At 59.8% G+C, this 57671-nt stretch carries 49 protein-coding genes and 1 riboswitch (2 of these 50 running past the window's edge); of the genes, 34 read left to right on the forward strand and 15 right to left on the reverse strand.

Annotated elements, in window-relative coordinates; all coding sequences use genetic code 11:
- Both VWZ87_RS12135 and VWZ87_RS12140 read left to right on the forward strand, forming a co-directional pair.
- Positions 1–664 carry the 3' portion of an FG-GAP repeat domain-containing protein gene (locus VWZ87_RS12135; protein WP_340546124.1) on the forward strand. It extends 206 nt beyond the left edge of the window, so only the last 664 of its 870 coding nucleotides appear in the window; its start codon lies beyond the left edge, outside the window; it ends in the stop codon at positions 662–664.
- Positions 665–855: 191 nt separating this feature from the next.
- Positions 856–2631 carry a DUF1217 domain-containing protein gene (locus tag VWZ87_RS12140; protein WP_416535057.1) on the forward strand — a complete coding sequence of 592 codons (1776 nt, stop codon included), beginning with the start codon at positions 856–858 and terminating at the stop codon, positions 2629–2631.
- Positions 2632–2947: 316 nt separating this feature from the next.
- Here VWZ87_RS12140 and VWZ87_RS12145 read toward each other — a convergent pair whose 3' ends face one another.
- From VWZ87_RS12145 to purD, 3 genes are all read right to left on the reverse strand, one after another.
- Positions 2948–3562, reverse strand: coding sequence for a LuxR C-terminal-related transcriptional regulator (locus VWZ87_RS12145; protein WP_416535136.1), 615 nt, complete (start codon positions 3560–3562; stop codon positions 2948–2950).
- 221 nt (positions 3563–3783) lie between these two features.
- Positions 3784–4665 carry a bestrophin family protein gene (locus VWZ87_RS12150; protein WP_416535058.1) on the reverse strand — a complete coding sequence of 294 codons (882 nt, stop codon included), beginning with the start codon at positions 4663–4665 and terminating at the stop codon, positions 3784–3786.
- Between the two features lie 362 nt (positions 4666–5027).
- A complete protein-coding gene (gene purD, locus VWZ87_RS12155; protein ID WP_416535059.1) occupies positions 5028–6293 on the reverse strand; it encodes a phosphoribosylamine--glycine ligase in 1266 nt (421 codons plus the stop codon).
- A gap of 134 nt (positions 6294–6427) precedes the next feature.
- On the opposite strand from purD, the gene xseA reads away from it, so the two are divergent.
- Positions 6428–8020 (forward strand): exodeoxyribonuclease VII large subunit, encoded by a 1593-nt coding sequence (xseA, locus tag VWZ87_RS12160; protein ID WP_416535060.1) that lies wholly within the window; start codon positions 6428–6430, stop codon positions 8018–8020.
- A gap of 19 nt (positions 8021–8039) precedes the next feature.
- On the opposite strand, the gene VWZ87_RS12165 is transcribed toward xseA, so the two are convergent.
- On the reverse strand, positions 8040–8453 hold the full coding sequence (locus tag VWZ87_RS12165; RefSeq protein WP_340546119.1) for a hypothetical protein: 414 nt from the start codon (positions 8451–8453) through the stop codon (positions 8040–8042).
- Positions 8454–8704: 251 nt separating this feature from the next.
- Between VWZ87_RS12165 and VWZ87_RS12170 the strand changes: the two genes are divergently transcribed.
- The 16 genes from VWZ87_RS12170 (at position 8705) to VWZ87_RS12245 (ending at position 29304) form a co-directional block, all read left to right on the forward strand.
- Positions 8705–9382 carry a lysoplasmalogenase gene (locus tag VWZ87_RS12170; protein WP_416535061.1) on the forward strand — a complete coding sequence of 226 codons (678 nt, stop codon included), beginning with the start codon at positions 8705–8707 and terminating at the stop codon, positions 9380–9382.
- Between the two features lie 125 nt (positions 9383–9507).
- Positions 9508–10674, forward strand: a complete 1167-nt coding sequence (gene ftsY / locus VWZ87_RS12175; protein ID WP_416535062.1) for a signal recognition particle-docking protein FtsY — start codon at positions 9508–9510, stop codon at positions 10672–10674.
- 97 nt (positions 10675–10771) lie between these two features.
- Positions 10772–11674, forward strand: a complete 903-nt coding sequence (locus VWZ87_RS12180) for an EamA family transporter (RefSeq protein ID WP_340546116.1) — start codon at positions 10772–10774, stop codon at positions 11672–11674.
- A 69-nt stretch (positions 11675–11743) separates the two neighbouring features.
- On the forward strand, positions 11744–12358 hold the full coding sequence (locus tag VWZ87_RS12185) for an inner membrane-spanning protein YciB (RefSeq protein WP_416535063.1): 615 nt from the start codon (positions 11744–11746) through the stop codon (positions 12356–12358).
- 99 nt (positions 12359–12457) lie between these two features.
- A riboswitch (SAM riboswitch) is annotated at positions 12458–12536 on the forward strand.
- Positions 12537–12596: 60 nt separating this feature from the next.
- Positions 12597–13787: an O-succinylhomoserine sulfhydrylase gene (gene metZ / locus VWZ87_RS12190; protein WP_416535064.1), complete on the forward strand. Its 1191-nt coding sequence runs from the start codon at positions 12597–12599 to the stop codon at positions 13785–13787.
- 222 nt (positions 13788–14009) lie between these two features.
- Positions 14010–15113 carry a GTP cyclohydrolase FolE2 gene (folE2, locus tag VWZ87_RS12195; RefSeq protein ID WP_416535065.1) on the forward strand — a complete coding sequence of 368 codons (1104 nt, stop codon included), beginning with the start codon at positions 14010–14012 and terminating at the stop codon, positions 15111–15113.
- Between the two features lie 370 nt (positions 15114–15483).
- A complete protein-coding gene (locus VWZ87_RS12200) occupies positions 15484–16248 on the forward strand; it encodes a hypothetical protein (protein ID WP_416535066.1) in 765 nt (254 codons plus the stop codon).
- 64 nt (positions 16249–16312) lie between these two features.
- Entirely contained in the window at positions 16313–17761 is a 1449-nt protein-coding gene (locus tag VWZ87_RS12205) for a TrkH family potassium uptake protein (RefSeq protein ID WP_340546111.1), read from the forward strand.
- Between the two features lie 157 nt (positions 17762–17918).
- Positions 17919–19157 carry an aspartate kinase gene (locus VWZ87_RS12210; RefSeq protein WP_416535067.1) on the forward strand — a complete coding sequence of 413 codons (1239 nt, stop codon included), beginning with the start codon at positions 17919–17921 and terminating at the stop codon, positions 19155–19157.
- A gap of 45 nt (positions 19158–19202) precedes the next feature.
- Entirely contained in the window at positions 19203–21443 is a 2241-nt protein-coding gene (gene ptsP, locus VWZ87_RS12215) for a phosphoenolpyruvate--protein phosphotransferase (RefSeq protein ID WP_340546109.1), read from the forward strand.
- Between the two features lie 672 nt (positions 21444–22115).
- A complete protein-coding gene (locus VWZ87_RS12220; RefSeq protein ID WP_340546108.1) occupies positions 22116–24410 on the forward strand; it encodes a bifunctional salicylyl-CoA 5-hydroxylase/oxidoreductase in 2295 nt (764 codons plus the stop codon).
- Positions 24407–25165 (forward strand): SDR family NAD(P)-dependent oxidoreductase, encoded by a 759-nt coding sequence (locus tag VWZ87_RS12225; RefSeq protein WP_416535068.1) that lies wholly within the window; start codon positions 24407–24409, stop codon positions 25163–25165. Before VWZ87_RS12220 ends, VWZ87_RS12225 begins: the two co-directional genes overlap by 4 nt.
- Positions 25165–25623 carry a MarR family winged helix-turn-helix transcriptional regulator gene (locus VWZ87_RS12230; protein ID WP_416535069.1) on the forward strand — a complete coding sequence of 153 codons (459 nt, stop codon included), beginning with the start codon at positions 25165–25167 and terminating at the stop codon, positions 25621–25623. The genes VWZ87_RS12225 and VWZ87_RS12230 overlap by 1 nt, the downstream gene beginning before the upstream one ends.
- On the forward strand, positions 25620–26423 hold the full coding sequence (locus VWZ87_RS12235; protein ID WP_260104929.1) for an enoyl-CoA hydratase family protein: 804 nt from the start codon (positions 25620–25622) through the stop codon (positions 26421–26423). Before VWZ87_RS12230 ends, VWZ87_RS12235 begins: the two co-directional genes overlap by 4 nt.
- A gap of 102 nt (positions 26424–26525) precedes the next feature.
- A complete protein-coding gene (locus VWZ87_RS12240) occupies positions 26526–27686 on the forward strand; it encodes an acyl-CoA dehydrogenase family protein (protein ID WP_416535070.1) in 1161 nt (386 codons plus the stop codon).
- A 1-nt stretch (position 27687) separates the two neighbouring features.
- The gene (locus tag VWZ87_RS12245) at positions 27688–29304 is read left to right on the forward strand and encodes an AMP-binding protein (protein WP_416535071.1); all 1617 of its coding nucleotides are present in this window, start codon (positions 27688–27690) and stop codon (positions 29302–29304) included.
- Between the two features lie 29 nt (positions 29305–29333).
- Here VWZ87_RS12245 and VWZ87_RS12250 read toward each other — a convergent pair whose 3' ends face one another.
- Together VWZ87_RS12250 and VWZ87_RS12255 are read right to left on the reverse strand one after the other, a co-directional pair.
- A complete protein-coding gene (locus tag VWZ87_RS12250; protein ID WP_416535072.1) occupies positions 29334–30455 on the reverse strand; it encodes a glycosyltransferase family 2 protein in 1122 nt (373 codons plus the stop codon).
- 3 nt (positions 30456–30458) lie between these two features.
- Complete coding sequence (locus VWZ87_RS12255) at positions 30459–33791, reverse strand: glycosyltransferase family 2 protein (protein WP_416535073.1); 3333 nt, start codon at positions 33789–33791, stop codon at positions 30459–30461.
- Between the two features lie 358 nt (positions 33792–34149).
- Here VWZ87_RS12255 and VWZ87_RS12260 point away from each other — a divergent pair, with 358 nt between their 5' ends.
- The 4 genes from VWZ87_RS12260 (at position 34150) to VWZ87_RS12275 (ending at position 37433) form a co-directional block, all read left to right on the forward strand.
- The gene (locus VWZ87_RS12260; RefSeq protein ID WP_416535074.1) at positions 34150–34932 is read left to right on the forward strand and encodes a hypothetical protein; all 783 of its coding nucleotides are present in this window, start codon (positions 34150–34152) and stop codon (positions 34930–34932) included.
- 412 nt (positions 34933–35344) lie between these two features.
- Entirely contained in the window at positions 35345–36208 is an 864-nt protein-coding gene (locus VWZ87_RS12265; protein ID WP_416601045.1) for a hypothetical protein, read from the forward strand.
- 191 nt (positions 36209–36399) lie between these two features.
- Positions 36400–36861, forward strand: a complete 462-nt coding sequence (locus VWZ87_RS12270) for a helix-turn-helix domain-containing protein (protein WP_416601190.1) — start codon at positions 36400–36402, stop codon at positions 36859–36861.
- On the forward strand, positions 36858–37433 hold the full coding sequence (locus tag VWZ87_RS12275; protein WP_416601048.1) for a PIN domain-containing protein: 576 nt from the start codon (positions 36858–36860) through the stop codon (positions 37431–37433). The genes VWZ87_RS12270 and VWZ87_RS12275 overlap by 4 nt, the downstream gene beginning before the upstream one ends.
- 55 nt (positions 37434–37488) lie before the next feature.
- On the opposite strand, the gene VWZ87_RS12280 is transcribed toward VWZ87_RS12275, so the two are convergent.
- Entirely contained in the window at positions 37489–38085 is a 597-nt protein-coding gene (locus VWZ87_RS12280) for a DUF6088 family protein (RefSeq protein WP_416601051.1), read from the reverse strand.
- Positions 38086–38329: 244 nt separating this feature from the next.
- Between VWZ87_RS12280 and VWZ87_RS12285 the strand changes: the two genes are divergently transcribed.
- The 4 genes from VWZ87_RS12285 (at position 38330) to VWZ87_RS12300 (ending at position 40873) form a co-directional block, all read left to right on the forward strand.
- Positions 38330–38584 carry a helix-turn-helix domain-containing protein gene (locus tag VWZ87_RS12285; RefSeq protein WP_416601054.1) on the forward strand — a complete coding sequence of 85 codons (255 nt, stop codon included), beginning with the start codon at positions 38330–38332 and terminating at the stop codon, positions 38582–38584.
- Positions 38585–38851: 267 nt separating this feature from the next.
- Positions 38852–39154, forward strand: coding sequence for a helix-turn-helix domain-containing protein (locus VWZ87_RS12290; protein WP_416601057.1), 303 nt, complete (start codon positions 38852–38854; stop codon positions 39152–39154).
- Positions 39147–40367, forward strand: a complete 1221-nt coding sequence (locus tag VWZ87_RS12295; protein ID WP_416601060.1) for a type II toxin-antitoxin system HipA family toxin — start codon at positions 39147–39149, stop codon at positions 40365–40367. Before VWZ87_RS12290 ends, VWZ87_RS12295 begins: the two co-directional genes overlap by 8 nt.
- Before the next feature lie 308 nt (positions 40368–40675).
- Complete coding sequence (locus VWZ87_RS12300) at positions 40676–40873, forward strand: hypothetical protein (RefSeq protein ID WP_035262952.1); 198 nt, start codon at positions 40676–40678, stop codon at positions 40871–40873.
- A 59-nt stretch (positions 40874–40932) separates the two neighbouring features.
- Here VWZ87_RS12300 and VWZ87_RS12305 read toward each other — a convergent pair whose 3' ends face one another.
- The 8 genes from VWZ87_RS12305 to VWZ87_RS12340 form a co-directional block, all read right to left on the reverse strand.
- The gene (locus tag VWZ87_RS12305; protein WP_416601063.1) at positions 40933–42069 is read right to left on the reverse strand and encodes a DUF4268 domain-containing protein; all 1137 of its coding nucleotides are present in this window, start codon (positions 42067–42069) and stop codon (positions 40933–40935) included.
- Positions 42056–42823, reverse strand: a complete 768-nt coding sequence (locus VWZ87_RS12310) for a DUF6615 family protein (protein ID WP_416601067.1) — start codon at positions 42821–42823, stop codon at positions 42056–42058. The genes VWZ87_RS12305 and VWZ87_RS12310 overlap by 14 nt, the downstream gene beginning before the upstream one ends.
- 174 nt (positions 42824–42997) lie before the next feature.
- Positions 42998–46231 (reverse strand): type I restriction endonuclease subunit R, encoded by a 3234-nt coding sequence (locus VWZ87_RS12315; protein ID WP_416601069.1) that lies wholly within the window; start codon positions 46229–46231, stop codon positions 42998–43000.
- Entirely contained in the window at positions 46228–47517 is a 1290-nt protein-coding gene (locus tag VWZ87_RS12320; RefSeq protein ID WP_416601072.1) for a restriction endonuclease subunit S, read from the reverse strand. Before VWZ87_RS12320 ends, VWZ87_RS12315 begins: the two co-directional genes overlap by 4 nt.
- On the reverse strand, positions 47514–49556 hold the full coding sequence (locus tag VWZ87_RS12325) for a type I restriction-modification system subunit M (RefSeq protein ID WP_416601074.1): 2043 nt from the start codon (positions 49554–49556) through the stop codon (positions 47514–47516). Before VWZ87_RS12325 ends, VWZ87_RS12320 begins: the two co-directional genes overlap by 4 nt.
- Before the next feature lie 79 nt (positions 49557–49635).
- On the reverse strand, positions 49636–51339 hold the full coding sequence (locus VWZ87_RS12330) for an N-6 DNA methylase (protein ID WP_416601076.1): 1704 nt from the start codon (positions 51337–51339) through the stop codon (positions 49636–49638).
- A 10-nt stretch (positions 51340–51349) separates the two neighbouring features.
- Complete coding sequence (locus tag VWZ87_RS12335) at positions 51350–51592, reverse strand: hypothetical protein (protein WP_416601079.1); 243 nt, start codon at positions 51590–51592, stop codon at positions 51350–51352.
- A 116-nt stretch (positions 51593–51708) separates the two neighbouring features.
- Positions 51709–52626, reverse strand: coding sequence for a GIY-YIG nuclease family protein (locus tag VWZ87_RS12340; protein ID WP_416601082.1), 918 nt, complete (start codon positions 52624–52626; stop codon positions 51709–51711).
- Positions 52627–53105: 479 nt separating this feature from the next.
- Here VWZ87_RS12340 and VWZ87_RS12345 point away from each other — a divergent pair, with 479 nt between their 5' ends.
- The 7 genes from VWZ87_RS12345 to VWZ87_RS12375 form a co-directional block, all read left to right on the forward strand.
- Positions 53106–53984 carry an ArdC family protein gene (locus tag VWZ87_RS12345; protein ID WP_416601085.1) on the forward strand — a complete coding sequence of 293 codons (879 nt, stop codon included), beginning with the start codon at positions 53106–53108 and terminating at the stop codon, positions 53982–53984.
- A 625-nt stretch (positions 53985–54609) separates the two neighbouring features.
- Entirely contained in the window at positions 54610–54918 is a 309-nt protein-coding gene (locus VWZ87_RS12350) for a hypothetical protein (RefSeq protein WP_416601088.1), read from the forward strand.
- Complete coding sequence (locus VWZ87_RS12355; protein ID WP_014880597.1) at positions 54915–55118, forward strand: hypothetical protein; 204 nt, start codon at positions 54915–54917, stop codon at positions 55116–55118. The genes VWZ87_RS12350 and VWZ87_RS12355 overlap by 4 nt, the downstream gene beginning before the upstream one ends.
- Positions 55115–55339, forward strand: a complete 225-nt coding sequence (locus VWZ87_RS12360) for a hypothetical protein (protein ID WP_416601093.1) — start codon at positions 55115–55117, stop codon at positions 55337–55339. Before VWZ87_RS12355 ends, VWZ87_RS12360 begins: the two co-directional genes overlap by 4 nt.
- Positions 55326–55607: a hypothetical protein gene (locus VWZ87_RS12365; RefSeq protein WP_416601096.1), complete on the forward strand. Its 282-nt coding sequence runs from the start codon at positions 55326–55328 to the stop codon at positions 55605–55607. The genes VWZ87_RS12360 and VWZ87_RS12365 overlap by 14 nt, the downstream gene beginning before the upstream one ends.
- 174 nt (positions 55608–55781) lie before the next feature.
- Positions 55782–56372: a hypothetical protein gene (locus tag VWZ87_RS12370; protein WP_416601099.1), complete on the forward strand. Its 591-nt coding sequence runs from the start codon at positions 55782–55784 to the stop codon at positions 56370–56372.
- Positions 56359–57671, forward strand: the 5' portion of a protein-coding gene (locus VWZ87_RS12375) for a relaxase/mobilization nuclease domain-containing protein (RefSeq protein WP_416601102.1). It continues 496 nt past the right edge of the window; only the first 1313 of its 1809 coding nucleotides appear in the window; the start codon lies at positions 56359–56361; its stop codon lies beyond the right edge, outside the window. Before VWZ87_RS12370 ends, VWZ87_RS12375 begins: the two co-directional genes overlap by 14 nt.

Genomic DNA, 57671 nt, shown 5'->3' on the forward strand with positions numbered 1-57671 from the left:
GAGTGCTGAATTCGCCGCACCCACCGCGCATTATCCGCATGGGGTGCTGGGCGATCACATCGAGTATTCGGCCCTGGTGGTGCAGGACAGCAGAGGCACCGGCCATCGTGTGGCCCTGCCTGTCGCTGGCGCGGTCTTCGAGGACCTGGCGCCACGGCTCTGGGATGTGACGGGCGATGCGCTGCCGGAGGTGGTGGTGGTCGAAAGCGATCCGGTCAGGGGCGCGCAGCTGGCGATCTACGGTCTGCATGACGGGGCGCTGCGCAAGATGGCAGCGACGCCGCATATCGGCACGAGATTTCGCTGGCTGGCCCCGATCGCGGCGGCTGATCTGGATGGCGACGGCCATATCGAGATCGCCTATATCGACCGTCCTCATCTGGCGAAAACCCTACGGATCTGGCGCTATCGCGACGGTGCGCTGCATCACGTCGCACAGCGGTCCGGGCTGACGAACCATCGCATCGGGGAGGGTTTCATCACGTCGGGGCTGCGGGACTGCGGTGATGGCCCGCAGCTGCTGACTGTGGACGCCGGATGGAGCCGGATCATGGTCAGCACCCTTGTGGCAGGTCGCGTGATCAGCCGGGAAATTGGTGCATATTCGCCTGCGACGGGTCTGGCGGCGGCGCTGCGGTGCGAGGGGCCGGTTCAGGCCGACTGAGCGGGCAGGCGGCAGATGCTCGGCGCCGCTTCGGTAAAGTTGGGTTTATTTTCTTGCCGGCTGTTGCCGCAGTGCGCCCCTGCGTTGCAGATTTGTTCACCACTTTGCGCGTATTCTCTTGATAAAGACACCCCCCGGATTGCGCTGTCGCAGCCGGTGGCGGAACCCGTTTGCAAGCAGGAGACAGGCGCGTGACCTTTTCACCCTATGTGCTGGGAACCGGTATCGCCGGATGGAATTTTCTGGACCGAACCCGCGCCCAGCAGCAGGAGATTTTTGAAAAATCGCCGATCATTGATCGCGCGGTGCAGGACTTCACGCGGAAAATCGACAATATCCAGACTGCCGATCAGCTGCTCGGCGACTATAATGTGCTGAAGGTTGCCCTGGGCGCCTTTGGTCTGGAAGAGGACATCAACAACCGCGCCTTCATCAAGAAGGTGCTGGAATCAGATCTGTCTGAGCCCACCTCTTTTGCCAACCGGCTGAACGACAGCCGCTATCTTGGTCTTGCGCAGACCTTTGGCTTTGGCAGTGAGAGCGGCCCGCAGCTGCCGAGCACAAGCATAGAAAAACCCTATGTGACTGTCGCCAGCCCGGAGGATCTACTGTCGAACCAGACCCTGCTCAATCAGGCTCTGGATGACTTTGGCCTGAAGAAATACGCCGGTAACGAGTTCTTTCTGATGCGGGTCCTGGAATCCGATACCACCGATCCGAACTCTTTTGTGAACCGGCTGAGCGATACGAAACTGGCGGATTTTGCCAAGGCGTTCGAATTCAACCGGCCGCCGGATTACAGCACCAGCATGGAGGCGCTGGTGGGCGAATTCCTCGCCGTGAACGATGGCAATGGTCCGGCCAATGCGGATGAGCTGCTGGCCAATGAGGATCTGCTGAAGGCAGTCGTGGACAGTTTCGATCTGGAATATACCAACTCGATCTTCCTCAAGCGGATGCTGGAATCAAACCCCTATGATCCGGAATCGCCCGTCAACCAGCAGGAGGATCCGCGCTATCTGGCGATGTCGCGCGCCTTTGGTTTCGGGATCCCCGATATCAACAGTTTCACCAGCCCCGACGAGCTGCTGTCTCAGCCTGAACTGCTCGCGGATGCGCTGGAGCAGTTCTACCTGAGCAACCCAGGCGAGGATTATCTGCGTGATGTGCTGGAGTCCGATCTCTCGGACCCAAGCTCTTTTGTGAATCAGCCCGGAAATCTTGCGTTCCATAATTTTGCCGAGGCGTTTCAGAACGAATGGCCCACCGCGCCAAGCCGGATGAAGGTGCTGGCCGATGAGGTCGACGGCAAATTGGAGAACTATGAGCTGCCACGGCGGTTCGTATTTGATTTCGATGCCTTTGAGGCGGGGCTGGATGTGTTCAACATCAGTGAGCGGGAACTTGATTTTGACGTGATGATCAGGGCTTTTGAATCGGATCTGTCCTCCGAAATTTCTTATGCAAACCTGCACCGGGATCCGAATCTGAAGGCCATGGCGCATGCCTTTGCTTTTAACCCCGGTACCAATGACCGCACCTATCCCGCTGGTTTCGCTGAGGAGATCGCGGGTCTATACAAGGATCGGAATTTCGAGGCCGCCATCGGGGAGAGTGACCCGAACATGCGCCTTGCCCTTGCCTTGGAGCGCGAGCTGCAAGCGATCGCGGATGCCGGTGGCAGCGAAGATGCCCATTGGTTCGGCATCATCGGCTCACCGCCGCTGAAAGCGGTGTTTGAGACGGCATTGGGCCTGCCATCCAGCTTTGGCCAGCTGAACGTGGATCGCCAGGTCGATGAGATGAAAGAACGTGCGCAGTCGTCTTTTGGCACCAGCCATCCGGCGGATCTTCTGAAGCCTGACAAGCTGGACGAGTTCAGAAACCGCTTCCTGCTGCTGAGCGGGCTGAACAGTGATCTGGCGTCGAGCGGCTTCAGCGATCCGGTCTTCACGCTGTTCCGATAGCGCGCGGGCATTGCGACAAAGGTGCCGGGCCAGCGTCGGCCCCTGCGGTCACCCTTCGTGACATTGGCGGCTTACCCGGTACGATCAGGGACGCGGGCTGATCTGATCGGCCCGGCCTGCGGAATTTGTGCCGACGCTCGGCCCCGTGATCGACTTCGGCAGCATGAGGCGCGATCTTTGCCGGAACCGGAACCGGAACCGGAACCGGAACCGGAACCGAAACCGGGGAGGGCTATGGCGGATCAACCCGCGCCCAGCCCGTGACAGCGGTTGGATCTTGCGGGCCCCGGCGCGATTGCGAGCGCATTTCACGCGGTCACGGGCTGGGCGTGCCCACCACATGGGCGCCGTCGATGTCACCCAGAGAGGAGAAAAGCGCGGCGGTATTGCTGACGCCGACCTTCTTCAACAGCCGGGCGCGATGAACCTCGACGGTGCGGTAGCTCAGCTCCAGACTTCGGGCGATTTCCTTGCTGGTCTTGCCTTCGCACAGCAGCGAATAGACCTCGCGTTCGCGCCGGGTCAGGGGCTGATAGGGCCGGGATCGGGACAGATCGGCAAAGCTCCAGACCGCGCGTGCCAGCGGCTCTTGCGGTGTGAAGCTATGGCCACGGACCCGGACCCAGAACAGGCTGCCGTCCTTGCGCCGCATCACCCGTTCGTCCCAATAGGGCGCGCCGGCTCCCAATGTGTCATTTCCCCGGTTGCGCAGGTTGAGAAATTCTTCCTGCGATGGGTAGAGAAAGGCAAAGAGCTGATCGAGCAGGTCCAGCCGGGTGTAGCCGAACATCTCGCAGAACCGCCGGTTGCAGTCGCGCAGGACCCGGTTTTCGGTGACAACGATCCCCACCGGCAGGAAATCATAGGCGAGCTGCATCAGGTCACGGGTGGCAAAGAGCTGGTCGAGCGTCTCGACGCCGGGATCGCCCATGGGCGCTGTGCCGACGTCGAGGCCGGGGCGGGGCTGCTGGCTATTGGCCGTCATCTGGTCCTGCTGTTCCTGCATATGTCCTGCCTGTCGCGGCGACCGCAGCTCCGCGGCAGGGCTGAGCCTTCGGGAGCGGGGGCGGTCGCTGTTACAAGGATCTTAGCGGAGTGAAGGCAGCGTGAAAACAGGTGCTTGCCAGCCGGCATGCTGATCCTGTCGGCGTGTCAGGAGAGGTAATAGTCGATCGGTTGCAGCGGTGGCGGTACCTCCTCGCCCAGCTTTGGGGCCAGGCTGCGTTCAACGGTCCGGCAGATGGCATCCAGCGGTAGGCCGTTCACCGTTTCGCCAAAGGGGTGAGACAGCTCCTCGGTCACCTCCGCAAGGCCGAAGAAGACATAGGCGACAATGCCGACGAAAATCGGTGTCAGCCAGCCCGCGCTGTCGATCAGCGCAAAGGGCAGCAGCAGGCAATAGAGGTAGGTCGTGCGAAACACCAGCAGCGAATAAACATAGGGCAGCGGCGTGGTGGCAATGCGTTCGCAGCCCGCCTGAGCCAGCGCCATGCTGGCGGTGCGTTCGGCTAGCGCCTTGCGGGCAAACCCATCGTCGGCGGCTGTGGCCAGCGTCGCGGCAAGGGCGTCGAGCGCTGCGCAGGGCGGATGTGGCGCGGTGGTGAAATCGTCGCCTGCCCAGCGGGTTGCGGCGCTGGTGTCGCGTTCTTTGCGCAGGTTGATGCGGTGCAGATGCAAAAACGCAAGGGCCAGCCGCAGGATCCGGCGTCGGCTCTGCGGGTCGGCAACAAACAGGTCCACCTCACGGCTGAGGCAGCGCAGGTCCGCGACCAGCTGTCCCCAGAGCTTGCGACCTTCCCACCAGCGGTCATAGGCGGCATTGTTGCGAAACCCAAGAAACAGCGAGAGCGCGATGCCAAAGACCGCAAAAGGCGCGGCATTGGTATGGGGCAGGCGGGTGATATCGGCGTCAATCCACAGCACCAGCGCCGATAGGGCGGAGAGGCCGAGGATACGGGGCAGTATGCGGGGCAGGACAGAGCCGCGCAGCGCAAACAGCAGCTGCATCAGGCCGGGTTTGTCGCGTAGGATCATCGAAAGTGGACTCCGCTTCGCTCAAAGGCGGGACTAGGGCAATTGCGCAGCTGCCTGACGGGGGATCCGAGACCGGGAACTGAGAGTGCCGGTCCCGAAAGGGGAGGCTCGCCTTGGCGCGCCTGCAACCTAGGGCCCGCCCCACCGCTGCACGTGGCCGAAAACGTCAGACTGGGGGGAGATTGCGCGGTGTCCTGTCGGATTCGACCGGGCGGGTCTGGACAGCCCGGTGTGCGGTATCCTCACTGGGCGTCGGGGCTTGCCGCTTGCGCCGCCGGGCGCAGCAGCGCCCGGCCATGCCCAACTGTGTTGAGCCATCTGTGATGGTTCTGAAACAGACGGGAGTGCCTGCTCGACCGGTCTTACTTCAGCGCGCGCCAGCCGATGTCGCGGCGGAAGAAGCCCTGCGGCCAGCTGACACCCTCCACCATCGCATAGGCGCGGTCGCGGGCTTCTTGCAGTGAAGCGCCACGGGCGGTCACGTTCAGCACCCGGCCGCCGACGGCGAGTACCTTGCCGTCCTGTTCCTTGGTGCCCGCGTGGAAGACCATATTGCTGCTGTCTTCGGGCAGCGCGTCCAGGCCTTTGATCTCGGTGAATTTTTCGTAAGATCCGGGATAGCCCTCTGCCGCCATCACCACGGTGATCGCATGGTCATCGGCCCAGTTTACCTGCGCGTCACCCAGGCGGCCCTCGGCGGCGGCCTGCATCAGGTCCAGCGCCTGGGCGCCGAGGCGCATCATCAGCACCTGGCATTCCGGGTCGCCGAAGCGGACGTTGTATTCCACCAGCCGCGGCTGTCCGTCCTTGATCATCAGACCCGCATAGAGCACGCCCTGATAGGGCATCCCGCGTTCCGCCATCACCCGCATGGTGGGCTTCACGATCTCTTCCATCGCCTTTGCCTGGACCTCAGCCGACAGCACCGGTGCGGGGGAGTAGGCGCCCATGCCGCCGGTGTTGAGGCCGGTATCGCCTTCGCCGACGCGCTTATGGTCCTGCGCGGAGCCGATTGCCAGCACGTCCTCGCCATCCACCAGCACAAAGAGGGAGGCCTCTTCGCCTTCCATGAACTCCTCGATCACCACCTCGGCGCCCGCACCGCCGAAGACGCCGCCGAACATGTCGTCGATGGCCGCCATTGCCTCCTCCTCGGTCATGGCGATGATGACGCCCTTGCCTGCGGCCAGACCGTCCGCCTTAACCACGGTGGGCACGCCGTGCTCGCGCACATGCGCCTTGGCGGCGTCCGCGTCGGTGAAATGGCCGTAGCCTGCGGTCGGAGCGTTTGCCGCGTCGCAGATTTCCTTGGTGAAGCTTTTGGAGGCTTCCAGTTTTGCGGCGGCCTCGGAGGGGCCGAACACGAGAAGGCCCGCCTCGCGCAGCCGGTCGGCAACACCTGCGGCCAGCGGTGCCTCGGGCCCGACGATGACGAAGTCGATGGCGTTTTCCTCGGCAAAGGTCACCACCGTGCCGCCGTCCTCGATATCAAAGGTGGCGCAATCGGCGATCTGGGCGATGCCCGCGTTGCCCGGTGCCACGATCAGCTTGTCACATTTGGGGTTCTGCATCACCGCCCAGGCGAGCGCATGTTCCCGCCCGCCACTGCCGAGGATAAGGATGTTCATGTCCGTGTTCTCCGATCTGCCTGCACCAATGGCGCCGTCGGCGGTTGCCGGGGCTTGCCTTGCTTGCGGCGGGTTCTATGCTGCGCGCGACTTCAAAACAAGAACCACCTGTGACGCAGGAGAGCAGCCCGCCGATGTCCGACCTGTTTGACGATCCCACCCCGGCTGACCGGCCCGGGCAGAATGCCCCCGAATTCACCGTTTCGGAAATCTCCGGCGAGGTGAAACGCACGCTGGAGGGCACTTTCGGCCGGATCCGGGTGCGCGGCGAGGTGGGCCGGGTATTCAAGGCGCGGTCCGGGCATCTTTACTATGACATCAAGGACGACCGCTCGGTGCTGGCCTGCACCACCTGGAAGGGGCAGATTTCCAGTCTTTCGGTGGTGCCGGAGGAGGGGCTGGAGGTCGTGGTCACCGGTCGGCTGACGGCCTTTGGCGGGCAGTCCAAGTACAACATGAACGTCGACGAGGTGGCGGTTGCCGGGCAGGGGGCGCTGATGGCGCTCTTGGAAAAGCGCAAGATGCAGCTGGAGGCCGAGGGGCTGTTTGCGCCGGAACGCAAGAAACCGCTGCCCTATCTGCCGCAGATCATCGGCGTGGTCACGTCGCCATCGGGTGCGGTGATCCGCGATATCCTGCACCGGCTGCGCGACCGCTTCCCGCGCAAGGTGCTGGTCTGGCCGGTCGCCGTGCAGGGCAAGGCCTGCGCACCGGAGGTGGCCCGCGCCATCGACGGCTTCAACCGGCTGACACCGGGCGGCGCGCTGCCGCGGCCCGATCTGATCATCGTGGCCCGGGGTGGTGGCTCGATCGAGGATCTCTGGGGGTTCAACGAAGAAATCGTCGCCCGCGCCGCCGCAGCCTCGCAGATTCCGCTGATCTCTGCCGTGGGGCATGAGACGGATACCACGCTGATTGATTTTGTGTCCGACCGCCGGGCGCCGACACCGACGGCGGCGGCAGAGCTGGCGGTGCCGGTGCGGTTGGAGCTGATGGGTTGGACCGAAAATCAGGGCGCGCGGCTGGTGCGGTCTGCCGGTCTGGCGGTGCAGCAGCGGCGCCAGCGGCTCAATGATCTGGCCCGCGCGCTGCCCAAACCCGACACATTGCTGGAAACCCCGCGTCAGCGGCTGGATCTGTGGGGGGACAAATTGCCCGATGCGCTGATCCGGGGGGTTGAGCGTCGCCGCCTGCGGCTGAGTGAGGCGGCAGCTGCGCTGCGTCCCAGCACCCTGCGCCAATTGGTCAGCACCCGTGGCGACCGGCTGCGCAACCTCTCTTCAAGGTTGAGCCTGCGCCCGATCCGGCAGGATCTTGCGCGTCAGCAGGACCGCCTCGGCCAGCTGGCCCAGCGGCTCGATACCGTGCAGGCACAGCGGTTGGACCGGCAGCGGCAACGGCTGGAGGCAACCGGGCGTCAGCTGGATATTCTGAGTTACAAGGCCACGCTGCGGCGCGGCTATGCGGTGGTGCGCAGCGGCGAGACGGTGATCACCCGCGCCGCAGAGGCGGCATCGCAGGCGCGGCTTCATATCGAATTTGCCGACGCCGAGATCGAGGTGACCCCAACCGTGACAACGACCTCAACAACGACCGCAGGCGGCGAAGCAGCCCCTGCCGTCAAATCCGATGCGGTCGCCGCCGCGCCATCGGCGGACGACCGGTCCAAATCGACCAGCCAGAAGAGCGACACATCAGACCCGGGGGATCAAGGCTCCCTGTTCTGAGCCGGCCTCTGGCGCGTGCTCAGACGCCGACGTCCGGGCCGAGGCAGAGCATCTCCTGGCCCAGCTCCTCCGCCTCGTAAAGCTCGGTTGCCTCCGGGTCGCCTTCGAACTGGGCAATTAACCCGTTGTCGCCAAATGAAAACTGCCAGCATTGCGGCGTGCCGATCTCGTCATAGACAAAACAGATCTGATCGGCTTGCGGATACCATTCGCCGTTCTGGCAGCGGCCATCCAGAAACGACCATATCACCCGGCGGTTGGGCAGATAGCGCTCAACCCCATAGGGCACGCCATCAAAACCGTAGAACAGGGTGCGGCCCTGGGTGTAGCGGTCGAACTGATCCGCTGTCAGAGGCGCACCGGCGGCGGCCGGACGGCCCTGCAGGGCGCTGCTCAACAGGATCGCCGAGAGAATCAGACAGAGCATTCGCATGGATCGACTGTGCCAGAGCCGTATCGCCCTGACCATGGTTTCCGCAGCGGGGGCGATGACAGGCAGAATCGCGCGATGCCTCGGGCACGGCGGCGCGGGCGCAGGGTTGCGCGGCGTCACCTTTGACCGGGGCCGGTGTGCTGGGCAACATCGGTGTAGAAAAAAGCCGCAGCCTCAGGTGGTTGCCCGGTGCAGATTGGTGCAGATCGGTGCGGCTGAGGTCATTGGCCAGAGCGAGGGGAGAGAGTGGGATGCCGGAACTGGGAAACAGCCCTATGGGGGATGCGTTGATCGGCGCGGCGGCGCTATTTGCGCTTGTGTATCTGGGGCTCACGGCGCGGCCGACCAGCGTGTTGCGCAGCGCGACCAAGACCCTGGCGGTGCTGCTGCTGGCGATTGCCGCCTGGCTTGGCGGTGGGCCAGTGCTGCTGACCCTCGCGCTTGGGCTTTGTGCCATTGGCGATTTCTGCCTGTCGCGGGATGGCGAAGGCGCCTTCATGGCCGGGGTCGGGGCCTTTGCAGCGGGACATCTGGTCTATGTGTTTCTGTTCCTCGGTCAGGACAGCAGCGAGGCCGCGCGGCTATTGCAGATGCCGCAGTCGCTCGGCGTTGTGGTGCTGGCGCTGGCGGGCATCGCCATGGCGCGATTGCTGGCGCCGCGTGCCGGTGCCCTGAAAGCTCCGGTGCTGGCCTATGTGCCGATCATCATCAGCATGGGGCTGGCAGCCCTGACCCTGCCGCTGGGGGGCAGTCTGCAAGGGCTGGCGCTGGTACTGCCTGCGGCGCTCGCCTTCATGGCGTCCGATATCGTTCTGGCCTTTGAAACCTTTGTGCTGGCCGAGGATCACCCGGCGCGGCGGTTCACGCCCTATGCGGTCTGGCCGCTCTACTGGGGGGCGCAGGCGGGGTTTCTGCTGGCGTTTCTGTAGCGGCTTAGGCCGGCTCCTGCATCGGTTTTGTGGCGGTCGGCGCACCGAGGTGCTTTGCACTTGCCGCAAAACCGCATTAGGTGTCCGCGTGACAACTCGCACAGACCCAATATGCGGAGACCGACATGGCGTTTTTCTCAAAACTGAAGGACCGGCTGTTCAAGTCGTCGAACAAGCTTGAGGAAGGGCTTGATGCCATCGTCGAAGAGGGCGCAGCCGCACAACAGCCCACACCGGAGAAGACGCCCGAGGTGCCGCCATCCGCACCGCCAGTGGAGGTGCCGTCTGAAGCGCCGTCCGAGATCCCCGCAGAGACACCCGAACAGACCGCCCGCACAGCAGAGCCGATGGCGAAACCGGCGATGAAGCCGATGCCCGCGCCGACCCCGGACCCGGTTCCGGCAGCGCCTGGACTTCTGGGGCGTCTGATAGGGCGCGGTAAGGCGGATGAGCCGCGCCGCGCGCTGGATGACGACATGCTGGAGCAGCTGGAGGATCTTCTTGTTGCCGCCGACATGGGGGTCGATACCGCGCTGCGTGTCACGGCCAATATGGCCGAGGGCCGGTTTGGCAAGCGGCTTTCGACGCGTGAGATCAAGGAGCTGCTGGCCGCAGAGGTGGCCCGCATCATGGAACCGGTCGCCCGCCCGATGCCAATCTACCAGAAACGCCCGCAGGTGGTGCTGGTGGTGGGCGTCAATGGCTCCGGCAAGACCACCACAATCGGCAAGCTGGCCAGCCAGTTCAAGGCCGCGGGCAAGAAGGTGGTGATCGCCGCAGGCGACACTTTCCGCGCCGCGGCAGTGGAGCAGTTGCAGGTCTGGGGCGACCGTGCAGGTGTGCCGGTCCTGACCGCGCCCGAGGGATCGGATCCTGCCAGCCTTGCCTTTGATGCGATGACACGGGCGCAGGAAGAGGGGGCGGATCTGTTGATGATCGACACAGCTGGCCGCCTGCAGAACCGCGCCGATCTGATGGAAGAACTGGCAAAGATTGTGAGGGTGATCCGCAAGAAGGACGAGACCGCGCCGCATAACACCCTGCTGGTTCTGGATGCCACCACCGGGCAGAATGCGCTCAATCAGGTGGAAACCTTCCAGAAACTGGCCGATGTGTCGGGGCTGGTGATGACCAAGCTGGACGGCACCGCCAAGGGGGGTGTGCTGGTGGCGCTGGCGGATAAATTCGGCCTGCCGATCCATGCCATCGGTGTGGGCGAGCAGATCGACGACCTTGCCCCGTTTGATCCCGAAGAATTTGCGGCCGCTCTGACCGGGCTGGAAACCTCCTGAGCCGCGCGCGCCAGCCGCATCTTCTGGCTGAAAATATCCTCGGGGGTCCGGGGGTGGAAAACCCCCGGCGATCTGTTCTGGAGCAAAGGTACTGCGGTTGAGCGACTGGCTGATCTCTCTGGAGGGAACCGAGGCGGGGCATCATGCGGCGCTTGCGCTGGCGCTGATGGCGGCGATCCTGCACGCGGTGTTCGGAGCGCTGCAAAAGGGGCGATATGACCCCTGGCTGTCGCGCGGTGCAATTGATTTCTCCTATGGGCTGATGGCCCTGCCGCTGGCGCTGTTTGTGGTGCCCTGGCCCGAGCCGCATATGTGGCCGATCTTTGCGGGCGTCTGGCTGATCCATGTGCTCTACAAGATCCTGCAGGGGCTGGCCTATAGCAAGGGCAGCTACACGGTGGTCTATCCGGTGGTGCGCGGCACCGGGCCGCTGTTCACCGTGCTGGGCGCGTCGATGCTGTTTGACGAAGGCTTTACAGCGGTGCAGTGGCTGGGGGTTCTGGTGCTGCTGGCGGGGATTTTCGGACTGGCGCTCTACAATTACCGCAATCTGACCGACAATCGCGAAACCCTGGGCAGCGCCCTGGCGCTGGCGGTGGCGACCGGCGTCTTTGTGGCGCTCTATACCACCTATGACGCCTATGGCATTCGCGCGACGGCGGATCCGTTCACCTTTCTTGCGTGGTTCTTCTTCATCGACGGGCTGGCGATGCCGCCCTATGCCTATCTGCGCTGGCGGGCGATGGTGCCGCGCCCGGACCCCGGCCCTTTGATGGCCAAGGGGCTGCTGGGCGGGCTTATCGCCTTTGGCTCCTTTGGGGCGGTCATGCTGGCCACGCGGCTGGACAAGGTGGGAGAGGCGGCGGTGCTGCGCGAGACGTCCACGGTCTTTGCCGCGCTTATCGGCTGGCTGGTGTTGAAGGAAACCGTGGGGCCGCGACGGATTGCCCTGATGGCTTTGATCGCGCTGGGGGCCGTGATAGTGGAGATGGGCGGCTGATCCGGCTGGCGCAGCGGCCAGGCCTCGGCGATCACCGCCGGTGAATTCAGGTTAGGAACAGGAATAGAAATGGCGGGAAAACCGATCAACCGAACCCTTAAACTGGTGCTGGAATACGGCCCGCTGGTGCTGTTCTTTGTCGGCTACCTGCGCCTGCGCGATGAGCTGCTGATGATCGGCGGGCAGGAGTACAAGGGCTTTATCGTGGTGACGGCGGCCTTCATTCCGCTGATGGTGCTGTCGAGCCTGGCACTGTGGCGGCTGACCGGTCATATTTCCAGACTTCAGGTCGGGACGCTGGTGATTGTGATCCTGTTTGGCGGGCTGTCGGTCTGGTTCAATGATGAGCGGTTCTTCAAGATGAAGCCGACGATCCTTTATGTGCTGCTGGGCGGTGCGCTGGCGATTGGTCTGATCCGGGGGGAAAGCTATCTGAAGGTGGCGATGGATGAGCTGATGCCGCTGCAGGACGCAGGCTGGATGATCCTGACGCGGCGGCTGTGTTACTTCTTCTTCGCGCTGGCGCTCCTGAATGAGCTGATCTGGCGCACGCAGAGCACCGACACCTGGGTTTATTTCAAGACCTTTGGCCTGTCGCTGGCGATGTTTGCCTTTTTCATGACACAGGCGCGGGTCTTTCAGGCCTATGCGATGCCGGACGCCGAGGTGGACGAGAGCGAGTGACGCGGGCAGGGCCGCAGCGACCCGTCCCGGTGGTGTCGCTGCGTGTCGCGATCTGCGCGCAGCGGACTTGACCAAACGGCGGTTTGGGCTTATCCGGGACGGATATATCGTGGCGATTTGTTACCGGATTGCGGGCCACGTAAAACAATCCCGCTAAAGAGGTCAGGATGTGAAGGACCCCCTTTCGCTTGGCCGAATGGGGGTTTTTTAATGCGCAACGCGCGCAAGGAGACAGAAGATGAGCGAGACCTGGAACAAGCGCACGAAACTGGTGCATGGCGGCACCCGCCGCAGCCAGTACAATGAGGTCAGCGAAGCGATCTACCTGACGCAGGGTTTTGTTTACGACACCGCCGAACAGGCCGAGGCGCGGTTTATCGAGACCGGCCCCGATGAATTCATCTATGCCCGCTATGGCAACCCGACGGTGGCGATGTTCGAAGAGCGCATTGCCGCGCTGGAAGGGGCCGAGGACGCCTTTGCCACCGCATCCGGCATGGCGGCGGTCAATGGCGCGCTGACCTCGATGCTGAAGGCAGGCGACCATGTGGTTTCGGCCAAGGCTCTGTTTGGCTCCTGTCTCTATATTCTCGAGACGATCCTGACCCGGTTCGGGGTTGAGGTGACCTTTGTCGATGGCACCGACCTTGAACAGTGGCGCGCAGCGCTGCGCCCTGACACCAAGGCGGTGTTTTTCGAGTCGATGTCCAACCCGACACTTGAGGTGATCGATATCGCCGCAGTGGCCGAGCTGGCCCATGAGGTCGGGGCCACTGTGGTGGTCGATAACGTGTTTTCGACGCCGGTGTTTTCCAATGCCATCGCGCAGGGCGCGGATGTGGTGATCTATTCCGCGACCAAACATATCGACGGGCAGGGACGGGTGCTGGGCGGCGTCATCCTTGGCACGCGCGAGTTCATCCGGGGCACCGTTGAACCCTATATGAAGCACACCGGCGGCAGCCTCAGCCCGTTCAATGCCTGGACGCTGCTGAAGGGGCTGGAGACGATTTCCCTGCGGGTCAACGCCCAGGCCGATACAGCGCTGGAACTGGCGCAGGCGCTGAGCGGTCATCCCGCACTCAGCCGGCTGATGTATCCCGGCCTTGAGACCCATGCCCAATACGCACTGGTGCAGCGCCAGCTGGGCGGCAAAGGCGGCACGGTGCTGTCGCTGGACCTCAAGGGCGGCAAGGAGGCTGCATTCAGGTTCCTGAACGCGCTGACCATCCCGGTGATTTCCAACAATCTGGGCGATGCGAAATCCATCGCCACCCATCCGGCCACCACCACCCATCAGCGGTTGTCTGATGAGCTGAAGGCCGAACTGGGCATTACGCCCGGTCTGGTCCGGTTTTCGGTCGGGCTTGAGGATGCCGCCGATCTGATCGCGGATCTGACACAGGCCCTGGCGGTGGCGGAGGCCTGATCGGCTGAAGCTGCGGCTGAATAGCGACGGCGATAAGGGGGCAGGGCGCGCGTCGCCGCTGCCCCCGATGCCAAGCGTGATCCAAAAGGATCTGGCGTCAATCGCCGTAAATGCGCAAAACACGACGCTTTTGAATGATCTGTTTTGCGATCTGCTGCGTAACAGACTAAAACTAATCCTGCTGCCTGATGATCGGGCAGCGTCAGCGGAGGTCTCTGTTTCATGAACTCTCACTCGCGTAATCTGACCAAGGCGCCTGATCGAGCAGATGCAGAGGATGCACTCGAGCTGTTGCGCAAATGGGCCAGCACGGCAACCGAGACCGAAATTGCTCAACTAAACCCTGTGGTTGCACGGCTTCTGCCGGATGCACCCGTTGGTAATTATCCCGATCTGTCGCGCCACTACCCTGAGGAGTTTGAGGCCGATAGCAGCTATCGTGCGACCCTGCCGGACCTGCAGAACGGGCCGTCCAGCCTGATCCGCGGCGCCCATGAGCAGATCCAGCACGTCGGAATTTCCAATTTTCGCCTGCCGATTCGCTTTCACACCCGCGACAATGGCGATCTGACGCTGGAAACCAGCGTGACCGGCACCGTCAGCCTGGATGCCGACAAGAAGGGCATCAATATGTCCCGGATCATGCGGTCGTTTTACAAACACGCTGAACGCACTTTCAGCTTTGAAGTGATGGAAGCGGCGCTTGATGATTACCTCACCGATCTCGAAAGCCTTGATGCACGTTTGCAGATGCGGTTTTCCTTCCCGGTGAAGGTGCAAAGCCTGCGTTCGGGCCTGTCGGGCTATCAATACTATGATATCGCTCTGGAAATCGTGGATCACGATGGCGAGCGGACGAAGATCATCCATCTGGATTACGTCTATTCCTCGACCTGTCCCTGTTCGCTTGAGCTGAGCGAACATGCCCGCAGTGCCCGTGGCCAGCTGGCGACGCCGCATTCGCAGCGCTCGGTGGCGCGGATTTCGCTGGTGCAGGAGCCGGGCGCGCCGGTTCTGTGGTTCGAGGATGTGATCGACCATTGCCGCCGCGCGGTGCCGACCGAGACCCAGGTCATGGTCAAGCGCGAGGATGAGCAGGCCTTTGCCGAGCTGAACGCGGCCAATCCGATCTTTGTCGAAGATGCCGCGCGGCTGTTCTGCGAGGCGCTGCAATCGGATTCCCGTATCGGCGACTTCCGGGTGGTGGCCAGCCATCAGGAGAGCCTGCACAGCCATGATGCGATCAGCGTGCTGACGCAGGGGCCGACCTTTGCGGCGCGCAGCATCGACCCGCGGATGTTCGCAACCCTGATCCATCAGGGGTGATCCGGGCGCGCAGGACGCCAATCGTGCCTGTCGCCCCATTTTCCGACATAGACCCGACACCGCTGCCTGATTAGGCGGCGGTTTTTCGCGCTTTTTACGGGCGACTCTGCAATGCGGCATTATTTATGCTGCAATGCAAAAGGAATCAGATAGAGTTGCAACCTGTGGGGGTGCGCGCTGCGTCGTTCCCCCTGTCCGAGGGGCGGAGGGGGCCTCGTGCCAGGGCTGTCGCGCCGAGCTTACCGGGTTCGGAAGATGGTCAGACCAATGTCTCTTGTTCATCTGCGCCAGCAAGGCCGTCTGATCTCTGGCCCTGATGTCTGGCGCAGCCATATCGCGGCGGATGCCACCCGCCAAACAGGAGATTTTGATGATCCCTCTACTCGACTTCACCGACCTTCCCCGGACACCTGCTGCATTGGCAGGTACGCTTGTTGGGCGCCAGATGCGGTTCTGGCGTGGGGCCGTGGCCCTGATGGGAGCAATGCCCGCCGCGCAGATGGCGGTTGCCAGCCATGCGATTGCGGTGGGGCTGAACCAGACCCGTGTCAAGACCACCGCCGCGCGCAGCACGGAGGCAGCCAGCCGCAGTGCCGAGCCTGCCGCAACCGCTGCGGAGAAACCTGCGGCCGCAAAACCAAAGCCCGCCCCGCAGCGCAAGCCTGCCCGCAAGAAAACCCGCCCGGCACGGACCAAGGCGGCGACCAGCACGCCGACGGTTGCGCCAACGCCGCAGCCCACCGACAAGGCGGATACAGCCGGGGCGTCCGATTTTTCCAGCAAGCGCAAGGTCGCGACGAGCGAAGCGGATGTGGCAAAACCTGCGGCCCCTGCCGCTGCTGCTGCCGTGACACCCGATACGCCCGCCGCCAAGGCCGCCGCCGCCGGACCAAGCCGCAAAACCACCCGCGCGCCGTCGAAACCGGCAGCGATGCCCGCCAAGGATCCGGCCCCGGCATCTTCGCCTGCATCGCAGCCCGCTGCGCGGGCTCAGCTGTCGCCGGTTGGCGCGAAACAGGCCGGAACCACCAGCACTCAGGCGCTGATGACCGGTCAGGGCGGTGGGGGCGGCACGTCGGCCAGTGCGATGACGGCGAAGGTCGGCACGGTGTCACAGAAGTCGACAAAACCCTAACCCCGGGTCGCAACAGTCGCGCAGTCTCTTGACACTCCGCCCGGTGGAGGCCAACGCTGCGCGCATGTTGGATCTGCGTCCGGTTGGATATGTCATTGGCCTTCTGGTGGCCATCCTTGGGGCAACCATGGTGTTCCCGCTGGCTGTCGATCTATACGACGGGCAGGGGGAATGGCCGGTCTTTCTCGAAAGTGCCGTCATCACCATCCTTGGCGGCGGGCTGATTGCGCTGTCCTGTGCCAATGGGGTGCGCGAGGGGCTGACGATCCAGCAGACCTTTCTGCTGACGACGCTGGTCTGGGTGGCGCTGCCGGTGTTCGGGGCGATCCCCCTGATGCTGGGCGCCACTGAACTGCGCTTTGTCGATGCGTTCTTCGAGGCGATGTCCGGCCTTACCACCACCGGCTCCACCGTGATTTCGGGCCTTGATGGTCTGCCGCGCGGACTGCTGCTGTGGCGGGGCATCCTGCAATGGCTGGGCGGCATCGGCATCATCGTGGTGGCCATGGTGTTCCTGCCGGAGCTGCGGGTTGGCGGCATGCAGATTTTCCGCTCCGAAGCCTTTGACACGATGGGGAAAATCCTGCCACGCGCGCAGGCAATCGCGAAGCAGATTTCGCTGATCTATGTCGGCCTGACCGTGGCCTGCATGGTGGTCTATATGCTGTTGGGGATGCAGCCCTTTGACGCGCTGGTGCATGCGCTGACCACATGTTCCACCGGTGGTTTCTCCAATTATGATGCGTCTTTCGGCACCTTTACCGGCGCGCCTGAATATGCTGCATCGGTGTTCATGATCCTCGCGGCGCTGCCCTTTGTGCGCTATGTGCAGATGGTCAACGGCCATTCCAAGCCGCTGTTTCGTGACAGCCAGATCCAGACCTTTCTGGCCACCATCCTGATCCTTGTCGTGGTGACGGCCTGTGTGCTGGTCTATGTGTTTCCTCACCACCCCGAGCAGGCGGTGCGCGAGGCGCTGTTCAATATCACCTCGATCATCTCCGGCACCGGCTACGCCAGCGTTGATTACATGCAGTGGGGCAGCTTTCTGGTGATGCTGTTCTTCTTTATCGGGCTGATTGGCGGCTGTGCGGGGTCAACCGCCTGTTCGGTCAAGATTTTCCGCTATCAGCTGCTGTTCGCCTCGATCCGGGTGCAGATCCAGCGCATTCATTCGCCGCATGGGGTGTTTGTCCCGCGCTATCAGGGCAGGGCGGTGGACGCCGAGGTGCTGAGCTCGGTGATCTCCTTTTTCATGTTCTTTGTGGTCACGCTGGGGATCGTGGCCTGGGCGCTGGCGCTGACCGGGCTTGATTTTGTGACGGCGGTGTCGGGGGCGGCAACGGCTGTGGCCAATATCGGCCCCGGCCTTGGCGACCGGATCGGGCCTGCGGGCAACTTCTCCACGCTGAACGATGGCGCCAAGTGGATCCTGAGTGCGGCGATGCTGATCGGGCGGCTGGAGCTGATGGCGGTCTATGCCATTCTGACCATCCGTTTTTGGCGCAACTAGGCAGATCGACCGAAACGCGCCGCTTTGACGCATCAAAATTGCGTGTTGCACCGGCGTTTCTGCGTGTATCGCTACAATCCGCAGGCTTGCCCTTGTGGGGCCGCTCGCATAAGAGGCGGGGAGTTGAAACCCGCAAGCGCACGGAGAGTTTTGCCCAATGCCCGTTCTTGTGATGAAATTCGGCGGTACATCTGTCGCCAATCTGGACCGCATCCGCCGCGCGGCGAAACGCGTGGGCGTTGAGGTGGCCAAGGGCTATGACGTGATCGTTATCGTCTCTGCCATGTCGGGCAAGACCAATGAGCTGGTCGGCTGGGTCAATGAGACCTCGCCGCTGTTTGATGCGCGCGAATATGATGCTGTGGTCTCCTCGGGCGAGAATGTGACGGCGGGTCTGATGGCGCTGACGCTGCAGGAGATGGATATCCCCGCGCGCAGCTGGCAGGGCTGGCAGGTGCCGCTGAAAACCACCAGTGCCCACAGTCAGGCCCGGATCGAAGAGATCCCGCCGGAGAACATCAATGCGAAGTTCGGCGAAGGCATGCGCGTCGCCGTGGTTGCAGGGTTTCAGGGGATCAGCCCTGAAGGCCGTATCACCACGCTGGGCCGGGGCGGGTCGGATACCACCGCTGTTGCCTTTGCCGCGGCCTTTGAGGCGGAGCGCTGCGATATCTATACCGATGTGGACGGGGTCTATACCACCGACCCGCGGATCTGCGATAAGGCGCGCAAACTGCATAGGATCGCGTTTGAAGAAATGCTGGAGCTGGCCTCGCTGGGCGCCAAGGTCCTGCAAACCCGCTCTGTTGAACTGGCGATGCGCTACAAGGTGAAGCTGCGCGTGTTGTCGAGTTTTGAGGAACAGTCCGACGAGGCCGGAACCCTGGTCTGCGACGAGGAGGAAATCATGGAATCCAATGTTGTGGCCGGTGTGGCCTATTCCCGTGACGAAGCCAAGCTGACCGTGCAATCGGTCGCCGACCGTCCCGGCATCGCGGCACATATCTTTACCGCGCTGAGCGATGCAGGTGTGAACGTCGATATGATCGTTCAGGATATCTCGGCCGAGGGTCGCACCGATATGACCTTCTCCTGCCCGACCGATCAGGTGGCGCGCGCCGAACAGGCGTTGCAGGCGGTAAAGCAGAAGGGCGAGCTGAACTACGCCGAACTGCTGGCTGACCGTGATGTTGCCAAGGTTTCGGTGGTTGGCATCGGTATGCGCTCACAATCAGGGGTTGCAGCCAAGATGTTCAAGGTGCTGTCGGACGAGGGCATCAACATCAAGGTGATCACCACCTCCGAAATCAAGATTTCGGTTCTGATCGACCGGAAATACATGGAACTTGCAGTGCAAGCACTGCATGATGCCTTTGAATTGGACAAGGCGGCCTGATCTGGACCTGGCTGCCTGACACCGAAACCTGTGTGAACGGCCCCCATGGTAAAGACGACCGAATCCGAAAGTCGCAATCTGTTGATGCGCTTGCGCGAGGCGATGGCCGGTGATGATGCCGGTCAGGCCCGGCTGGACAAGATCACCCAGCTGATCGCCGATAGCATGCGCAGCGAGGTGTGCTCGGTCTATCTGTTCCGGGACGAGGAGACGCTTGAGCTCTGCGCGACTCAGGGTCTGAACGTTGAATCCGTACACCAGACACGTATGCGGATCGGCGAGGGGCTGGTGGGCCGTGTGGCGCGCTATGGCAAGGTGGTCAACACCCCGGATGCCCCCAACGCCAAGGGGTTCCGCTATATGCCGGAAACCGGGGAGGAGCGTTATGCCTCTTTCCTGGGGGTGCCGATTCAGCGGCTTGGCGAGATGCTGGGCGTGCTGGTGGTGCAGTCCAAGGACGCGCGCGAATTCTCCGCCGATGCGGTCTATGCGCTGGAAGTGGTTGCGATGGTGATTGCCGAAATGACCGAGCTTGGCGCCTTTGTTGGCGAGGGCGCGGCGCTGTCGCCCCTGCACCAGCAACCGGTTCTGCTGCGGGGAACCATCGCGCAGGAAGGCGCTGTTGAAGGCCACGTCTGGCTGCATGAGCCGCGCGTTGTTGTGACCAATCCGATTGCCGATGACCCGCACCGCGAGCTTGAGCGCCTGCATGAATCGGTCGAGGAGCTGCGGGTCGGCGTCGACAAGATGCTGGAGGTCTCCCAGACCGGTGACAAGGAACAGTTGCAGGTTCTGGAAGCCTACCGGATGTTCGCCAATTCCAAAGGGTGGATGCGGCGGATGGAAGAGGACATCGGCCGCGGTCTGAGTGCCGAGGCGGCGGTGGAGAAAGAACAGTCCCAGGCGCGGGCGCGCATGGGGCAGGTGCAGGATGCCTATCTGCGCGAGCGGCTGAGCGATCTGGATGATCTGTCCAACCGGCTGCTGCGAATTTTGACCGGGCAGGGCCGTGAAACCGGTGCTGAGCTGCCCGAGGACCCGGTGCTGATTGCACGGAACATCGGCCCCGGTGAACTGCTGGAATATGGCCGCAACCTGCGTGGCATCGTGCTGGAGGAAGGCTCTGTCGGCTCTCATGCGGCGATCATTGCGCGCGCGCTGGCCATTCCGCTGGTGGTTCACACCAAACGCATCACCACCGAGGCGCTGAACGGCGACCATATCATGGTGGACGGGGAGCAGGGTGTGGTACATCTGCGGCCGGATGACACCGTTGTGGGGGCCTTTCGCGACAAGATCGCGATGCAGGCCAAGGCGCAGGAACGCTATGCCTCGATCCGTGACAAACAGGCGCTGACCCGCGACGGCACACGTGTGAACCTGCTGATGAACGCCGGGCTGATGGCCGATTTGCCGTCGCTGGAAAACTCCGGTGCCGAAGGCGTCGGGCTGTTCCGAACCGAATTGCAGTTTCTGGTCCGCAACCAGATGCCGAAACGATCCGAACTGGTGGCGCTGTATCAGCGGGTGTTGGATGCGGCTGGCGGCAAGCGGGTGGTGTTCCGCACGCTGGACATCGGGTCGGACAAGGTGCTGCCCTATATGAAGCCGACCGATGAACCGAATCCGGCACTTGGCTGGCGGGCGATCCGGGTTGGTCTCGACAAGCCCGGTGTGATGCGGATGCAGTTGCAGGCGCTGATGCGCGCCGCCAACGGGCGTCCGCTGACGGTCATGTTCCCGTTTGTGGCGCAGTTCGAGGAGTTCCGCGCCGCCAAGGCCGAGGTCGCCAAGACGCTGGAACGCGAACGGCGCCTCGGGCATCCGCTGCCGGAAAAACTGGAAGTCGGGGCCATGCTGGAAACCCCGTCGCTGGCCTTTGCGCCGCAGAAGTTTTTCGACGAGGTCGAATTCCTGTCGATCGGCGGCAATGACCTCAAGCAGTTTTTCTTTGCTGCGGACCGTGAAAACGAGAGGGTGCGCAAGCGTTACGACACATTGAATGTGAGCTACCTGAGCTTTATCGCGCAAATCGTTGAGCGTTGCGAGATTTCCGGGACACCGCTCAGCTTTTGCGGCGAGGACGCCGGGCGCCCGATTGAGGCGGTCTGCCTGGCGGCGATGGGGTTGCGGGTTCTGTCGATGCGACCTGCCTCGGTTGGCCCGGTCAAATCGCTGCTGATGCGTGTCGATCTGAATGCTATTCGCAAAATCATTGCCGACGCACGCCACCGAGGCGAGCAAACGGTGCGTCCGGCTGTGATGCAATATCTGCGAGAGCTCTGAGCCGGGATCCTTCGCACCATAGTCTGCATTGGGACCGCGCAGCCGAGGCTGCGCGGTTTTTTTGACTGAGGATCAGGTTAGGGGTACAGCCTATGAGTGTGTTGTGGATAGCCGTAGGTAACGGGTCTGGCTGGTGGCTTTGGTTTGGTCTTGATGAATCGTGACTGCGCAATCGAATTTACTCTTTAACATTTTGTAAATACCTTCCAAACTTGACTTATCTCGATATTTTTGTCGGTTCTGAATGTCCCGGCAGGGTGTCTCGTTTGAGTTGAGAATGCCCAAACTGTCCCCCAACTTATCCACAGCGCCGTCCCTGTTGTTCAGGTTGTTTTATCTATCTGAAAACATTGAATTAATTGTGGTTTTGCGGGAGATCGGATGACCCGTTTGAGACAAGTTCTCTACATCAATTGTGGGGCTTATCCACTTGAAATTTATCGGGAAATTATGGCTGAATAGCTTGGGTTTCCGCGCCCATGGCGATGGCGTCCGAGAAAACCGGGGCAAGAGTCATGCTCTTGCCAGTATTGCAGAGCGGAGATGAATATTCCCTTAATGCGGATCTCCTGCAGGTCTGGCAAAAGCTTCAAGTTTAAAAGTTTAAGCTTGAAATTTATTGCCGTGCGCTTATCCTGTGCTCAGCTTTGATCGCAATAGGGGAGTGGCACCATGAAAATCGCCTGTCTGGGAGGCGGCCCCGCTGGCCTGTATTTCGCGATTTCGACCAAGCTGCGTCAGCCGGATGCCGAAATCACGGTTTTTGAGCGTAACAAGCCCGATGATACCTTTGGTTGGGGTGTGGTGCTGTCTGATGACGCGCTGGACAATCTGGCCGCCAATGATCCCGTCAGCGCCGAGCGGATCCGCGATAAATTCGCCTATTGGGACGATATCGCCGTGGTGCATGACGGCGTGCGGACCGTGTCGGGCGGGCATGGGTTTGCGGGCATCGGTCGCAAGGCGATGCTGGTGATCCTGCAGGAGCGGGCGCGCGAACTGGGTATTGATTTGCGGTTCGAAACCGAAGTCGGATCGGCCGCGAGCTATCAGGCGGATTATGATCTGGTCGTGGCCTGCGACGGGCTGAATTCGCGGGTGCGAACCGAGTTTGCCGCGCATTTCAAACCAAACGTCGATGTGCGCCCTTGCAAGTTTATCTGGTTGGGCACACAGCAGAAATTCGATGATGCCTTTACCTTTATCTTTGAGAAGACAGAGCATGGCTGGATGTGGATCCACGCCTATCAGTTCGACGCTGACACCGCGACGGTGATCGTTGAATGCTCGGCCCAGACCTGGGAAAACTGGGGCTTTGAGGCGATGAGCAAGGACGAGATCCTGCGCACCTGCGAGGCGATTTTTGCCGATCATCTGGATGGGCACGCGCTGATTTCCAACGCGGATCACCTGCGCGGCTCGGCGGTCTGGATCAACTTCCCCCGTGTGCTTTGCGAAACATGGTATCATCAGAACGTGGTCTTGCTGGGCGATGCCTCGGCCACGGCGCATTTCTCCATCGGGTCGGGCACGCGACTGGCCTTTGACAGCGCCATCGCATTGGCGGAGTTCATTAGCACCGAACCGACGTTGGAACAGGCCTTTGTCCGCTATCAGGAGGAGCGGCGGCTGGATGTGCTGCGGTTGCAATCGGCGGCGCGCAACTCCCTGGAGTGGTTCGAGGATGTGGAACGCTATCTGGATATGGACCCGGTGCAGTTCAACTATTCGCTGCTGACCCGGTCGCAGCGGATTTCCCATGAAAACCTGCGCCTGCGGGATGCGGATTGGCTGGCCTCTGCCGAGAAATGGTTCCAGACGCGGGCGGGTGCCAGCGAGGATGCCCCGGTGCGCCCGCCGATGTTCGCCCCCTACCGGCTGCGGGAGATGCAGCTGAAGAACCGTGTCGTGGTGTCGCCGATGGCGCAGTACAAGGCCAAGGATGGCTGCCCGACCGACTGGCATCTGATCCACTACGGCGAACGCGCCAAGGGCGGAGCAGGGCTGGTCTATACCGAAATGACCTGTGTGTCGGCGCAGGGGCGGATCACGCCCGGCTGTCCGGGGCTTTACGCGCCCGAGCATGAGGCCGCCTGGACGCGGCTGACGGAGTTCGTACACAGCGAGACCGACGCCAAGATCTGCTGTCAGATCGGCCACTCGGGCCGCAAAGGCTCCACCCAATTGGGCTGGGAGACCATGGACGCGCCGCTGCCAGAGGGGAACTGGGAGACGGTTTCGGCCTCTGCTCTTGCGTGGACTGAGGATAATCCGGCCCCGCGCGAGATCACAGCGCAGGAAATGGAGGCCATCAAGGCGCAATTCGTGGCCGCAGCTCAGATGGCGGATCGCGCCGGGTTTGACATGATCGAACTTCACGCGGCGCATGGTTATCTGATTTCATCCTTCATCTCGCCCAAATCCAACATTCGAACCGATGAGTATGGCGGCGCGCTGGAAAACCGTCTGCGCTACCCGCTGGAGGTGTTTGAGGCGATGCGGGCAGCCTGGCCTGCAAGCAAGCCGATGTCCGTGCGTATTTCCGCCAACGATTGGGTCGGCGATGAAGGCGTCACGCCGGAAGAGGCGGTCGAGATTGCGCGGGCGTTCACCGCGGCGGGCGCGGATATCATCGACGTCTCCGCCGGACAGACCACACCCGAGGCACGGCCGGTCTATGGCCGGATGTTCCAGACACCGTTTTCGGATCGGATCCGCAATGATGCGGGCATTGCAACCATGGCGGTGGGCAATATCTATGAGGCGGATCACGCCAATTCGATCCTGATGGCCGGCCGGGCGGATCTGGTCTGTGTCGGGCGGCCACATCTGGCAGATCCCTACTGGACCCTGCATGAGGCGGCGCGGATCGGTGATCGCCATGCAGACTGGCCGTTGCCCTATCAGGCCGGGCGCGATCAGGCCTGGCGTCTGGCCGACCGCGAGGCGGAGGTGATCCGGGCATGAGCGAGATCTGCGGGAAACATGTGGTGATCACCGGCGGCGGCTCTGGCGTGGGCGCCGCCCTTGCGCGGGGCTTTGCGGCGCAGGGTGCGCGGCTAACGCTGCTGGGGCGGCGCAAGGCGCCGTTGGAGGACGTCGCCGCCGAGGTGGACGGCCTGCCACTGGCCTGTGATGTCACCGATGCCGAGGCGGTGCGCGAGACGCTTGCGGCGGCCCGTGAACAGCAGGGCCCGATCACCATTGCCATTGCCAACGCGGGTGCGGCGCCTTCCAAGCCCTTTGCCAGAATGGATGAGGGCGATTTTGCAGCCGCGCTTGCCGTCAACCTGTCGGGGGTGTTCAACCTGTGGCAGGCGGCGCTGCCCGATATGAAGGCCGAAGGCTGGGGACGGATGATCGCCGTGGCCTCTACTGCCGGACTGAAGGGATACCCCTATGTCGCGGGCTATTGTGCGGCCAAACACGGGGTCATCGGTCTGACACGGGCGTTGGCGCAGGAGCTGGCGCGCAGCGGGATCACGGTGAATGCGATCTGTCCTGGGTTCATTGAGACGCCGCTTCTGGAGCGGTCGATTGCCACCATTGTGGCGACCACCGGCATGAGCGCTGACGACGCGGCGAAATCCCTGCGTGCAGGCAATCCACAGGGGCGGTTCATCCAGCCGGAGGAGGTGGCGGATGCCGCGCTCTATCTGGCCGGGACGGCTGCCGCATCCATCAATGGCAGTGCGCTGCCGATCACCGGAGGCGAGATCTGATGCAGACCGACCGCTCCAAGGACCGGCTGCGGCTGTGGCTCAAGGTTCTGAAGGCCACCCGCGCCGTGGAAAGCGAAATCCGCGAGAACCTGCGGCAGGAGTTCAGCACGACTTTGCCGCGTTTTGACGTGATGGCCGCGCTAAGCCAGCATCTTGACGGGCTGAAGATGAGTGAACTCTCCGGCGTGCTTAAAGTCTCCAACGGCAATGTGACCGGCATCGTCGAGCGGCTGGTGGATGATGGCCACGTGCAGCGCGAAAAGGTGCCCGGTGACCGGCGCGCCAGCCGGGTGCGGCTGACCGAGGCGGGGGTGGCGGAATTTGCCCGCCAGGCCGCCGCGCATGAGGCCTGGATCGACCGGATGTTTGACAGCGTGCAGGAGGTGGAGGTGCAGACACTGTCCGACGCGCTGGATCAGGTGGCTAAACGGCTTGAGAATGAAGGACGCAAGGGATGATCTCGACGGATACCAAGTATTTTCTGTGCTCTGTTGACGCGGGTGTCGCAACGGTTGCGCTGAACCGGCCCGAGCGGAAGAACCCGCTGAGCTTTGAGAGCTATGCCGAGCTGCGCGACTGGTTTCGCGAGCTGCATTACGATGACGACGTAAAGGCGGTGGTTTTTGCACCCAACGGCGGCAACTTCAGCTCCGGCGGCGATGTGCATGATATCATTGGCCCCCTGACGAAGATGTCGATGAAGGAGCTGCTGGCCTTTACCCGCATGACCGGCGATCTGGTCAAGGCGATGGTGAATTGTGGCAAGCCGATCATCGCCGCGCTGGACGGCGTCTGTGTCGGGGCCGGTGCGATCATCGCGATGGCCTCGGATATCCGGATCGCCACGCCCGAGGCCAAGACGGCCTTTCTGTTTACCCGCGTCGGGCTGGCGGGCTGCGACATGGGCGCCTGTGCTATCCTGCCGAGGATCATCGGTCAGGGACGGGCGGCGGAGTTGCTTTATACCGGGCGATCCATGAGCGCGGATGAGGGCCATGCCTGGGGGTTTCACAACCGAATCGTGGCCGCTGACGAGCTGATGGCTGAGGCGCGCAACTGGGCTGAGCGGATCGTTTCGGGTCCGAATTTTGGTCATATGATGACCAAAACCATGCTGGCACAGGAATGGTCGATGTCGATCGAACAGGCCATCGAGGCCGAGGCGCAGGCGCAGGCGATCTGCATGCAGACGGCCGATTTCGAGCGCGCCTATCAGGCCTTTGTGAAGAAAGAAAAACCCCTGTTTGAAGGGGATTGATCCGACCCCCGGAGACCCCGGCGCCGGAGGAGGGCGCAGAGGCCTCCGGCGGGAGTATTTGGGGAAAGATGACAGGCGCTGCCCTGTCCCGGGAGGAGCGATATGGCGGATAGGACGTTTCTGAGCTGGCCGTTTTTCGAAGAACGCCATCGGGCGCTGGCGGAGGAGCTGGAGAGCTGGGCTGCCGGGGCCCTGGCGGATATCGATCACGGCGATACCGACGCGGCCTGCCGGGCGCTGGTTGCGGCGCTTGGTGCAGGCGGCTGGACGCAGCATTCCGGCGCCATGGCCGGAGAGGCGCTGGATGTGCGCACGCTCTGCCTGATCCGCGAAACGCTTGCGCGGCACGACGGTCTGGCGGATTTCGCCTTTGCGATGCAGGGGCTCGGGACCGGGGCGATCTCCCTGTTTGGCAGCGCGGGTCAGCGGCAGGAGTGGTTGCCGCTGACCCGCTCGGGCAAGGCGATCGCGGCCTTTGCCCTGACGGAGCCGCAGTCGGGGTCGGATGTGGCCAATTCCACCATGACCGCGACGCTGGATGGCGATCATTACGTTCTGAACGGGGAGAAGACCTGGATCTCCAACGGCGGGATTGCCGATGTCTATACTCTGTTTGCCCGTACCGGCGAGGGACCGGGGGCGAAGGGGCTCTCGGCCTTTGTGGTGCCTGCGGGCCTGCCGGGGTTTGAGGTGGTGGAGCGGCTGGAAACACTGGCGCCGCATCCATTGGCGAGGCTGAGGTTCACAGATTGCCGGATCCCGCGCAGCGCCCTGCTGGGAGAGGCGGGGGCCGGTTTTAAGATTGCGATGTCGGTGCTGGATGTATTCCGCTCCACCGTGGCGGCGGCTGCGCTGGGGTTTGCCCGCCGGGCGCTGGACGAGGCGCTGGCACGGGTGACGACGCGCCATGTGCAGGGCGCGCCGCTGGCGGATTTGCAGATGGTGCAGGGTCATATCGCCGATATGGCGCTGGATGTGGATGCGAGCGCCCTGCTGGTTTACCGCGCTGCCTGGGCCAAGGACAGCGGCGCGGCGCGGATCACCCGCGAGGCCGCCATGGCAAAGCTGTTTTCCACCGACCAGGCGCAGCAGGTCATCGACAGGGCGGTACAGCTGCATGGTGGTGACGGCGTGCGGCAGGGCCAGAAGGTCGAGGAACTCTATCGCGATATCAGAGCGTTGCGGATCTACGAGGGGGCTTCGGATGTGCAGCGTGTGGTGATCGCCCGTCAGGCGATTTCCGCGTTTCAAAAAGGGGGCTGAGATGCTGGGACCAAGCGCACATATCGACACATTCACCCGCGATAACCTGCCGCCGGCAGATCAGTGGCCGGAGTTCCTGATGGAGGGGTTCGACTACCCCGAGCGGCTCAATGCCGCGGTCGAACTGACCGATGCCATGGTGGCCAGGGGATTTGGCGACCATACCGCCCTGATCGGCAACGGGCGGCGACGCACCTACAAGGAACTGGCCGATTGGACCAACCGGCTGGCCCATGTTCTGGTCGAGGATCTGGGGGTGAAGCCGGGCAACCGGGTGCTGATCCGTTCGGCCAATAACCCGGCCATGGTGGCCTGCTGGCTGGCAGCGACCAAGGCGGGGGCGGTGGTTGTGAACACCATGCCGATGCTGCGGACGGGGGAGCTGGGCAAGATCGTTGACAAGGCTGAGATCAGCCATGCGCTCTGCGACACGCGGCTGATGGAGGAGCTGGTGAGCTGCGCCAAAACCTCGGCATATCTGACGTCCGTTGTGGGGTTTGATGGCACCTCCAACCATGATGCCGAGCTGGACCGGCTGGCGCTGGAAAAGCCGGTGAGTTTCGAGGCTGTGGCCACGGGCCGGGACGATGTGGCGCTGCTGGGCTTTACCTCGGGCACCACCGGCGCGCCCAAGGCGACCATGCATTTCCACCGTGATCTGTTGATGATTGCGGATGGCTACGCGGCGGAAGTACTGGGCGTGACGCCCGAAGATATCTTTGTCGGCTCGCCGCCGCTGGCGTTTACCTTCGGTCTTGGCGGGCTTGCGATTTTTCCGCTGCGGTTCGGGGCGGCGGCGACGCTCTTGGAGAATGCCTCGCCGCCGAATCTCATCGAGATTATCGAGAAATACCGGGCGACCGTCTGTTTTACCGCGCCAACCGCCTACAGGGTGATGTTGCGCGCGATGGAAGAGGGGGCCGATCTGTCGTCGCTGCGGGCGGCCGTTTCCGCGGGCGAGACGCTGCCCGCGCCGGTTTATGAGGAATGGATGGCGCAGACTGGCAAACCGATGCTGGATGGGATCGGGGCGACGGAGATGCTGCATATCTTTATCTCCAACCGGTTCGACGATCATCGCCCGGCCTGTACTGGCAAGCCGGTCCGGGGGTATCAGGTGCGGGTGCTGGATGCGGAGGGCAAAGAGGCGCCGCGCGGCGAGGTTGGCCGGCTGGCGGTCAAGGGGCCGACGGGTTGTCGCTATCTGGCGGATACGCGTCAGGATAGCTATGTGCGCGATGGCTGGAACATCACCGGCGACAGCTTCGTGATGGACGCTGATGGCTATCTGCATTTTGCGGCGCGCAATGACGATATGATTGTCTCGGCCGGGTATAATATCGCAGGCCCGGAGGTCGAGGCGGCGCTGCTGTCGCATGAGGCGGTGGCCGAATGCGCGGTCATTGGCGCCAAGGATGAGGCGCGCGGAGAGATTGTGCAGGCGCATGTGGTGCTGGCCGAGGGCAGCAGCCCGTCGGATGTTTTGACCAAGGCGCTTCAGGACCACGTCAAGGCGACCATCGCGCCCTATAAATATCCCCGCGATATCATCTACATCGACGCCCTGCCGAAAACCGAAACCGGCAAGATCCAGCGGTTTCGCCTGAAAGCGGAGTAGCGCAGGGATCCGCCTCGGGATTCCGGCTGCTAGAGGACGGGCACCTGTTCCAGCCGCCGTATCAGGTCGGGAGAGATTGCGTCCGGGCCATCGTTGAACTGGGCACGGGAGACGAAATTCAGATGCCGTGAAAGCAGCGTCAGCTTTGCCGAGGAGATCTCTTCGTAGAAGGCCTTCATGTCGTCGCGCGCCATCAGCTCGGTGATCTTGCTGCGGTGGGCGGTGACCGCAGCGTCATGCAGCGCCTTGATCCCCTTGAGCCGTTTGAGCCGGGTCAGTTCCTTTTTCGTTGCCGGAAGGCGGCGCTGGATGGAGAGATCCTGTTCCATGTTGAAATTCATGCGCATCCAATAGGCCAGCCCCTGGTCGCGCTCCACATGGTTCACCCGGCCACGGTCGCGTTTGACAAGGAAGCTTTCGGTGCTGCGTACGGCGTAATGGTTCAGCGTCACCATGTCGTAGCCGTGGTCGCGAATGCCGAAACGCCAGCCCTGATCGGCCATATCCTCGGGCACCGGTTTTCCCGTGCCTGCCACCCAATTCGGCATCCCCTCTATGCGCCGTTTCAGCGGACGGTGGACGCCAATGCGGTCATAGCCTCCGGCGACATGGTCCCCTCGCGTTCGGAACAGGGTTTTGATGCCCCAGGCCTGGATCGGGGCAGGGCAGTATTTGGGCGCGCAATAGGTATGCTGCTGTGTCAGCAGCACGTCCTCATAGGAACTGCGGAAACTGTTGCCGAACAGGCGCCATTGCATCGAGATCATGTCTGGATCACCGGTGGCAGCAAAAAGGCTGTCGAGGTCGCCGTCGCCAACGTGAATGTTCACGAACTCATCCACATCAGAGACCAGAACCCACTCGGCCTCCCGGACCAGATCAAGACCTTCTGCGAATTTCAACGCACCTTTCTGCGGATTATAGCCGCTGCCCATCTCCTGATAGGGGTTGTCCATCCGGGTGACATAGCCACGGGCCGCCAGCGCATCGAGCAGCTCGACAGTGCCGTCGTCGCAGTCATTGGTGAAAACCAGGATATGATCGAACCCGAGGGCGCGGTGGTGGGCGACCCATTCCAGGATGAAGGGGCCTTCGTTTTTCATACAGGTGATGATCAGACGCTGAGCCGTCTTTGCGGGGCGTGTTGTCATGACCTAGCCCTCTGCCTCGGCGAGTTCGGCACGCAGCCGTTCCAGCGAGTTGCGAATGTTTTTCGCATTGCGTTTCTTCAGCGTGTATTCGCAGACCTGAATGGCCAGTTTCCTGTGGTTTTTCTCCTCGGCCTTCATCAGGAGGTCGTGCTGGTATCGGGGCAGGTCGCGGCGTGCGCGCAGCAGTTGGTAGAACCGTTGGGAGGTGAAACGGCCCTCGCAGATTTCGTTCAGCATCGGTTTGAGGATGTTCATATTGGCCAGCGCCTGCGGCAGCTGGTGGCCGAAGAACGGCATCCTCATCTTGCGGATATTGTCACCTGTGAGCCGGTTCACCTGTTCCACATCCGGCGCGAAATAGGGGTCGTACAGGACCACGACATCCTCTGCCGATTGGGTCGCCTGCGCTGCATCCGCATAGCGGTCCTCCCAATCCAGACGCGCGGTCCAGCCCCAGCGGTTGTCATCCGGCAGGATGCGACGGTCGAGCGTGGTCTGCGGCGCGATGGCAAAGACCTTGGAGCCTGGCGCGCATTGCGAATAGGTGAGTGCGCCAAAGGCCCCCATGGAGGCGCCATAGAACAGAACCTCGTCAAATTGTGCAAAGAAGCCGCTGTCGCGCAGCTGGTCAAAGCTGTCATGCACAAAGGGGTTGCGGAACCAGTTCCGCTTGGCGCCGATCACGCCAAGCACCGAACAGCCCATGGTCTGCGACAGCAGCTTGTAACCCCAGGGCCAGCGCTGGCCCTCCTTTTGCTGGACGACATGGATATTGTCGAAGCTGACCACCAGACGCTTGCCAGAAGGCTCGTAAAACAGCGCGTTGTCCTTGTCCTCCCAGAAGAAACCGGCAGGCTGGGCGGCATGGGCGCGCATGTCGGTGAACCGTGCATCACCGGTCATCGGCTGGGCGCTGTCCGGCGCGTCCGGACGCCTGACGGCGGAACGATCAAGGGCGCCCTGATTTTTGATCTGGGCATTGGTGGCGGCCGGCGCGATCGTGACCACGCGGCTGGCAGGCGCCGGGGCAGGCGCGACGACGGCAGGCGCAGGCGCAGAGGGGCGCTGCATCTTCTGGGCGAGGTCGGCGATATCGATATCGGCTCCCAGCTCGGCCTCGCGTGTTTTCAGGTCCGCAACGCGGATCTTGCCCTGCACCATCTCTTTCAGCAGCCGGGTCTTGGCCTTGATCTGGGCGGGAGAGAGCAGCAGCGCCTCCGGTTCGGGGATCTGCACACCTGCCGGGGTGCCTGCCTCGGCCTGATCCTCAAGCTTGGTGAGGTAGATCGCATCCGGGCGCGCGACCTCGGTCAGGTTTTCATATAGATTGGCGTATTCCGGCTGAGATTTCAGATCGTCGATTTTGGCCCTATGCCATTGCACGGCCTCTCCGTGCAGGCGTGCCAGCTGCGGATCCGCCATCAGCTGATCCAGTTCGGCCCGCATCATCGGCAGGCGATTGAGCATCCGCCCGTCGGTTTCCGAGGCGTAGTTGCGGCGCGCCCAATAGTCGATCCCCTGATCCTGTTCGGTATGGTTGATCCGCCCACGATCCCGTTTCACCAGGAAACTGTCGGCCGACCGCAGCACATAGTGGTTCAGTGTCGCCATCCGATAGCCAAGCGAGCGTTTGGTGGAGCGCCAGCCGTTGTTGGTGAGCAGCATATCAGGCATGACGCGCCCGGACCCGTTTACCCAGCGCACCTGCGAGACGTTGTCTTCGTTGTCGATCTTCAGCGGGCGGTGAACGCCTATCTTGGTGTAGGGCGCGGATTTATGCACCATGCTCTTGAACCCCCAGCCAAGCCGGGGTTTTGGGATGAACTCGGGCGCGCAGCGGGTGAACTGTTCGATAATGGGGCGGTCTTCATAGGTGCCGACCCCGCCATTGCCGAAGAATTTCCAGGTAAAGGAGATCACATTCGGATCGCCAGCGGCCCTGAACAGATCGGCAAATCTGCCGTCACCGACATGGATGTTCACAAATTCATCGACATCAATGGTCAGAACCCAATCCGCAGCCTTGAAGGCAGGCTGTCTCATGGCGTCCTCCAGCGCGACATGCTGGGGCTTCTTGCCGGAGGCCGGATCCCAGGGATTGTCAACGCGGGTGACCAGCCCCAGTTCTGCCAGACGGTCCAGCATCGCATCGGTATTGTCGCGGCAGTCGTTGGTGTAGATCAGGAAGTGTTTCGCCCCGATTGCCTTGTGATAGGCGATCCACTCCAGAATGAACGGGGCCTCGTTCTTCATCGAGGTGAGGATCAGGATATTGTCGTGGGAAACCGGCTCTGCCAGCGGCGCGAGGCGATCCCCGAGTGTTTCGGTCCGCAGCTCCAGATTGTCGATCGCCCGCTGGTAATGGGCGCTCTGCGTGAGACGATCCAGCGGCATTTTGAGCAGGGGATGCGCGGTCTGATGTGCTGCTGCCCGTGGCGCCGGAGCCGGGGTTTTTGCGGTTGCAGCCGCGGCTTTGGCAAGTTCGGCCTGTGTGGGTTTGCCCTGTGGGGGCCGGTCCGGGATCGGTGCGGCGGCGGCGTCGATATCATGCCGGACCAGCGCGCGGCCGAGATAGCTGTCGGGATGAGGAATGCCGCCTTCATGGGTGATCAGGCGTCGGCTCAGCCGACGGTTCCACAGATGCACACCATAGCAGCCCTCGTCGATCTTCTTCTCTACGGTATAGCCCGGTGACAGCAGGTTCCGGCGTTCTTTGAAAGAGATCTGAAAGAAGGCCATCTGCGGTTTCACATGCGCCATCTCACCGGTTTCATTCAGGAAATAGGTCAGCGCCGACGGCCCCCAGACGCCCCATTTCAATTCGGAGACATGAACCGGGTTGCCAGCCGCATGAGCCGCCTCCAGGGCCGCGCGTTCCTCGCCCTTGACCCAGGGCGGGATCGGGTATTCGTTTTCGCAGAACGTGTTCAACCGCTGTAGCGTCCGCGAAAACCGGGGCAATCCCAGAACTGCATTACAGACCAGCCGTCCCGGTTTTTCCCAGCCAAAGACCCATTGGTCCTGAAAATCCCAGGGTTTGACGCAAAGAACATCGGCATCCACCCAGATCACATTCTGCATGGAAATCATCTTGTAGCGAAAGGCGTCGGCATGAACCGCAGGGGAGCCGGAGACCTTGTGGCGGATGAAATCCGACGCCGGGAAAATCCGGTTTGCATCCATCAGCTCGACACCCGGCGGGCAGTTGTCGACCGTCTCGTAGGTATAGAGCAGGGTGCGATGCCCGTGATCGGCAAAGGATTTCAGACAGGTTTGCTCAAGATAGCTGAGATTGCCACCAATCCAGAGGGAGGCGATTACCGGGAGGTCAGACATAGTATTGCGCACTGCTTCATTCTTATTCTGGGACTGTCGAAGGGGCGCTGGTCTACCGTCCGGGGCCGCGAGATCCGACGCGCGACCGCTGCCAGCTGCAAAGCTGAGCCTGCAAAACGGTTTTCTGTCCGGCAATGCCCTGTTCGACACTCATCCTCGTGACTGCGAGAGGTTCGCGAAGGGGCGTATCGCCACCAGAGCCCCTCTGATTAAGCAGGGACAGCCCAGGCCGCCCGCACGTCCTCAAACTCGTTTTTATCTAACTACCGGAGCCACTTGACCGTCTGCTTGCGATCATTGCCTGAGGTGACCCCACATGTCATAAGCGGACGATAACCTACCTTCAGGGCGCGTTCAAATGATTGTAAGCCACAAGCACAACTTTGTTTACGTCAAGCCCGGCAAGACCGCGGGCAGCTCGATCGAGCTGGCCATTAGCGCCTATTGCGGGCCACAGGATGTGATCACCAGGCTGCGCCCGCGCGAGGAATATCAGCGCGGCGACTGTGCGGCGCGGATCGAAAACCCACAATTCGTGAATATCAATTCCGGCGAGACCATCGAACTGCAGAACCATTCCAGATACAGCGATGCGCTGCGGGTATATGGCGAGCAGATCGTCGACTATGATGTGGTTTGCACCGAGCGGAACCCGTGGGAAAAGGCGATCTCGTCATTCTTCTGGAAGGGAAACAGGCGCCCCGAACGCCCGGTTGAGCCGCGCTTCAAGAGATTTGTCAACGACGGTCGCTGGCCGCAGGATTTCGATGTCTACTCCGTGAACGGTGTCTGTGTCGCCGATCACATCATCCGGGTCGAACGTCTGAAGGAAGACTACCGCGATTTCCTCGGATCATTGGGCATTGTGATCGAGGGGGAGATCAGCTTCCCGGCCTCCAAGGGCTTTCAGCGCCCCAAGGAGGCGACACGGGAGGTCATGTTCACGCGGCCTTGGGTGATCCGGGCAGTTGAGGAGCATTCCCAAGAGCTGCGCTCGGTGCTGCCCTACCGTTTCGAAGACCGCAGCGCACCGGAGGTCCACCTGAGCCCGGACCGCCGAACGGCCCGCTATCGGTTTCTGGAACAAAACGCCTGCGGTCCCGCCTATTGGCAGCGCGTGCCGACATCCACATCGGCCTGATCCGGGGGGTAGGCGCAGTGCCGATGAGTTCAGTTGAACGCCTGGAGGGAAGTGCCAGATCCGCCTTTAGAGGCGACGCGAGCAAAACAGTCAAAGCTGTCGCGCATCGCGCTGTCAAATCTGACGTCTGGAGGCGAGTACCGGAATCGAACCGGTGTACACGGATTTGCAATCCGGAAAATTTTGTTGATTTTAAAGGGAAAAATTGTAAACGGACTTGTTTCGTTCAGGGTCACTTTTCAAGAGGTTACGAGGCCCAAGTAAACGGTTTTTCACCGGCTTTTCCTCTGGCGAAAAGGCAAAGAAAAACCGCTGAGGGGGCGGCCACCCACCTCAACGGCATAGAAGAATATTTCCGTCTCCAAACATATGGCATTTCCGGTCTGACCTCAACCCAATTGGCGGTGAGAACATGAGCTGGCGCATCGCAAACGAGTGCGCAGAGCGCCGCTTTGGCAGCGCCGCGCGCAAGCAGATCATCATGTTTCTGGCCGACAAGGCGAGCGATGACGGTTCGGGCATCTGGTGTTCCAAGGGGACGATCCAGCGCCACACAGAGCTCAGCGAGAGCACGGTGAAGCGCACCATCATCGACTTTCTGCGTGAAGGCATTCTGATCGAGACCGGGCGGCGGCAGTGCAAGAATGGCTACACGGTCATTTACCGCATCGTTCTGGAGCGCGTGGCCGCGCTGGAACCCACGGCAGAGCCCGACATTGAGACGGGGGTCACTGTGAACCCTGTCCAGCCTGAACCCGGTACGGGGTCCACGGTGAACGGGGTACGGGGTTCACGGTGGACCCCAAACCATCCTAAAACCATCCATAAACCACCTACGCGCAGGCGCGAGGCGGCGGAGGAAGTTGAAGATCTTGAAACTGAGAAGATCCTGGCTGCCTACCCCGAAGACAGGATCCGAGACCGTCGAACCAGTCTGCGTCTGATCTCAGCGGCTGTGAAGGCCGGTGTGACGCCCGATGACCTGCTGCAGGCGGTCAAAGCCTATGCCAAGGAAAGCGAAGGCTACACGCGCAGCAAGGTCTGTTTCTCGGACAACTGGCTCAAGATGCGCCGGTGGGAGAAGGGACTGGCCCAGATCCAGGCCGACCGTGAGAAAGCGCGAGAGGCCGAAGCCAAAGGCCGTGCGAGCCTTGCCGAGTGGATCCACGAGCGCCATCCATTGTGCCGCCATATCACGACCCGTCAGATCGAAGACTTGATCGCGTCAAAGCTGGTAACGCCCGAACAGGTTCGCGCGGCGGGGATGCAGGCGTGAGTGACGAGATGATCGTATGCGATGCGGTTTGGCTCGGAATTCGAGCTCGTCTCGCGGCGAGAGGCTTAACCAACCTCGGAAGATCTTCATTTTGTGAACGAACTGTTGGTTGCATTTACGTTTATTTCGTTTATTTTGAATATTGCGAATGGAGCGCAAGATCCGGTCGTGTGAAAAGGAGAGAACTCGTGATGATGCAAGCAAAAGAAGCGTTCGCAGAACGTTTGCCGGATCAGGTCGAAATTGAAAATGCTGACAGTCTTCGCCGCATCCTTGCCTCGCAAGTGAACGGTGATGAGGCGGTTGAGCTTCGGCTGGCATTCGGCGAGAAGCAGATTGAACCTGTGACGTTGGCCCCAGCCCTCGCGGCATCCTTGATGGAGTTGTTGCGGTTGGTTTCAAGCGGCAGAGGGTTCCGGATGATCCCTGTGGATGCAGAGCTGACGACCCAGCAAGCGGCCGATTTGTTGAATGTGTCGCGCCCACACCTGGTGAAGCTGCTAGAAGATGGGGAAATCGCCTTCTTCAAAACAGGTCGGCATCGCCGTGTGAAAGCAGCAGATCTGTTTGAATACAAAAAGAAACGCGACACTGATCGCTCTGACGCACTGTCTGACCTCGCGGCAATGGACATGGAGAACGATCTTTTATGAGTGACTATGCCGACCGTTTCACGGCACTGATTGACGCAAATGTCCTGGCGTGCGCGATGCGCAGAAACATAATCTTGTCGCTGGCCGAGGCCGGTTTTTTCCGGCCCCGGTGGAGCGATAGAATTATGGATGAAACCGCCGGTGCAATCGCTAAGATCACGAAGGGGGGCGCTGACACAATCAAGCAGCGTTCCGCTATGGAGCGCGCTTTCCCTGAGGCATGCGTTACTGGGTATGCTGGGCTTGAAGCGGGTCTGGAGTTGCCCGATCCTGATGACCGGCATGTTCTTGCTGCGGCGATCACAACATCCGCTCAGGTAATTGTTACGGAAAACCTTAAGGATTTCCCAAGCGAAGCACTCGCGCCTTTTGACATCGATGCAATCTCGGCCGACGAGTTTATTTCTGATGCCATCGAACTTGACCCACTCGCGGCTGTAGTTGCGCTGCGGAGAATGCGTGAGCGGTTCAAAAATCCTGATATGGATGCCGAAGCATTATTACAGCGGATCAAGGCTCGAAAACTATTTCAAACCGCTGAAATTTTGCACCAATTCGTAGAACTTCTGTAGCCTGAATAGCCGAGTCGTTCGCACAGGAGATGGCCTCAAGCGAACACGTTGATATCTATCTACGCTCTAAGATCTGTTGCACGACGGGGTGCATCCATGCAGGGACGTGCCTGCTTTGCTTTGCCAAGAGCGTCCTATCATTGTCGTCCAGTCCGCGTGCAAGCCGGTCGACGATTTGACTGTCCACACGGTCCTTGCCGACATAACGCAATGCCTGGAAGACAACCCCGGTTTTATGGCCTGCGCCGACGAGCGTCTTGGAGGACGCGTTCCGGAATTGGATGACTTGCCGTCCAACTTTTTTGGTGCGGGTCGGGCCGTCGGTCATATAGGTTGGCTTGGAGGGTACCTGAGTGGAAAGGCCCAACTGATTGGCAGCCATCGAAGGAGAAGGTTGCAAGATCTGACCATCCTTTCGAGCAATAGCCTTTGCTATGTCTTCGGCGGAAGGCGACAGAAATCCGAAGCGCGGGCTCTTCTTCGGGTAGTCATACAGCCCCCGCATCAGTCGCCGGATCACACCCTGATTTGTAAGGCGTGATAGGGCCTGATCCACGCTTGCGCGGGATCCTATGTCGAGAAAATCGCTCGGTGCAAAGATTGCGCCGCGACCTCTTCCGATGATGCGTTGTTTGATGTTTGACGTAATCATATTCGAACTCTTTGTCAGAAAATATGGTATGTTTTTCTGAAAATCAATGGGCCATAAAGTAACCCATGGCTAGGTGCGACTGGCATAGGGCGAAGAGAAGCACTGGTGGGAAATTTACGCTGCGGCGCAAAATTTGGAAAATTACGCCGCAGCGTAAGTTGTCGCGGACTAGACTGCCGATCCTATGATCTATAGATCATATCGAGGCATTATGATCTATAGATCATAGGAGCAGGAGGCAGGCTTGCAGAATTTCGTTCGAATTCCCAGAGATCTTGGGCATGCGGTCCGTCAGGCTCGTCGAGAGAAGAGCTGGACGCAGTCCGATCTCGCCACGCGCAGCGGTGTTTGGCAAGAAACGATATCGAAAGTTGAGGCCGGGCGGGGTGGCACAAAACTCGACACGATCCTGGCGCTGCTGGCAGCCCTCGACCTAGAGCTATTGGCGAGAACACGCAGTAAGGGCTCTGCATCTGATTTTGACAACATATTCGACTGAAGCTCCGCGGTGAAGGAGTGACTGCCCTGAAAGCGCAGCGGTTTTTGTTCTCAGCTCTTGTGACGCAGGATGGTGAGCCTGCAGTTGCAATGGAGTGACTGGGCCGCGTTTCGTAATGGTAACCTTAGCGCTCTCAATGTTGTCTTGAGGTAACATAATATGTGACTGGAGTGGCGGCGTTAGGTTGTCGAGCTAAAAGGAGGAAATTGACATTAATGTTTTCTCAATATAACATTTATGAGATTAGTGTCGCTTGGAGATATCATTATGGCTGTTCCGATCAAGATGCCCAGGGCGGCGCGTAAGGAGCTCGTGACACTTGGGGGAAACATTCGTGTAGCGAGACTGCGCCGCAAACTGACCGCAGAGATTGTTGCGCAGCGCGCTGGCACAACGCGGCAGACCATCGCGAAGATCGAAAGCGGGAACCCTGCAGTTAAGATCGGCACTTACGTGGCCGTGTTGCAGGCGCTCGGCCTTTTGAAAGATTGGGGGAATATCGATGACCCGGTTGGCGAGCAGATGGCCCTGGATGACCTCCCGCAGCGCGCGAGACTGAAAAATGGTTGAGGTTTGGATCGACTGGAAAGGGTTGAAACGGGTCGGCACGCTTCACCGCACAGCGGGGCGCGGCAGAGAGCGGGTGTCCTTCACCTATCATGACGACTGGCTTGCCGACGAAAATGCCTTTGGGCTTTCGCCGGACATGCCTCTCGTTAAAGGGCAATTCGTGCCTGAGGCCGGGCAGGACATGCTTGCACCGCTTGGGGATTCTGCCCCCGACACCTGGGGCAGAACGGTGATGCGGCGTTTTGAGGGGCGCATGGCAGAGGCCGAAGGGCGACGTCCGAGAACACTGCAAGAAGCTGACTACCTGCTTGGTGTGAATGATGAGACCCGTTTGGGTGCGCTGCGCTTCAAGGTTGATGGCGAGTTTCAAGCGCGCGACGGCATTGGCGTGCCTGCTCTCGTGAGCCTTGGGGATTTGCTTCATGCGTCTCAGCGCGTTCTGCGCGGGGAAGAGACTGCTGAGGATCTTCAAATGCTGTTTGCACCTGGAAGTTCTCTGGGCGGCGCTCGGCCAAAGGCCAGCATCCTCGACCAACACGGCCGTCTGTCTGTCGCCAAGTTCCCGAAAGAGACGGACACCTATTGCATGGAACGCTGGGAGGCTATCGCACTGGAGCTGGCAAGGCGCGCCGGAATCACGGTTTCTGATCACACGCTTGAGATGGCTGGCGATAAGCCGGTTTTCTTGTCCCATCGGTTTGACCGGAACGATGACGGCAGGATCCCGTTCATGTCGGCCATGGCCATGCTGGGCGGCAAGGATGGTGAAAGCTACAGCTACTTGGACCTGGCCGATATTATCACCTCAGAAAGCGTGACGCCTGACCAAGACCGGGAAGAGCTCTACCGGCGGGTGGCCTTTTCCATTCTCGTCACGAACCTCGATGACCACATGCGCAATCATGGATTTCTGCGTGGGCGGGGCGGCTGGCACCTTTCACCGGCCTACGACATCAACCCTGTGCCGAACCAACCACGCGTGCTCAAGAGCTACGTTGATGACGACAATCCGGATGCCAGCATCGCCCTGCACCGGGCCCAACATGAATCCTATCTTCTCGAACGCGGGGAGGCAGATCGCATCATTGCGGAGGTGGCCGAAGCGACGATGGCTTGGCGTGACGTTGCCCGTGCCCTGGGGGCTCCGGAGAGGGAGATCAGGGAGATGGCGACAGCCTTCGAGCACAAGGAAGCGGATTTGGCGCGCGAGTGAACTGGGGCAGCTGTTGTATGGGCTTGAGCGAATGCCGTTTAGCTGCAGCGGGTTTTTGAGGTCCTTTGCCAATGCGATGCGGGATGACGAGCCAGGTCGATTTTGGGATGCCAAGTTCGGCCCCTCAACGTCGTGTTTCTGATTGCTGAACATAAGCGGGCATCCGTGTCAGACGCGGTGCAAGCCCCGCTTCAACAAGAAAATTCCCCTGCGCCAGCGCATTCCTCGCGAGGCAAGTTTCTCGCTGACAGCCCCTTGGTGCCAGCTTTGGTCATGTTCATCGAAACACTCAAAGTGAGGATCAAAAAATGGCTACTCAAACTCTGAAACTGAACGTCAAATCCGGCGAAAAAGACGGCAAGAACTTCTGGGACCGCTGCGGCGTCCTCTTCGTCAACACCGACGACAGCGGCAACATCACGTCGATCAACGTCAAACACAGCATGTTTCCCGACGTCGAAATGGTCGCCTTTCCGCGCCGCGATGAAGATCCAGTCACCGAGTGACCTCAATTCCAGGGCGGGTTCTCCGCCCTGGCCTTCATCGGCGAAAACAATGTTGCCAGCTAGGTCGCTTCATCTTGCGACCGAACCTGACGGTTGAGGCGCGAAAGGGGTTCACTGAAGGCCGCTTCCAGTTTTTGGATATGAGCCGCAAGCCAACCAATCATCTCGGGCCACGCTTCCCTGTTGAAGCCGTCAAAGGGCTGAGCGTAAACAATGCGGCTGGCCTTCTTATCGTCCATGCGCCGCCAATCGAGTTCGGCCCCAAAAGCTGCTTCGATCGTATCTTTCTGGCCATAGAGCTGATCGAACAACCATTTGTTCTCTGCGGTTTCAGACCGCTGTAAGCTTATCTCGACCCGTGCTTCATCTCGCGAGAAGATCATCTGATAGGGGCAAGACCTGGTCCCAGATCCTGCGCTGAGCCAATGATCTTTGGTTGGGCTGATATTCTGGTAAAGTGTAACGCCGTCGACACGCAGCTGTTCAAGGGCCGCTTCCCAGAAGTCCAAGCGCAGCTTGTGCCGCTTTTTCTGCGTGTCCTGGATGGCTTTCTCTTCATTTTCTTTGCTCGACATTCCGATCATGAAGTCCGCCGCCTCAGGCGTGGGAATAATCTGTTGAATGTCGACCATCAGCTCGTCGCCAAACGAATACGGAGTCACCTTGAAGCATTGTGCGCGAATTCCGCGGCTGAGGAGCCACAGGACCGTTGCTGTGACCTCGCGCCGAAAATTGGCTGCGATGAAGATCATCCGCTGGTCATTGCCTGGGTTGAGGACGGTTTCTTCCAATTCCTCAACTTCCATGAACTCGCAGATCCGCACGGCAGCATTGCCGCCGCCCGCATAGCGGTCGAGGTATTGCTGATAAATATCGACGATCTGGGTCTTGGTCAGGCCCGAAACGTAGGCGGTGTACTTCAGTGCCTGCCACGTCACATCTCGCCCGCTGTCATCAAGCTTGTTCTCGATCACAACGAGGTTGCCGTCCTTGTCGAGCGCCAAGAGATCCAGGCGTTCGCGGGTTTCATCAAACCCGTCGAACTCTTTTTGAATGATCAGCAATTCCTCCCCGAGGGCATCAGGTTGGTTGGCCAGCCACTCCTGCAAGTGGTCACGCTCGCGCAGGTTCAAGTCGGAAAAGCGCTTCTGGGTCAGGCGGGACAAACGATTTTGGTTCAAATCAACACGGAACAAAGAAATCTTCTCCTACTTCACTTGCATCAAAATATGCGATCCCGTTCAAGTTCTCTGCCATCAAGTAGGATTGCATCTCAGTTGTGTTTTCTTGAAGGCGCGCCCAGTCTGGGTCCCCATCGTGCATCTTTGTTTCCATGTCTGGATCGAGCAATTTCATGCCGTTGGCTAACCCGCACCCCGGTCCATACTGGAAGAGCTCGTGCAGTGGCCGCATCCCAGGATGCAGAACGCTCAGTGTGCGTGACTTCTTTCGCTCGACAAAATTGGCAGACGCTACGGAACAGCCCCAAAAACTTGGCGGCTTGAACCCAGACGAAACTTGGCGGAACAACTGTCGGTTTTTGACATGGTCGTGGTTGTAGAAAACGTAGATGGGATTGTTTGGTCCCGCGCGCTTGATCAGAGTTTTTGTCTGACCCTTCTTCAGCACATGGCCATCGTACCGCCCCGGCATCAATTGGTTGGTTCTTCCGGGCCTTCGATCATGCCGCCGATACAGCTTCTTGGCCTGAACCCGGAAGCCAATGCGACATGGCCCTTGTTTAAAGAACCAAACCCAGTCTGCACCGGTATCTTTCTCGCGTTCTCGGGTAAATAGTCTAACTCGGAACCCAGCATTCGGGAGGTCACGTGCCATCTGCAGCAACAGACATTCAGTTATTGTTTCTTCCTGAAGATTTAGCCCTTCTCTGTAGGCGTTGTTCTGTTCTCGCCAAACAACACCCGACAATTCGCGCAGATATTTTTGCATTCCCAAGGCATGTATATTGGGTTTGCCGGGCCAAAACCTCATAGTGCCGTCTCTAATTGATTGCAGGTGGAGGCGGCACGTAGGACGGTGCATCGCGATAGCGAACTGGTCGCCCAGTGCCCGCTTTCCTTGGCGCATGTTTTTTGGGGCCAATCGGCGCTGCAATAGCTCGATTTATACATCGCCGAGCTCTCCAAGGTCGATATCTTTCCCCGCTTTGATCAGATCGTAAATAAGGTTCGTCAGGATGCCGAGGCCTTGCTTGTCTTCTTTGAGAAGATGAGTGGCCAACGCGTTGTTCGAACTCATTGCGCGCACTACCGCGCCTTGAACCGCGCCGGGAAGGCTTCCCTTCAACGCTTGGTCTTTGGAATTTTCCTCAACTTGCGCTCTCACGATGCTGTTTTCACGGGTTATCGAAACGATTTGGTTAACGAAGCTTGCTTGGTCCTTAATCGGAGCGGCTTCGCCAAAGATACCGTTCAATCGTTCGATCAGCTCCTGCAGGTAAACAGGAAGCTTACCGGGCGCATTTGAGCCGCCTGGTCCCGTGGGCTTCAAGTTTGGATCAGGGTCATCGCCGTTGTTGCCCTGGTCATCGTTCTTTTTGATGTCGTATCCCGTTAGTGAAATGCCTCTGAGGTCGACATGCTCGGGAGGGATGCCATTGAGGCGGTTTGCCAGGAGTTTTGTGAAAGCGGCAAAGTTCTCCATGCTGGGATCTCCCAGATCCACCAATTGCGCAATGTAGGTGTAAGTCCTAGAGAATCTGGACAGACCCGATTTGAACTCCAGCATCCGCCCGATACTTTCCTCTAACTGCATCCTTTCATGCTCGGCCTTTTTCGCAGTGGCATCGTCTCCTGCTTCGGTTGCCTTCAGGAATTCAACTTCGCACCGAGCGGCCTCTTCGCGGAGCGCTTTGAGGCGGGCGTTGAACAGGTCGGTCGGTCGTTGGGTGGCCGCAAACATCGCCTTGTGGTGATCTTCTTCGCCGGTGTCGAAGGTCTTGGCGGTTTCGAAGCGCGCGACCTTGAACGCTTCAATGTCTTCGTCCGAGTAGATGCCCTGTTCGTCAAGGGTATCCTTCATGTCGTAGATGACGTTTGGGTCTTGAACCTCGGTGATTTGCGCGCCGGAATCATATTTCTTGAAGGCCGCTCGGATCGCTTCCGGGTCATTGACGAAGTCGACGACGAAGGTCTCTTCCTTGCCTGGGAAAGTGCGATTGAGGCGCGATAGCGTTTGAACGATTTCGACTTCATTCGCGATCTTCTTGTCGACATACATAGCAACGAGCTTCGGCTGGTCGAAGCCCGTCTGGAACTTATTGGCGACCAACATCACTCTAAATTCCGGCCTATCAAATGCGATGCGCAGGTCCTTGACCTCAACGCCCTTGTTCATGTTGCTTTCAGTGAATTCCGCATCATCGTCACAAACGAACAGATCGCCTGAAATCTGCGTGTCATCGGAATGCATGACGTCCTTGCCACTGAGCTTCCCCGAGAAAGCGACCAGCGCGCGAACGTCTTTGTACTGAGGGTTCGCCATGACAAACGCATCGAAGGCCTTCTTGTAGCGAATAGCCGCCGCACGCGAGCTCGTCACAACCATTGCCTTCGCTTTTCCGTCAAGGAGAGGCGAAACGTTGTGCCGAAAGTGCTCCATGATGAACTGCACTTTCTGGGTGACGTTCGTGGGGTGCAGGCTCATCCATTTGGCAAGCGCCCGCTTGGCCGCCTTGCCGTCGACGCGCTTTTTGTCTTCTAGCTCTTTTCCCAGGTTGAAGGCGGTCTTGTATGAGACGTAGCCCTTGAGCACATCGAGGATGAACCCCTCATCAATGGCCTGGCGCATCTCGTATTTGTGGAACGCACGCGGCAGGTTGTCTGGGCCTGCCGGACGGGACGTGTCTTGCGGCCTACCGAACAGCATCAAGGTCGAGTGCTTTGGTGTCGCAGTGAACGCGAAATGTGACAGGTTCTTTGGCCGGGCACGGCTCTTTTGGATCTCGGTCAAGAGCTCTTCGACGGTCATATTGGCAGTGTCTTTGGCCGAAGAAAGAGCGAGCGTCGCCTGCAGCTTCGAAGCAGTGCTGCCGGTCTGCGATGTATGCGCCTCATCGATGATCACAGCAAAGCTACGATCCTTCAGCGACGTTTCCGTCAGGATCGCTTCCATCGCGTGCGGGAAGGTCTGCAGCGTCACCACGATGATCGGAACGCCTTTTAGAATGGCCTCTGCCAGCTGAGCTGTTTTCGTTTTCGAGCTTGTCTCGCGGTCAATCGCAGCGATCATGCCCTTGCGATGGTCGATCTGCTGGACAGCATCTTGCAGCTGGCCGTCCAACACGGTTCTGTCTGTCACGATGATCACGGTGTCAAAGACTGCCTTGCCGTCATCATGGCGCAGCTTGGTTAGGTCGTGCGCCGTCCAGGCAATCGTAGATGTCTTGCCCGACCCCGCACTGTGTTCGCAAAGGTAAGCGTGCCCAGGGCCTTTCTCCTTGGCATCCGCGATCATCTTGTTGACCGCGTCGTGTTGGTGGAAGCGCGGGAAGATCAGCGTTTCTTTGACCGACCAATTGCCCTTCAGGTCCACCACATCTTTCTTCTCGACATAGACGAAGCTGTGGAAGATGCGCAGGAAGGCATCGGGCTGGCAAATCTCTTCCCAGAAATAGGCGACGGGGTATTCGCCGTCGTCACGGGGCGGATTGCCGCCTTTGCCGTCATGGCCACGGTTGAAGGGCAGGAAGTAGGTGTTCTCACCTGCCAGTTTCGTGGCCATCCAGATTTCACTGTCGGACATTGCGAAATGAACTATCGCCCCGCGTTTGAAAGTCAGCAGCGGGTGTTTGCGCCCGGTGGCTGGGTCTTCGGGCAGGCGGTCACGCTTGTATTGCTCGCGCGCGCTTTCGGAGGACTGGGTGAAGTCGGTCTTGAGCTCGACCGTGGCGACAGGCAGCCCGTTTATGAAGAGGCCCAGATCGATCGCCAGCTCGCGGCCGGGGTGGTACTTCAGCTGCGGCACAACGCGCAATCGGTTGGCTGCATAGCGCGCGATGATGGTCTCGTTGCGCTGATCTTCGGGCGCGGCCTCGGACATGTCGATATGCCCGCAGCCCGCGATGGAAAAGCCACGGCGCAGAACCTGGATTGTGCCCTGTTTCGCCAAGGCGGCGTCGAGACGGGAGAGCAGCGTTTCGCGGGCGCGATCACCGTTCAGGGCGACGAGCTTGTCCCATTTCGGCCTTTGGGTCTCTTTAATCCAGGCCTCCAGATCCTCGGTATAGACGGCGGTGTCCTGGTCAAAGCCTTTCGTGTCGCCGAGCAGCCAGCCCTGTTCCGTCAGCTTCTTGACGACATAGGCCTCAAGGTGTTTTTCGTGGTGCAAATCGCTCATGCTGCGGCCCTCACATCAATCTTACCTGTCACCGCCGCCGTAATGAGCGCCGCGCGCCGTTCTTTCAAAAGTTCTATTGTTTCTTGCGTATTTTGCATCAAAGCCTCAAACCGATCATTTTGACGCTCTAGATAAACGCCGATACGTCTTTGCTCCTCAATTGGAGGCAGCGGTACCGGCAGACTTTGGAGTAGTCCTTGACTCAAAGACGCGCGAGTTACCAATTTCATTTCTTTCCCAAAGTAGTGTCGTATGCTCGAACTTTGAAATGCATATTTGGAGAAAAGACCATCCAACATACCTTCGTAAGGTCTGAAGCGGATAAGAAAACCGGCAAATACGGCATCTGGAATAGTCTTCAGGCAAACACTGGGAAATGCTATTTCATCAATCGTCTCTGAAGTGCGAGTGAAAAGAATATCGCCCTTTCTGATAGAGTATGAGACACGGTCAGCCCGCGTGGATTCCACCAATCCGCTTACGGTCTCTGGCAATTGGCGATTTTTATAGACGTCTCCATAGCTCACGAAAGGATGGCCCTTACCGAAAGCATCGCCGCCGATATTGATACCATTTGCGGAACGGCCAAGATAACCCAGCTTTGTTGAGCGCCAAGTCTGTGGAATGTCTCCTATCCAGTCTACCCCAGACGGCTTCATCTGCGCTGATGGGTCAATGCCTTTCGTGACTGCGAGGCTGATGACGGCCGCGCGCTTTTCCTTGAGTAGAGCGATGAAGCGCGTCTTTTTTGTAATCAACCCATCTATCCGTCCGGTTTCGCGGTCGAGGTAGTCAGCGATCGCGGTTTGGTCTTCCCTAGACAAATCCGGAACAGGAAAGTTGATGAGCTCCGATGGATTGAGGTTCTGACGAATGCCGCCGCCAAGGCCATTGAAAATGTTCCCGAGGTAGGCGGCGTAAAAATACCAATAGTAGAACTTGGACACGACATCTTCGGATGAAGGGGCAAGACGAATGTATGCTGGACTCATAATCCCGCGACGAGGAACCAAGCCTACGCGGCTCGTCTTGATGTTCTGGAGGTCGATCAGTTTGAAGGCCAAGTCACCCGGTTCAAAGATTTGGTAGGAACCATAATCAGAGGATTGCAGGCCTTCATTGTCGTCCAGCGAACGATCAATGACGCCCCTCATGGTGAGTGCAAGCCGGTGGCTTTCCTTCATTCCCGTGTTCGGTTCCTTTGTGTATTTGAACCGATGTTTGGCGGGCAGAGTTGACCACAGAGAAGTGCCGACAAAATCGTCTAGGAAATCCTTAGGGGTCATTCCGTCACCTCAGCCAAGACTTCGGCGATGGAGGCCTCGATAGCCTTCAGCTCTGCATCGATCTCGTCCAGATCGCGCGGCGGCACATACTCGTAGAAATAGCGGTTGAAGTTGATCTCATAGCCGACAATCCCGATGTCCCCATCGGTTTCGTCAACGTAGGTCTCGTCGATATAGGCGTCGTGGGCGTGGGGCGTCACCTCGGTTGCGAGGTATTCATGGATATCGTTGCCCATGGGTACGTTTTCGTAATCTGTCAGATCATCGTCAGGGATCAGGTTGCCCTTCTTGTCCGTCACAGCGTCCAGTTCTTCATCCCGCACGCCAAATGCCTTTTGAAACGCCTTGATTAGCGCGGCGTCGGTTTTGCCCAGCCCCGCGTCCTTCTTCGCGGCGGCTTTGGCAAAGCTGTCGATCCAGTGCCAGTCATGGTCGGTTCCAGCGTGCTCTGCCAACAGGTCACGCCAGCCTTGGCGCTGTTCATCGGTGCGCTTTACCCAAGCCGTGTTTTCGGCCAGCGCCTCAAACCCGGCGTCCGACACAACGATCTTGTGACGCAGAGGGCGCAGCACCCTGATGCGCCGATACCCGAAATCCTTCGCATCGAGGATGAGGCTCTTCTTGGTCGGCTCGAAGGCGGCATAGAGCTGCACGATATCGCGGATTTGATCCTCGCCGATCTTGCGCCGCTTGTTGCCCTCGCTCTTGCGGAGCGGTTCATACATTTCGGTCGCGTCGATCAGTCGTACCTTGCCGCGCCGGTCAGCGGGCTTGCGGTTGGACAGAACCCAAATGTAGGTGCCGATGCCCGTGCGGAAGAAGATCTCGGTCGGCAGGGCGATGATGGCCTCGACCACGTCCTGTTCAAGCAGATGGCGGCGGATTTCCGATTCACCCTGACCGGCGTTGCCGTTGAAGAGGGGAGAGCCCGAGAGCACGATCGCCGCGCGCCCGCCGCCCTTTGCAGGGTCTTCAAGTTTGCTGAGAAGGTGCAGCAGGAACAGCATGGAGCCGTCGCTGACACGCGGCAGTTTTGGGCCAAAGCGCCCCTCGAATTTCTGGTCGCGGTGTTCGCGCACGACATCGGCCTGGTCCAATTCCCACTTCTTGCCGAACGGCGGATTGGAGACGCAGTAGTGGAACTTCTCGTGGCGGAATTTGTCGGCAGACAGCGTGCTGCCAAGCTTGATGTTCTGTGACAGGTCGCGGCCGGGGTCAGACTTGAGCGTCTTCAGAAGCATGCTCGCCAGACAGACGGCGTGGGTTTCAGACTCCAGCTCCTGGCCATAGGGCACAAGCGTTGGTGCTGTGCCATAACGATCCTGCAACGACTGCACGTGCTCCATGCCGTCGGAAACGAAGCCGCCGGTGCCGATCGTGGGGTCGTAGAGCGTGCGGATGATGCCGGGGTTGTCGATGAACATCTGGTCATCTGGTTCGAGCAAGAGCTCGATACCCAGGTGGACAACGTCGCGGGGCGTCATGAAATCCTCCGCCGCTTCGTTCACCTCGGCCCCGAAGCGGCGGATCAGGTGCTCATAGACGTTGGACATGGTCCGCTCGGGGACCGCGTCGGGATGCAGATCGATCGCGGCGAAGTTCTGGCAGATCTTGTAGAGAACGCCCTTCTTGTCCATCTGGCTGATCGTGTTGATGAAATCGAACTGCTCGAAAATCACGCGGGCGTTTCCGGAGAACTTGGCGATGTAGTCTTCAAGGTTCTGCCGGGTGCGGCCAGACCCAAGCGTTTCCAGGCTATAGCTCGATGTGTTGTAGAAGGGGTAGCCGGTTGCCTGACGAAGGATGACATCGACGTCGAGCCCGTTTTCGACGGCCATTTTGTGCATTTTGGCGGCTTCTTCCCGAGTGGGTTCAAGGACACATTCCAAACGGCGGAGCAGCGTGAAGGGCAGGATGATTTTGCCAAAATCGACGTGTTTGAAGTTGCCCCACAGGTCGTCCGCATTTTTCCAGATGAAATCTGCGAGTGATGTGTGGGTGTTGTTGGCTTTGGATGCGGGTGATGCTTGTGTGTTCAAGGGTCAGGTCTCGTTCTGATTGGGTGCTTCACGCTTGGCGTGAAAATGAAATGAATTGGTCTGGGTTGAAAGCGGGCGGTCAGGATTCCTCAAGGTGCAGCTTTCGGCTTGGCCAAGAGTTTGTGCGCTCGGCTTCAATCTCGGCCATGATTGCTTCGATCTGAGCATGCCGCTCTTGCCTCAATTGAAATGTGTGTTCTGCGCGTTCGGCGTCGTCATCGGAGGGAATTGGAACTCGGAAAGCCTTCAGGTCTTTGATAGCGATTGATTGGATCGCTGCACCGCCAGCAAGTGTGCGCAGTGCTTCAACGACTGTTGGATTTGCCAGGTACTCATAAAGAACCACACCGGATATTCCTCCGCGTTTCGGGCGCAAAATCATGAAGGATTGCCCAGCCGTCCAAAACCCATCTTCGTCGCCAGTCGGCGCATCGGCAGGTACGAGTCCTGCGGTGCCGATCGTACCTTTGACCGACAAGACTACATCGCCGGGAAGTAAGCGTTGGTTGCGAGCTTTGCGCATCTGCGCGCGTTCGAGCGTCGATATTTTGTTTGGTTTCATCAGTAGACCACTATCGCCAACATCTGCCGGTGACGCCTCGAAGATGGTGAATTCGCCGTCATCCGTTTTGCCCAAGCTCAGAGGCCGGATCAATTCGACAGCATCTTCCAACTCAATCGTGCTTGAGCGTTCTAGAAAGCTATCAAGTGCGGCTGCAGCTGGCGGAAGCAAATACCGGTTTATGCTCAAGATGAAGTCTTTCTCCTTGATCTCTCTGAGCGAGACATCCTTGGCGAAGGTTTCATCGATTGAGGTGCTTTCCTCAAAAAAACTGGCCCAGTTTGTGCCCGGAAGTATTTCTGGACGCCCCCTAAGGGTTCTCCCAGAGAACTGTGGATGAGAAAGATCCAGCATTCTGACCTCGGGATAATCTTTGCCTGAAGGGCCGAGAACCAAAACGTCTGTATTGATCATTGTGTTTGGGAAAATCATGCCACCGGGTACCGCAAGGATCCCTTTCAGACGGCCGGACGCGACGAGCGCTTCGCGCGCCAAAGGTTCAACGCCAACTCCCCGAAACATCAAACCGTCGGGCACACAAAGGATTGTATGGCCGCTGGTTTGTGCCAGCGCGTCCGCTAGAGCAAGTGCATCTTCGGTTAATCGTTTTTTCCCTTCCTCTGCGTCCAATACCGCGAGTGTGCGTCGCGGAAACTGGCTTGTGTTTGCGGGTCTGGTGCCGAAAGGGGGAAAGACCACTTCTGCGTCAAAAGCAGTGGTATTGGTGCGCGCCAAAGGATCAGCGTTTTGGACCTGCAATTCGCACTCCAAGAGAACGGCAAGGCTTTGCGCAAAGTCACAAATGTCCTTATTTTGTGCTACGAAGAGCACTGCCTTGCCGCGCATTGCCGGTAAAAGTGCTGTGTGGAGAGAGGCCTCAAACGAGCAGCGTACGGAACTCGCGCTATCGACAAATTCTGCAAAGCGCTTTGCTGGGGTTTTGGGCAGCCATAGCTCGTGGCGCCCATGACTAGATGCCATTAATTCGTCAATCGCGGTCAGACGTTCCTTCGGCGAAAGGTCAAGAAGTGCCTGTGTGGCCTCATCAAGAGCTTTCCCGCCTGCATGCTCACTCGCGGCCTCCAAACCAATTGGGGGGGACATCGAATTTTCAAGGTTCAAACGGGATGCGCCGCTGAATGCCAAAATATGGGCTGGATGCTGAAGGCCGGAAACTTCCCGCATAGTTGAAAGGAATAGCCATGGATTGAACTTAGCCATTTTCAGCCCCTTATTTTTTTGACGCCGGACGTGCGAAACTGCCAGTGTTGTATGTCGTGATCTGACAGTCACCAGCAACGACGACCGTTACCCCGCCTTTGCACTTGGCGCGCTCGAGGAGCTTCAGTGTTTGGCGAAGTTCGGCCACGATTTCGTCGCAGTCCTTGCGGCGCAACACAATTTTGTCGCCGTCAAAAACGCCATGCTCCAGCGCTAGGTCTACCATCTGCTTGTTGATGCCGCGCTGGTTCATTCTGCAATCCATGTGGTTTGTAACTTGCATCGACTTGCTCCTCTTGATGACCAACAGATAGGACAGCCTGATTTGAAAATCAACCCCTTATTTTATATTTTTAGCACGAAGCCCTGTCAGGTCGAGGCGCTAGCTTCAGCTTGCTGCCAGTCATGGTAGGTTTGTTTCGATCCTTTGACCTTCCACTCCAGGCGTCCGTTGCTGTTTCGATCCAAGACGACAGCAGCGGCGGCTGAAGGACTATTGAACGACCAAGGTTTCGTGAATCTGAGTTTTTGGTTGCCGTCCGCAACCAAAATGCCGTCTGAAATGAGCTTTTCCTTCAAGCCGCCGTAGCTCTGTTGGACATAGCCGGTTTCAGTGAGCGCCTCGGAACCTTCCAGTACAACAAATTCGCCGTCTTCTTCGACAGCCGTCGCTTTGACGCCGCTCTTGTGGCGGATCTCAAACTGCACTTCACCTGCGGTTCGTTCGTCGACTGGCTTCGCTGTCTGTGTCACCGCGCGCGGTTGTGGCTTGAGCATATCCAGTCCGATTACGGGCAGGATGATCCGCAGGTTTGATAGAAACTGCTCCATGTTTGCAACGTCAGCCTCGGGCAATCGTCGCCTGCTGGTGTCCGGCTGCGTGCCATTATCCAACGTGACGCGGCCTGCTTGGGCGGCTTGTTCTATGAGCCGCGCCTCCAGGTATTCCGCGTGCCCTTTGGAAAGGTCATCATCACTCGTCGTGATGGTGATGGCCGTTTCCCAGAAATCTCTTTTGATCGCGCTTTGCTTGATCCTCTCGGCTACGGAGTTTCCGGAGCCAATATAGGTGCGGGTTGCACCGGCCTTTTCGGGATCAGGGCCCGATAGGATATAGATGCCGGTCCGATCAACCTCTTCACGGGCGGTAAGATCCCCGAAAGCCGAAGCCCCACTCACAAACAGCAAACCTGTCCAACCATGGATCGTCGCTTTTCGCAGCCCGGTTGGTTTCCCATCGACGAGAAAAAGCTGGATTGTTCGACCGAATGAGCCCTCTGTTTGCACGATTTATTCCCTGAAAACATGATTCTAATAATTTCTTGCACAGCACATCTTAACCACGAAATTACATGATTGTCGTCCCGTGAGGACGGCTTGTTAAAAACGGACTGCACCGGAGCTCAACGGGCCGTTGGCCCGCTCACCCCGCTTCAGGCATCCTTCATTTTGTTTGGTCCGCCCAACATCCCTGACCGTGGCGGTCAACCTTAGTCCATCCCCAAAATCAGCCACCAATTTCCCCTGTCTCGCGAGCGAGCCATTCCTCGCGGGGCAAATTGGCGTCTGATTTTGGCGCAGACATTTTCTTCGCAAATGTGGCCGATTGACAGCCCCGTTCAGGGCCGTGGGTCGGGCTTTGCCCTCTCCCACTCTGTTCCGCCGAATACATGCGTATTCGGTCAGATCAGGTGGCCGAGGCGCAGCCCATCGGCGGAAGGGGGCGCGCAGCCTCACCCGCGTCACTTTGATCGAGGAGGCCACAAATGGCACCGAAGTTTGATGTTTATGCCCATGTCACCGACACCATTATTGCAGAGATCGAGGCAGGCACGCCGCCGTGGCGCAAGCCGTGGACCGGAAGCGCGTCTGGCATTGCCTTGCCGACCCGACACAACGGCGAAGAATATCGCGGGATTAACATCCTGATGCTCTGGGTCATGGCGGCCAAGCATGGCTATGTGTCCAGCCGCTGGATGACCTACAAACAGGCACAGGAGCTGGGCGGCCAAGTCCGCAAAGGCGAAACGTCGTCCACCGTGGTCAAATACGGGACGTTCACCAGAGAGAACGAGCTGGGCATCGAGGAAGAGCTTCCCTATGCTCGTGCCTATCGTGTGTTCAACGCGGATCAGATCGAAGGTTTGCCGGAGGATTATTACATCCGGCCCGAGGCCCCGCGCGATCTTGGTACGGCAGAAGATCCAGAGCTTGAGGCGTTTTTCAGCCGGACAGGGGCCGAGATCCTCACCAGCGACGACCCGCGCGCCTATTTCAGCCCCGCCAAAGATCACATCCACATGCCGCCGATTGCCACGTTTCACGATGCGGCTGGCTACTATGGGACGTTAGCTCATGAGGTGATCCACTGGACTGGCAGTGAAAAGCGGCTGGAGCGGATCAAGAAATTTGCGAACCGCGAGGCCTATGCGTTTGAAGAGCTGGTGGCGGAAATCGGTGCTTGTTTTCTGGGTGCTCAGATTGGCGTCGCGCCGGAATTCGACCAAAGCGCCGCTTACGTTGAAGGCTGGTTGAAAGCGCTCAAGGAGGACAAGCGGGCGATTTTTCGCGCGGCGTCCGAGGCGCAGAAGGCAGCCGATTTTGTCTTAGCAGCCGCAGGGCAAACGAAAGCGGCCGCAGCATGAGCGGCCCCGCAATCCTACCCCCGATGACGTGCCGCAAATGCGGCGCGTCAAACCCGATTATCTTTCTCGCGCCGGTCATCGTGAAAGGCAGTTGCTCCTGCATTTGCTTGGATTGCGCCGAGGCCCGCTCGTGGCTGGATCCGGACGGCAACTTGAAAGCCGGTGTTGAGCTTTAAGCACTTGCGCCTCGCCTCAAGTGGCGGGGCGCAGGCCTTGGGCCCTGAGAAGAGAAATTGTGGCCCGTGCTGCTGCGCGCGGGCCTCCCTGAGAAACGGACTGTGCGGAGGATCGACTGGCTTTCAGCCCGCTCACCTCCTTCAGGCTTCTTTCAATTTGATTGGTCCGCCCAACATCCCTGTCGCGTCCCGTCAATGGGCAAGCGCCGCGCGGGCGCGTCGTCAAAGCCTGCAACCCGTGTCCTCGCGCGAAGGCGCGCTGCGGGCCGCACCAGTTGCTGGCTTCGACCCTTTGACTGGCCGCTCCAGGGCCGTGGGTCGGGCTGTGCCCCCACCCACTCTGTTCCGCCGAATACATGCGTATTCGGTCAGATCAGATTGGCCGGTGTGCAGCCCATCGGCGGAAGGGGAGCCAAGCCCCAACCGCAGCACCCAAGAGGAGGCCACAAATGGCTCACAAATTTCAGCCCCCAAGATTCTGGACCTGCGACTGTGATCGCACGACCGGCGGTCACATCATCGACGGGCTCTATAGCACCTGCATCTATTGCGGGAAGCATCGGCACGAGCTGAAGGAGATCGTTGTCCCGTCAGGTTTGGGCGGCGTGTTCTGTGTCGAGATCCTCAGCGTCGAAGAGGATTGCGCCAAGGTGAAGGTGGTCAAAAGCTCGAACGGCTTTGACGCGCTGCCGCCTTTCACCGTGCCTTTCAAGGACATCGCCCCGCGTTGGAAACACAAGGCAGGAGAAATCCGATGACCCCTGACTATCACAGCGATGATTTTGCGACCGCGCGTCTGGAAGACACCGTCAGCCTGCGAAGCGCCGCCCGCGAAGCACGCGCCACGCTCTACGCCGTGTTGAACCGGCTGGAGCTCAATGATCTGGACGGCGAGGAGCAGCCCTATATCGACGATTGTCTTGGGGCTCTCGCAATCCTTGAGGAGGCGTTGCGATGACCTTGGAAGACATCAAAGCAGCAGTGGACGCGGGCAACCGCGTTCACTGGGTCAACAGCGGATATGTAGTGACGCGTGATGACCTCGGGCAATACCTCATCACCTTCACACGGAATGGGTCAGCTATCGGCTTGACCAGTCGGGATGGCACCCGCCTGAACGGCGAGCCTGACGAATTTTTCATCGGGGAAAGTGCAGAGGTTTGCCATGAAGTATTCTGACATCAGGCAGGCGGTCCGAGAAGGCCGCGCCAGCGTGCATCTTCATGGGTTCTGCAATCTGCCCGATGGCGGGCAGGAGTATTGTGATGATCCAGCACGGATCGATGGCTGGGCGATCTATGTTCGCGTCGAGACCCCGGACGACCCGCAACAGCCCTTTGATCTGCACGAGTTGCCCGACCATCAAACCTATTCCAGCGCCGAAGGCGCGGCCCGCGCAATAGCGCTGCAATTGCTTGGCGATGCTGAGGCGTGGAACCACGACTAGTGGTGCCATACCTTGCGCATGGGGCCGGGCTTTGCCCGGCGGTCGCAGCCTATGGCTACTCCAAACGGAATACAGGCAGTCAATGCAATATTATAATATTGAATCAATTATGGCGAAGTGCCATAACAGGGCTGCCTGTATGATGCTGGCAAGAAATAGGGGTGATTACTTCACATGGGTCGACCGCGCGCACCACAGCACAAGCGACTGACGCAAAACCAGCGTTTTGCCATTGTGCGCAAGCGTGCCGAAGGGGTGCCGATCGAGGATCTGGCCCGCGAATTTGGCGTCACGACCCGCAGCATCTTCTACACCTTGAAGGCCGATCAAAGCCGCAAGCTCGACGCGCGCGTGCGTTCAGAGCTGGTGAATGTCCGGCTGACGCCAAAGGAGCTTGCGAGCTTCGATGCGGTGTTGACGCGGCATGATATCAACAGCCGGGCGGAGGGGTTGCGGCGGCTGATCCATGCCTCAAACGATCTCTTCGTGCCTGACGATGAACTGGCCAACCAGATGCAGGGGCTGTCGGCCTCGCTCAATCGCACCGGCAACAACATCAACCAGATTGCGCAGCGCCTGAACGAGGCAAAGCGCCAGGGCAAGACGCCGACTTATGGGAATTCTGCCCATGGTCAGGTGCGCGCCTTGGCCAGGCTGATCTTCGACATTGCAGACCAGGTTCAGGACATGGCGCAGCGTCGCCGAAGTGCATTGTCCGGTGAGGTTGCACGCGTTCTGGGAGGCTTTGCCGATGGCCCGGAATAGCGCCGTTGCCGCCGCGCAGGAGGCCTTTTTCGATCGCGACTGGAGCCGCATTCGCGGCAGCGTTCCGCGCGCCCGCGCAAAGCAGATGGCGCGCGCCGCCATGGGGCATTCACCCGCGATCTTTAAAGCCATTCGCGACGGCGGCACGCACACCAAAACTCAGCTGCGCAACCAGCTGGAATATCTGACCACCAAGTCGAGCTTCATCATCGACAGCCGTGGCACCTATGATGGCCAAAGAGTCTTGTCCGCGAAAGAGATCGAGCAGGTCGCGCGCCGGTTTTCAGCGCAATGGAATGAGGGGTTCCATCCCAAATTGGGACATACCTCGCATCTCTTGATGGCCTTCCCAATTGGCACGCGCGGCGAGGATGTCGCCGAGATCACGCGCGAGATTTGCGAGCGCTTCTTTCAAGGCGAAGGCAGCCACTTTGACTACATTGCTGCCGTGCATGAGGATCGGGACCACCCGCACGCGCATGTCGTGCTGAATCGGCGCAGCAAGGATGGCGAGTTCTTCTTTCTGAAGGAAGGGCACCACTTCAACTACGACAGTTTTCGCGAGGCCATGGTCGAGGTTTCGGACCGCTATGGTCTGCGCCTTGAGGCGACCCGAAAGCTCGAGCGTGGGATCACGACGAAGAGGCCAAGCGATGCAGACCAGCGTCGCGCGGAAGCCACGGGCCAGAAGCTGACCGAGCGTGAGCGCGTAGGCCCAGAGCTTGACCGTGCCTTGGCTGAAGTCGCCCAGAACGCGCGACTCTATCGTGGCCTAGCGGCCGAGGCCTCGCGCGGGAACCAGCATGACATTGCAGCAGCCTTGGACAAGGCCGCGACGCTTTTGGCGCAGGGCAAACCGATTGAAGCAGATGGAAAGGTATATGGCATGGCCGAAGAACAGCATTCGTTTGATGAGGTCGTGGATGCCTTTCACGACAAGATCAACCAAGCTGAACGCATTGTGGCGGACGCCCCGGTGGAGCGGCGTGCCGCGCTGGAGCATGAGCTGAACGACATCTATCGCTCTTTGTCGCATCTCAGCCCAATGGGAACGCAGTCCCACACCTTGCTCGAAGATGCGTCCAAAAGTGGGATCTATTCTGCCGCGAACATTCAGGCCGACGCCCAAAGTGCATTGCGGGATACATCTCTTACCGAACGTCTTCAGCAGGCTTTGAAAGGCACCGGCATTGATGCGCAGGATGTGACGCGTCGCGTCGAAATCGGCGCGGGCAATGCCGCGCTGGAGCGGCAATGGCTTGGACAGGATCTGAGGGCGATTGCCGAGAAGGACGGCTT

It is taken from the genome of Phaeobacter sp. JH20_37 (assembly GCF_048056015.1).
Taxonomy (GTDB): domain Bacteria; phylum Pseudomonadota; class Alphaproteobacteria; order Rhodobacterales; family Rhodobacteraceae; genus Phaeobacter; species Phaeobacter bryozoorum.

What these genes read in the sequence shown, in the direction of transcription:
- VWZ87_RS12360 (WP_416601093.1), top strand. Translation starts at nt 55,115, where the DNA reads ATGACCTTGGAAGACATCAAAGCAGCAGTGGACGCGGGCAACCGCGTT.
- VWZ87_RS12150 (WP_416535058.1), bottom strand. Translation starts at nt 4,665, where the DNA reads ATGATCCTACGCGACAAACCCGGCCTGATGCAGCTGCTGTTTGCGCTG.
- VWZ87_RS12255 (WP_416535073.1), bottom strand. Translation starts at nt 33,791, where the DNA reads ATGTCTGACCTCCCGGTAATCGCCTCCCTCTGGATTGGTGGCAATCTC.
- VWZ87_RS12290 (WP_416601057.1), top strand. Translation starts at nt 38,852, where the DNA reads ATGGCTGTTCCGATCAAGATGCCCAGGGCGGCGCGTAAGGAGCTCGTG.
- VWZ87_RS12235 (WP_260104929.1), top strand. Translation starts at nt 25,620, where the DNA reads ATGATCTCGACGGATACCAAGTATTTTCTGTGCTCTGTTGACGCGGGT.
- VWZ87_RS12220 (WP_340546108.1), top strand. Translation starts at nt 22,116, where the DNA reads ATGAAAATCGCCTGTCTGGGAGGCGGCCCCGCTGGCCTGTATTTCGCG.
- VWZ87_RS12330 (WP_416601076.1), bottom strand. Translation starts at nt 51,339, where the DNA reads ATGGCTAAGTTCAATCCATGGCTATTCCTTTCAACTATGCGGGAAGTT.
- VWZ87_RS12335 (WP_416601079.1), bottom strand. Translation starts at nt 51,592, where the DNA reads ATGAACCAGCGCGGCATCAACAAGCAGATGGTAGACCTAGCGCTGGAG.
- VWZ87_RS12310 (WP_416601067.1), bottom strand. Translation starts at nt 42,823, where the DNA reads ATGCAAAAATATCTGCGCGAATTGTCGGGTGTTGTTTGGCGAGAACAG.
- VWZ87_RS12370 (WP_416601099.1), top strand. Translation starts at nt 55,782, where the DNA reads ATGGGTCGACCGCGCGCACCACAGCACAAGCGACTGACGCAAAACCAG.
- VWZ87_RS12300 (WP_035262952.1), top strand. Translation starts at nt 40,676, where the DNA reads ATGGCTACTCAAACTCTGAAACTGAACGTCAAATCCGGCGAAAAAGAC.
- ptsP (WP_340546109.1), top strand. Translation starts at nt 19,203, where the DNA reads ATGGTAAAGACGACCGAATCCGAAAGTCGCAATCTGTTGATGCGCTTG.
- ftsY (WP_416535062.1), top strand. Translation starts at nt 9,508, where the DNA reads ATGGCGTTTTTCTCAAAACTGAAGGACCGGCTGTTCAAGTCGTCGAAC.
- VWZ87_RS12280 (WP_416601051.1), bottom strand. Translation starts at nt 38,085, where the DNA reads ATGATTACGTCAAACATCAAACAACGCATCATCGGAAGAGGTCGCGGC.
- VWZ87_RS12265 (WP_416601045.1), top strand. Translation starts at nt 35,345, where the DNA reads ATGAGCTGGCGCATCGCAAACGAGTGCGCAGAGCGCCGCTTTGGCAGC.
- VWZ87_RS12275 (WP_416601048.1), top strand. Translation starts at nt 36,858, where the DNA reads ATGAGTGACTATGCCGACCGTTTCACGGCACTGATTGACGCAAATGTC.
- VWZ87_RS12225 (WP_416535068.1), top strand. Translation starts at nt 24,407, where the DNA reads ATGAGCGAGATCTGCGGGAAACATGTGGTGATCACCGGCGGCGGCTCT.
- VWZ87_RS12230 (WP_416535069.1), top strand. Translation starts at nt 25,165, where the DNA reads ATGCAGACCGACCGCTCCAAGGACCGGCTGCGGCTGTGGCTCAAGGTT.
- VWZ87_RS12350 (WP_416601088.1), top strand. Translation starts at nt 54,610, where the DNA reads ATGGCTCACAAATTTCAGCCCCCAAGATTCTGGACCTGCGACTGTGAT.
- VWZ87_RS12170 (WP_416535061.1), top strand. Translation starts at nt 8,705, where the DNA reads ATGCCGGAACTGGGAAACAGCCCTATGGGGGATGCGTTGATCGGCGCG.
- VWZ87_RS12245 (WP_416535071.1), top strand. Translation starts at nt 27,688, where the DNA reads ATGCTGGGACCAAGCGCACATATCGACACATTCACCCGCGATAACCTG.
- folE2 (WP_416535065.1), top strand. Translation starts at nt 14,010, where the DNA reads ATGAACTCTCACTCGCGTAATCTGACCAAGGCGCCTGATCGAGCAGAT.
- VWZ87_RS12295 (WP_416601060.1), top strand. Translation starts at nt 39,147, where the DNA reads ATGGTTGAGGTTTGGATCGACTGGAAAGGGTTGAAACGGGTCGGCACG.
- VWZ87_RS12270 (WP_416601190.1), top strand. Translation starts at nt 36,400, where the DNA reads ATGATGCAAGCAAAAGAAGCGTTCGCAGAACGTTTGCCGGATCAGGTC.
- VWZ87_RS12205 (WP_340546111.1), top strand. Translation starts at nt 16,313, where the DNA reads ATGTTGGATCTGCGTCCGGTTGGATATGTCATTGGCCTTCTGGTGGCC.
- VWZ87_RS12365 (WP_416601096.1), top strand. Translation starts at nt 55,326, where the DNA reads ATGAAGTATTCTGACATCAGGCAGGCGGTCCGAGAAGGCCGCGCCAGC.
- VWZ87_RS12200 (WP_416535066.1), top strand. Translation starts at nt 15,484, where the DNA reads ATGATCCCTCTACTCGACTTCACCGACCTTCCCCGGACACCTGCTGCA.
- VWZ87_RS12240 (WP_416535070.1), top strand. Translation starts at nt 26,526, where the DNA reads ATGGCGGATAGGACGTTTCTGAGCTGGCCGTTTTTCGAAGAACGCCAT.
- VWZ87_RS12345 (WP_416601085.1), top strand. Translation starts at nt 53,106, where the DNA reads ATGGCACCGAAGTTTGATGTTTATGCCCATGTCACCGACACCATTATT.
- VWZ87_RS12165 (WP_340546119.1), bottom strand. Translation starts at nt 8,453, where the DNA reads ATGCGAATGCTCTGTCTGATTCTCTCGGCGATCCTGTTGAGCAGCGCC.
- VWZ87_RS12260 (WP_416535074.1), top strand. Translation starts at nt 34,150, where the DNA reads ATGATTGTAAGCCACAAGCACAACTTTGTTTACGTCAAGCCCGGCAAG.
- VWZ87_RS12185 (WP_416535063.1), top strand. Translation starts at nt 11,744, where the DNA reads ATGGCGGGAAAACCGATCAACCGAACCCTTAAACTGGTGCTGGAATAC.
- VWZ87_RS12250 (WP_416535072.1), bottom strand. Translation starts at nt 30,455, where the DNA reads ATGACAACACGCCCCGCAAAGACGGCTCAGCGTCTGATCATCACCTGT.
- purD (WP_416535059.1), bottom strand. Translation starts at nt 6,293, where the DNA reads ATGAACATCCTTATCCTCGGCAGTGGCGGGCGGGAACATGCGCTCGCC.
- VWZ87_RS12320 (WP_416601072.1), bottom strand. Translation starts at nt 47,517, where the DNA reads ATGACCCCTAAGGATTTCCTAGACGATTTTGTCGGCACTTCTCTGTGG.
- VWZ87_RS12315 (WP_416601069.1), bottom strand. Translation starts at nt 46,231, where the DNA reads ATGAGCGATTTGCACCACGAAAAACACCTTGAGGCCTATGTCGTCAAG.
- xseA (WP_416535060.1), top strand. Translation starts at nt 6,428, where the DNA reads ATGTCCGACCTGTTTGACGATCCCACCCCGGCTGACCGGCCCGGGCAG.
- VWZ87_RS12210 (WP_416535067.1), top strand. Translation starts at nt 17,919, where the DNA reads ATGCCCGTTCTTGTGATGAAATTCGGCGGTACATCTGTCGCCAATCTG.
- metZ (WP_416535064.1), top strand. Translation starts at nt 12,597, where the DNA reads ATGAGCGAGACCTGGAACAAGCGCACGAAACTGGTGCATGGCGGCACC.
- VWZ87_RS12145 (WP_416535136.1), bottom strand. Translation starts at nt 3,562, where the DNA reads ATGGGCGATCCCGGCGTCGAGACGCTCGACCAGCTCTTTGCCACCCGT.
- VWZ87_RS12355 (WP_014880597.1), top strand. Translation starts at nt 54,915, where the DNA reads ATGACCCCTGACTATCACAGCGATGATTTTGCGACCGCGCGTCTGGAA.